Source organism: Streptomyces sp. NPDC026417, from assembly GCF_055567695.1.
The window spans coordinates 1-57,671 of sequence record NZ_JBVHPY010000018.1 but is presented as its reverse complement, the minus strand read 5'-3'; the positions used below and the strand labels follow the sequence as shown (position 1 = coordinate 57,671).

General features: G+C 73.1%; 47 protein-coding genes (1 of these 47 running past the window's edge). 35 read left to right on the top strand and 12 right to left on the bottom strand.

Annotated features, from left to right (window positions below):
• The 6 genes from ACZ4NT_RS26315 to ACZ4NT_RS26290 form a co-directional block, all read left to right on the top strand.
• Positions 1–202, top strand: the 3' portion of a protein-coding gene (locus ACZ4NT_RS26315) for a holo-ACP synthase (protein ID WP_121405520.1). It extends 170 nt beyond the left edge of the window; only the last 202 of its 372 coding nucleotides appear in the window; its start codon lies off the left edge, out of view; its stop codon occupies positions 200–202.
• Between the two features lie 164 nt (positions 203–366).
• Positions 367–1,797 carry an NAD(P)H-hydrate dehydratase gene (locus tag ACZ4NT_RS26310; RefSeq protein ID WP_121405521.1) on the top strand — a complete coding sequence of 477 codons (1,431 nt, stop codon included), beginning with the start codon at positions 367–369 and terminating at the stop codon, positions 1,795–1,797.
• A 639-nt stretch (positions 1,798–2,436) separates the two neighbouring features.
• Positions 2,437–3,588 carry an alanine racemase gene (gene alr, locus ACZ4NT_RS26305; protein ID WP_467727948.1) on the top strand — a complete coding sequence of 384 codons (1,152 nt, stop codon included), beginning with the start codon at positions 2,437–2,439 and terminating at the stop codon, positions 3,586–3,588.
• A 229-nt stretch (positions 3,589–3,817) separates the two neighbouring features.
• Positions 3,818–5,065, top strand: coding sequence for an alpha/beta fold hydrolase (locus ACZ4NT_RS26300; protein ID WP_467727947.1), 1,248 nt, complete (start codon positions 3,818–3,820; stop codon positions 5,063–5,065).
• Entirely contained in the window at positions 5,031–5,564 is a 534-nt protein-coding gene (gene tsaE / locus ACZ4NT_RS26295) for a tRNA (adenosine(37)-N6)-threonylcarbamoyltransferase complex ATPase subunit type 1 TsaE (RefSeq protein ID WP_121405523.1), read from the top strand. The genes ACZ4NT_RS26300 and tsaE overlap by 35 nt, the downstream gene beginning before the upstream one ends.
• 157 nt (positions 5,565–5,721) lie before the next feature.
• A complete protein-coding gene (locus tag ACZ4NT_RS26290) occupies positions 5,722–5,889 on the top strand; it encodes a hypothetical protein (RefSeq protein WP_183116979.1) in 168 nt (55 codons plus the stop codon).
• An 81-nt stretch (positions 5,890–5,970) separates the two neighbouring features.
• Here ACZ4NT_RS26290 and ACZ4NT_RS26285 read toward each other — a convergent pair whose 3' ends face one another.
• The gene (locus tag ACZ4NT_RS26285; protein WP_121405524.1) at positions 5,971–6,525 is read right to left on the bottom strand and encodes a hypothetical protein; all 555 of its coding nucleotides are present in this window, start codon (positions 6,523–6,525) and stop codon (positions 5,971–5,973) included.
• Between the two features lie 122 nt (positions 6,526–6,647).
• Here ACZ4NT_RS26285 and tsaB point away from each other — a divergent pair, with 122 nt between their 5' ends.
• The 8 genes from tsaB (at position 6,648) to ACZ4NT_RS26245 (ending at position 13,445) form a co-directional block, all read left to right on the top strand.
• The gene (gene tsaB / locus ACZ4NT_RS26280) at positions 6,648–7,301 is read left to right on the top strand and encodes a tRNA (adenosine(37)-N6)-threonylcarbamoyltransferase complex dimerization subunit type 1 TsaB (protein ID WP_121405525.1); all 654 of its coding nucleotides are present in this window, start codon (positions 6,648–6,650) and stop codon (positions 7,299–7,301) included.
• Positions 7,302–7,318: 17 nt separating this feature from the next.
• Positions 7,319–7,825, top strand: coding sequence for a ribosomal protein S18-alanine N-acetyltransferase (gene rimI, locus ACZ4NT_RS26275; RefSeq protein ID WP_121406385.1), 507 nt, complete (start codon positions 7,319–7,321; stop codon positions 7,823–7,825).
• Positions 7,818–8,930: a tRNA (adenosine(37)-N6)-threonylcarbamoyltransferase complex transferase subunit TsaD gene (gene tsaD / locus ACZ4NT_RS26270; protein WP_121405526.1), complete on the top strand. Its 1,113-nt coding sequence runs from the start codon at positions 7,818–7,820 to the stop codon at positions 8,928–8,930. Before rimI ends, tsaD begins: the two co-directional genes overlap by 8 nt.
• Entirely contained in the window at positions 8,927–9,190 is a 264-nt protein-coding gene (locus tag ACZ4NT_RS26265) for a hypothetical protein (protein ID WP_121405527.1), read from the top strand. The genes tsaD and ACZ4NT_RS26265 overlap by 4 nt, the downstream gene beginning before the upstream one ends.
• A gap of 114 nt (positions 9,191–9,304) precedes the next feature.
• Positions 9,305–10,348 (top strand): LacI family DNA-binding transcriptional regulator, encoded by a 1,044-nt coding sequence (locus ACZ4NT_RS26260; RefSeq protein ID WP_121405528.1) that lies wholly within the window; start codon positions 9,305–9,307, stop codon positions 10,346–10,348.
• Between the two features lie 138 nt (positions 10,349–10,486).
• Positions 10,487–11,560 (top strand): LCP family protein, encoded by a 1,074-nt coding sequence (locus tag ACZ4NT_RS26255; RefSeq protein WP_467727944.1) that lies wholly within the window; start codon positions 10,487–10,489, stop codon positions 11,558–11,560.
• A gap of 158 nt (positions 11,561–11,718) precedes the next feature.
• Complete coding sequence (locus tag ACZ4NT_RS26250) at positions 11,719–12,075, top strand: YciI family protein (RefSeq protein ID WP_121405530.1); 357 nt, start codon at positions 11,719–11,721, stop codon at positions 12,073–12,075.
• A 44-nt stretch (positions 12,076–12,119) separates the two neighbouring features.
• Complete coding sequence (locus tag ACZ4NT_RS26245; RefSeq protein WP_467727942.1) at positions 12,120–13,445, top strand: RNA polymerase sigma factor; 1,326 nt, start codon at positions 12,120–12,122, stop codon at positions 13,443–13,445.
• Between the two features lie 28 nt (positions 13,446–13,473).
• Here ACZ4NT_RS26245 and ACZ4NT_RS26240 read toward each other — a convergent pair whose 3' ends face one another.
• Positions 13,474–14,634 carry a class I SAM-dependent methyltransferase gene (locus tag ACZ4NT_RS26240; RefSeq protein ID WP_467728060.1) on the bottom strand — a complete coding sequence of 387 codons (1,161 nt, stop codon included), beginning with the start codon at positions 14,632–14,634 and terminating at the stop codon, positions 13,474–13,476.
• Between the two features lie 109 nt (positions 14,635–14,743).
• On the opposite strand from ACZ4NT_RS26240, the gene ACZ4NT_RS26235 reads away from it, so the two are divergent.
• From ACZ4NT_RS26235 to groL, 4 genes are all read left to right on the top strand, one after another.
• A complete protein-coding gene (locus ACZ4NT_RS26235; protein ID WP_121405533.1) occupies positions 14,744–15,715 on the top strand; it encodes a polysaccharide deacetylase family protein in 972 nt (323 codons plus the stop codon).
• A gap of 52 nt (positions 15,716–15,767) precedes the next feature.
• Positions 15,768–16,556: a polysaccharide deacetylase family protein gene (locus ACZ4NT_RS26230; protein WP_121405534.1), complete on the top strand. Its 789-nt coding sequence runs from the start codon at positions 15,768–15,770 to the stop codon at positions 16,554–16,556.
• 225 nt (positions 16,557–16,781) lie between these two features.
• Positions 16,782–17,090 (top strand): co-chaperone GroES, encoded by a 309-nt coding sequence (groES, locus tag ACZ4NT_RS26225; RefSeq protein ID WP_019066754.1) that lies wholly within the window; start codon positions 16,782–16,784, stop codon positions 17,088–17,090.
• A gap of 112 nt (positions 17,091–17,202) precedes the next feature.
• Entirely contained in the window at positions 17,203–18,831 is a 1,629-nt protein-coding gene (groL, locus tag ACZ4NT_RS26220) for a chaperonin GroEL (protein WP_121405535.1), read from the top strand.
• A gap of 134 nt (positions 18,832–18,965) precedes the next feature.
• On the opposite strand, the gene ACZ4NT_RS26215 is transcribed toward groL, so the two are convergent.
• The 3 genes from ACZ4NT_RS26215 to ACZ4NT_RS26205 all read right to left on the bottom strand — a co-directional run bounded on the left by ACZ4NT_RS26215 (position 18,966) and on the right by ACZ4NT_RS26205 (position 21,423).
• A complete protein-coding gene (locus ACZ4NT_RS26215) occupies positions 18,966–19,673 on the bottom strand; it encodes an ester cyclase (RefSeq protein ID WP_121405536.1) in 708 nt (235 codons plus the stop codon).
• Between the two features lie 95 nt (positions 19,674–19,768).
• Positions 19,769–20,542 (bottom strand): SDR family NAD(P)-dependent oxidoreductase, encoded by a 774-nt coding sequence (locus tag ACZ4NT_RS26210; protein ID WP_467727938.1) that lies wholly within the window; start codon positions 20,540–20,542, stop codon positions 19,769–19,771.
• 212 nt (positions 20,543–20,754) lie between these two features.
• On the bottom strand, positions 20,755–21,423 hold the full coding sequence (locus tag ACZ4NT_RS26205) for an MOSC domain-containing protein (protein WP_121405538.1): 669 nt from the start codon (positions 21,421–21,423) through the stop codon (positions 20,755–20,757).
• A gap of 81 nt (positions 21,424–21,504) precedes the next feature.
• Between ACZ4NT_RS26205 and ACZ4NT_RS26200 the strand changes: the two genes are divergently transcribed.
• Positions 21,505–22,401 carry a LysR family transcriptional regulator gene (locus ACZ4NT_RS26200; protein WP_121405539.1) on the top strand — a complete coding sequence of 299 codons (897 nt, stop codon included), beginning with the start codon at positions 21,505–21,507 and terminating at the stop codon, positions 22,399–22,401.
• Between the two features lie 66 nt (positions 22,402–22,467).
• Here the strand turns inward: ACZ4NT_RS26200 and ACZ4NT_RS26195 are convergent, their stop codons facing one another.
• A complete protein-coding gene (locus tag ACZ4NT_RS26195; RefSeq protein WP_121405540.1) occupies positions 22,468–22,800 on the bottom strand; it encodes a WhiB family transcriptional regulator in 333 nt (110 codons plus the stop codon).
• A 389-nt stretch (positions 22,801–23,189) separates the two neighbouring features.
• Between ACZ4NT_RS26195 and ACZ4NT_RS26190 the strand changes: the two genes are divergently transcribed.
• The 4 genes from ACZ4NT_RS26190 (at position 23,190) to ACZ4NT_RS26175 (ending at position 27,763) form a co-directional block, all read left to right on the top strand.
• Complete coding sequence (locus ACZ4NT_RS26190; protein WP_003948568.1) at positions 23,190–23,801, top strand: response regulator transcription factor; 612 nt, start codon at positions 23,190–23,192, stop codon at positions 23,799–23,801.
• A gap of 280 nt (positions 23,802–24,081) precedes the next feature.
• Positions 24,082–24,657, top strand: coding sequence for a sigma-70 family RNA polymerase sigma factor (locus ACZ4NT_RS26185; protein ID WP_121405541.1), 576 nt, complete (start codon positions 24,082–24,084; stop codon positions 24,655–24,657).
• A gap of 350 nt (positions 24,658–25,007) precedes the next feature.
• Complete coding sequence (gene guaB / locus ACZ4NT_RS26180; protein WP_121405542.1) at positions 25,008–26,513, top strand: IMP dehydrogenase; 1,506 nt, start codon at positions 25,008–25,010, stop codon at positions 26,511–26,513.
• Positions 26,514–26,638: 125 nt separating this feature from the next.
• Positions 26,639–27,763, top strand: coding sequence for a GuaB3 family IMP dehydrogenase-related protein (locus ACZ4NT_RS26175; protein WP_121405543.1), 1,125 nt, complete (start codon positions 26,639–26,641; stop codon positions 27,761–27,763).
• A 62-nt stretch (positions 27,764–27,825) separates the two neighbouring features.
• Here the strand turns inward: ACZ4NT_RS26175 and ACZ4NT_RS26170 are convergent, their stop codons facing one another.
• Both ACZ4NT_RS26170 and ACZ4NT_RS26165 read right to left on the bottom strand, forming a co-directional pair.
• The gene (locus ACZ4NT_RS26170) at positions 27,826–28,395 is read right to left on the bottom strand and encodes a hypothetical protein (RefSeq protein WP_467727933.1); all 570 of its coding nucleotides are present in this window, start codon (positions 28,393–28,395) and stop codon (positions 27,826–27,828) included.
• Positions 28,396–28,517: 122 nt separating this feature from the next.
• Positions 28,518–29,726: a nucleotide sugar dehydrogenase gene (locus ACZ4NT_RS26165; RefSeq protein WP_121405545.1), complete on the bottom strand. Its 1,209-nt coding sequence runs from the start codon at positions 29,724–29,726 to the stop codon at positions 28,518–28,520.
• A gap of 272 nt (positions 29,727–29,998) precedes the next feature.
• On the opposite strand from ACZ4NT_RS26165, the gene ACZ4NT_RS26160 reads away from it, so the two are divergent.
• Positions 29,999–31,705, top strand: coding sequence for a glycerol-3-phosphate dehydrogenase/oxidase (locus ACZ4NT_RS26160; protein ID WP_121405546.1), 1,707 nt, complete (start codon positions 29,999–30,001; stop codon positions 31,703–31,705).
• 323 nt (positions 31,706–32,028) lie between these two features.
• On the opposite strand, the gene ACZ4NT_RS26155 is transcribed toward ACZ4NT_RS26160, so the two are convergent.
• A complete protein-coding gene (locus tag ACZ4NT_RS26155; protein WP_467727930.1) occupies positions 32,029–33,270 on the bottom strand; it encodes a serine hydrolase domain-containing protein in 1,242 nt (413 codons plus the stop codon).
• Positions 33,271–33,495: 225 nt separating this feature from the next.
• Between ACZ4NT_RS26155 and ACZ4NT_RS26150 the strand changes: the two genes are divergently transcribed.
• The 7 genes from ACZ4NT_RS26150 (at position 33,496) to ACZ4NT_RS26120 (ending at position 48,742) form a co-directional block, all read left to right on the top strand.
• A complete protein-coding gene (locus tag ACZ4NT_RS26150) occupies positions 33,496–35,664 on the top strand; it encodes a serine/threonine-protein kinase (RefSeq protein ID WP_467727928.1) in 2,169 nt (722 codons plus the stop codon).
• Between the two features lie 200 nt (positions 35,665–35,864).
• A complete protein-coding gene (locus ACZ4NT_RS26145; RefSeq protein WP_467727926.1) occupies positions 35,865–39,281 on the top strand; it encodes a protein kinase in 3,417 nt (1,138 codons plus the stop codon).
• Positions 39,282–39,598: 317 nt separating this feature from the next.
• Positions 39,599–41,413, top strand: coding sequence for a serine/threonine-protein kinase (locus tag ACZ4NT_RS26140; RefSeq protein ID WP_467728059.1), 1,815 nt, complete (start codon positions 39,599–39,601; stop codon positions 41,411–41,413).
• 120 nt (positions 41,414–41,533) lie between these two features.
• Positions 41,534–43,201: a serine/threonine-protein kinase gene (locus ACZ4NT_RS26135; RefSeq protein WP_467727924.1), complete on the top strand. Its 1,668-nt coding sequence runs from the start codon at positions 41,534–41,536 to the stop codon at positions 43,199–43,201.
• A 110-nt stretch (positions 43,202–43,311) separates the two neighbouring features.
• Positions 43,312–45,000 carry a serine/threonine-protein kinase gene (locus ACZ4NT_RS26130; protein WP_121405551.1) on the top strand — a complete coding sequence of 563 codons (1,689 nt, stop codon included), beginning with the start codon at positions 43,312–43,314 and terminating at the stop codon, positions 44,998–45,000.
• A 175-nt stretch (positions 45,001–45,175) separates the two neighbouring features.
• Positions 45,176–46,837, top strand: a complete 1,662-nt coding sequence (locus tag ACZ4NT_RS26125) for a succinic semialdehyde dehydrogenase (protein ID WP_121405552.1) — start codon at positions 45,176–45,178, stop codon at positions 46,835–46,837.
• A 30-nt stretch (positions 46,838–46,867) separates the two neighbouring features.
• Complete coding sequence (locus tag ACZ4NT_RS26120) at positions 46,868–48,742, top strand: GMC family oxidoreductase N-terminal domain-containing protein (protein ID WP_467727921.1); 1,875 nt, start codon at positions 46,868–46,870, stop codon at positions 48,740–48,742.
• A gap of 102 nt (positions 48,743–48,844) precedes the next feature.
• Here ACZ4NT_RS26120 and ACZ4NT_RS26115 read toward each other — a convergent pair whose 3' ends face one another.
• Positions 48,845–49,831 carry an LAETG motif-containing sortase-dependent surface protein gene (locus ACZ4NT_RS26115; RefSeq protein WP_467727919.1) on the bottom strand — a complete coding sequence of 329 codons (987 nt, stop codon included), beginning with the start codon at positions 49,829–49,831 and terminating at the stop codon, positions 48,845–48,847.
• A 301-nt stretch (positions 49,832–50,132) separates the two neighbouring features.
• Here ACZ4NT_RS26115 and ACZ4NT_RS26110 point away from each other — a divergent pair, with 301 nt between their 5' ends.
• Entirely contained in the window at positions 50,133–50,885 is a 753-nt protein-coding gene (locus ACZ4NT_RS26110; RefSeq protein WP_467727917.1) for a hypothetical protein, read from the top strand.
• Positions 50,886–51,502: 617 nt separating this feature from the next.
• On the opposite strand, the gene ACZ4NT_RS26105 is transcribed toward ACZ4NT_RS26110, so the two are convergent.
• A complete protein-coding gene (locus tag ACZ4NT_RS26105; protein ID WP_121405557.1) occupies positions 51,503–51,787 on the bottom strand; it encodes a chorismate mutase in 285 nt (94 codons plus the stop codon).
• Positions 51,788–52,201: 414 nt separating this feature from the next.
• Between ACZ4NT_RS26105 and guaA the strand changes: the two genes are divergently transcribed.
• Positions 52,202–53,788, top strand: a complete 1,587-nt coding sequence (gene guaA / locus ACZ4NT_RS26100; RefSeq protein WP_121405558.1) for a glutamine-hydrolyzing GMP synthase — start codon at positions 52,202–52,204, stop codon at positions 53,786–53,788.
• Positions 53,789–53,889: 101 nt separating this feature from the next.
• Here guaA and ACZ4NT_RS26095 read toward each other — a convergent pair whose 3' ends face one another.
• Positions 53,890–54,378: a pyridoxamine 5'-phosphate oxidase family protein gene (locus tag ACZ4NT_RS26095; RefSeq protein ID WP_121405559.1), complete on the bottom strand. Its 489-nt coding sequence runs from the start codon at positions 54,376–54,378 to the stop codon at positions 53,890–53,892.
• Between the two features lie 185 nt (positions 54,379–54,563).
• On the opposite strand from ACZ4NT_RS26095, the gene ACZ4NT_RS26090 reads away from it, so the two are divergent.
• Positions 54,564–55,358 (top strand): class II aldolase/adducin family protein, encoded by a 795-nt coding sequence (locus tag ACZ4NT_RS26090; RefSeq protein ID WP_121405560.1) that lies wholly within the window; start codon positions 54,564–54,566, stop codon positions 55,356–55,358.
• Positions 55,359–56,201: 843 nt separating this feature from the next.
• Complete coding sequence (locus ACZ4NT_RS26085; protein ID WP_467727914.1) at positions 56,202–57,302, top strand: hypothetical protein; 1,101 nt, start codon at positions 56,202–56,204, stop codon at positions 57,300–57,302.
• Positions 57,303–57,671 lie beyond the last annotated feature (369 nt).

Below are 57,671 nucleotides of genomic sequence, written 5' to 3'. Positions count from 1 at the left end.
GGCGCTCGCCAAGGCGCTGGGCGCCCCGGCGGGCCTGCACTGGACGGACGCCGAGGTCTACGTCGAGGACAGCGGCCGGCCGCGGCTGCGGGTCACGGGCACGGTGGCGGCCCGGGCGGCCGAGCTGGGGGTCAGTTCCTGGCACGTCTCGCTGAGCCATGACGCGGGGGTCGCGTCGGCGGTGGTGGTGGCGGAGGGGTAGCCGGCAGGGGCCGGAGGCTTCGCGGAACAGCCCCCGCCGGGTCCCCGCGGGCCCGGTCGTTGTGGGCCGCGCGCCGCGCGCGGCGGGTCGTCGCGGCCGGGCCGGGTGGGGTGTCCCCCCTGGGGGCGGGGGCGGCTCCGGCGGCGGTACGGGACACTCGACGTATGCGTACTGCACACAGCGTGGAGACCGTGAGGACTGCTGAGCGGGAGCTGATGGCGCGGCTCCCGGAAGGGGCGTTGATGCAGCGCGCGGCGGCCGGACTCGCCGCCGCCTGCGCCGAGTTGCTGGGACGGGTGTACGGCAGCCGGGTCGTGCTGCTGGTCGGGAGCGGGGACAACGGAGGCGACGCCCTCTACGCCGGGGCACGGCTGGCGCGGCGCGGAGCCGGCGTCACCGCCGTGCTCACGGCACCCGGACGCACGCACGCCCAAGGCCTGGCGGCGCTGCGGCGCGCGGGCGGCACCACGGTGGTCGCCGACGCCGCCGAACCGCTGATCCGGCGGGCCGACCTCGTGATCGACGGCATCGTCGGGATCGGCGGCAAGGGCGGCCTGCGGGGTGACGCCGTCACGCTGGCCGAGCACGCCGGCCGGTCCCGCGCGGCCGTCGTCGCCGTGGACCTGCCGAGCGGGGTCGAGGCCGACACCGGCGAGGTGTCCGGGACGGCCGTGCGCGCCGATCTCACGGTGACCTTCGGGACCCACAAGCCCTGCCTGCTGGTCGATCCGGCGCGTGAGTACGCCGGCTCCGTGCGCCTCGTCGACATCGGCCTCGACCTGCCGGTCGAGCCCGAGCTGGAGGCGCTGCAACACGCCGACGTGGCGGCCCTGCTGCCGCGGCCCGGGGCGGAGAGCGACAAGTACCGGCGCGGTGTCGTCGGCATCGCCGCCGGGTCGGCCCGCTATCCGGGCGCGGCCGTGCTCGCCGTCTCCGGCGCGCTGCGGGGCGGCGCGGGAGCGGTGCGGTACGTCGGGGCGGCCGGGGACGCGGTGATCGCCCGGTTCCCCGAGACGCTCGTGTCCGACCAGGGGCCCCGGCACGCCGGGCGGGTCCAGGCGTGGGTCGTGGGGCCCGGTGCCGGGGACGACGCGTCCGCCGTGGCCGAGGTGCTCGGGGCGGACGTGCCCGTGCTCGTGGACGCCGACGGGCTGCGGCTCGCCGACCGCGATGCCGTACGCAGCCGTACGGCGCCCACGTTGCTGACCCCGCACGCCGGGGAGGCCGCGGCGCTCCTCGGGGTCGCACGGGAGGAGGTCGAGCGGGCCCGGTTGACCTCGGTGCGGGAACTCGCCGGGCTCTACGGGGCGACCGTGCTGCTGAAGGGGTCGACGACGCTGGTCGCCGATGCCGGTGGCGGGGCGGTGCGGGTGAACCCGACGGGGACGTCGTGGCTGGCGACCGCCGGGAGCGGGGACGTGTTGTCCGGGCTGGCCGGGTCGTTGCTCGCGGCGGGGTTGTCGGCGCTCGATGCGGGGAGTGTCGCCGCGTATCTGCACGGGCTTGCGGGGAGGTTCGCGTCCCGGGGGGCGCCGGCGGGGGCGCACGATGTCGCCGGGGCGATTCCGGCGGCCTGGCGGGATGCCCAGGGGTGAGCCGTCCCCCGGGGCCCCGGACCCCCGTCGCGCTGACGCGCTCGTCCTCAAGCGCCGGACGGGCTGATATCGGCCCCGTCGGCCTGGGCTGTGCCCGGTGCCTCGTTCCCGTGTCGGGCTGAGAGCGGCATCCGCTGCCTGTGCCGTGCCCGGGGTCGGGCTCCCGTGGCGGGCTGATATCGCGCCCTTGCCCGTGCCGTGGCGTCCCTGGGTCTGGGCCCCGTCGCGCTGACGCGCTCGTCCTCAAGCGCCGGACGGGCTGATATCGGCCCCGTCTGCCTGTGCTGTGCCCGGCGCCTCGTTCCCGTGTCGGGCTGACAGCGGCATCCGCTGCCTGTGCCGTGCCCGGGGTCGGGCTCCCGTGCCAGGCTGGAATCGGCATCCGCTGCCTGTGCCGTGGCCGGGGTCGGGCTCCCGTGGCGGGCTGGAATCGGCATCCGCTGCCTGCGCCGTGCTCGGGGTCGGACCCCCCGTACCGGGCTGATATCGGCCCCGTCTGCCTGTGCCGTGCCCGGGCCGGGCCGCCGTGCCGGGCTGGAATCGGCATCCTCTGCCCGTGCCGTGCCCGGGGGCGGACCCCCGTACCGCGTCGGACGGGCTGGGAGAGGTGGTGGCTCGTTCTGAGACACTGAGGGCGCCATGACTGAGACAGCACACCTGCGCGCCCGCGCCGAGATCGATCTGGCCGCACTGCGGGCCAACGTGCGGACCCTGCGCGCCCATGCGCCCGGCGCGGCCCTGATGGCCGTGGTGAAGTCGGACGCGTACGGCCACGGGGCGGTGCCGTGTGCCCGCGCCGCCGTGGCGGCGGGGGCCACCTGGCTGGGTACGGCCACACCCGAGGAGGCTCTCGCGCTGCGTGCGGCGGGACTCGGCGGGCGCATCATGTGCTGGCTGTGGACACCCGGCGGCCCGTGGCGGCAGGCCGTCGAGGCCGGCCTGGACGTCTCGGTGAGCGGGATGTGGGCACTGCGGGAGGCCGTCGGGGCGGCCCGGGACGCGGGGACCACCGCGCGGGTGCAGCTGAAGGCCGACACGGGCCTCGGGCGCAACGGCTGCCAGCCCGCCGACTGGCCGGAGCTGGTGGCGGAGGCGCTGCTGGCCGAGCGGGAGGGGCTCGTCCGGGTCACCGGGCTCTGGTCCCACTTCGCCTGCGCCGACGAGCCGGGCCACCCCTCGATCGGCGCCCAGCTCGACCGGTTCGGCGAGATGGTGGCGTACGCGGAGGAGCAGGGCGCCCGCCCGGAGGTCCGGCACATCGCCAACTCGCCCGCCACGCTGACGCTGCCCGAGAGCCACTTCGACCTCGTACGCACCGGGATCGCGCTCTACGGCGTCTCGCCGAGCCCGGAGATCGGCACCTCCGCCGACTTCGGGCTGCGTCCGGTGATGACGCTGAGCGCGTCCCTGGCGCTGGTGAAGCACGTACCGGGCGGTCACGGGGTCAGTTACGGGCACCACTACGTCACCCCGGGCGAGACGACCCTCGGTCTCGTGCCCGTGGGCTACGCGGACGGCGTCCCGCGGCACGCCTCCGGCACCGGCCCCGTGCTGATCGGCGGCAAATGGCGGACGGTCGCCGGCCGGGTCGCGATGGACCAGTTCGTCGTCGACCTCGGCGGGGACGAGCCGTCGGCCGGTGACGAGGCGGTGTTGTTCGGCCCCGGTGACCGCGGTGAGCCGACCGCCGAGGACTGGGCGCAGGCGGCCGGCACGATCGCGTACGAGATCGTCACGCGGATCGGAACCCGCGTGCCGCGCGTCTACGTCGATGAAGAACAGGGCGCCTGACGCGGGACGCGTCGCGGCGCCGGGGAAGAGAACGTGCGGTACGGGCAAATGAACAAGGTGAAGAAGCAACAGCGCGGGTAACCGGCATACGGTGACCTGCACAGGACAACAGGACATGGCCCGCCCGACGGCCCCGCCCCGGGTACCGTCGCCGACGCCAGCAGCCACCCACCCGGCCCGGGACCCGGTCCGGGACGACAGCCGGCATCCCGGCGAAGAGGAGCGGTACGTGAGCGAGACCAGTGCGGAGGCCGTCACGGAAGCCGCCGTGGCGGCCGCCGCCTCCGCCGCCGGTACCGCCGGGAACTGGCGCCGGGCCGGTTTCGCCGGCGCCGCGATAGGCGTGGTCGCCGCGGGTGCCGCCGCCGGAGTCGCGATCGAGCGGCTGACGGTCGGCCGCGGCATGCGCCGGAAGGCCAGGCTCGCGCTCGACTCGACCGGCCCCTACGGCTCGCTGCGCGGCACCCCCGGCAAGGCGTACGCGGACGACGGCACCGAGCTGTACTACGAGGTGGACGAGGTCGAGACGGACGCCGCGCTCAGCCCGCGCCGGCGCCGGCTGTTCGGCCGCAAGGCCCCCGCCCCCGTCACCGTCGTCTTCAGCCACGGCTACTGCCTCAACCAGGACTCCTGGCATTTCCAGCGGGCCGCGCTGCGCGGTGTGGTGCGCACGGTGCACTGGGACCAGCGCAGCCACGGGCGGTCCGGACGGGGTGTGGCGCAGGTCGGCGGCGAGGCGCCGGTCACCATCGACCAGCTCGGCCACGACCTGAAGGCCGTCATCGACGCGGCCGCGCCGGAGGGCCCGATCGTGCTGGTCGGCCACTCCATGGGCGGCATGACCGTCATGGCCCTGGCCGACCGGTACCCGGAACTGATCCGCGACCGGGTCGTCGCCGTCGCCCTCGTCGGTACGTCGTCGGGGCGGCTCGGCGAGGTCAACTTCGGACTGCCGGTCGCGGGCGTCAACGCCGTGCGGCGGGTCCTGCCCGGTGTGCTGAAGGCACTGGGGCAGCGGGCGGAGCTGGTGGAGAAGGGGCGGCGGGCCACGGCCGACCTGTTCGCGGGCGTCATCAAGCGGTACTCGTTCGCCTCGCGGGAGGTCGACCCGGCGGTCGAGCGGTTCGCCGAGCGGATGATCGAGGGCACCCCCATCGACGTGGTCGCCGAGTTCTACCCGGCGTTCACCGAGCACGACAAGACCGAGGCCCTCGCGCTCTTCGCGGGGCTGCCCGTGCTCGTCCTGGCCGGGGTCGGGGACCTGGTGACGCCGAGTGAGCACAGCGAGGCCATCGCGGACCTGCTGCCGGACGCCGAACTGGTGCTCGTGCCGGACGCCGGGCACCTGGTGATGCTGGAGCACCCGGAGGTCGTCATAGACCGCCTCGCGGACCTCCTCATGCGCGCGGGAGCCGTGCCCGCAGGGGCTACCGTGGGTGGCTATGGAAGCACCAGCAGCACCGCACGACCCGGCTGAGCCCGCCGCGGGGGGCGTCAGCGTCCGGATCACCGTCACCTCCCCCGAACAGATGCAGGACCTGGGCCGCCGACTGGCCAAGGTCCTGCGTGCCGGGGACCTCGTCATGCTGAACGGGGAGCTCGGCGCGGGCAAGACCACGCTGACCCGCGGACTCGGCGAGGGTCTCGGCGTCCGGGGCGCGGTCACCTCGCCGACCTTCGTCATCGCCCGTGTCCACCCCTCCCTGGGACAGGGCCCGCCGCTGGTGCACGTGGACGCGTACCGGCTCGGCGGCGGCCTGGACGAGATGGAGGACCTCGATCTCGACGTCTCGCTGTCCGACTCGCTGATCGTCGTGGAGTGGGGCGAGGGCAAGGTCGAGGAGCTGACCGACGACCGTCTGCACGTCGTGATCCACCGCGCGGTGGGCGACACCACGGACGAGGTGCGGCACGTGACGCTGACCGGGCTCGGCGCGCGCTGGGCGAGCGTCGATCTGAGCGTGCTCACGGCGTGACGGGGCGGCGCGGCGTTCTCGGGCAGGGAAACCGCGCACGTTCCGACAAGACGTCGGCAACAGGTTGCGTATCGCGTCCCGGCCGTGGTCACATGGACATCAGCTCGTAGTTAGGTGTACCTAACCACGCTTGCCCCCGCGGCCCCAGGAGGCGTCCATGCCGACTTCAGAACGAGACGAGGCGCAGCCGCGCGTGGTGGCCGCCGTGTCCATGCGGGACCTGCTGGCCGCGGGCGCCGCCGCCGACGCGGTCTCCACCCCGCCCCGCGCGCCCGCGCCGCAGCGCACCGAACCGGCGGACGCAAGGCGCCGGGAAGCGGCCTGAGCCTTCGGTACACCGGGATCGGCGGACGCATGGCGCCGGGACGCGGGCGGCCTGAGCCACCGGTCGGCCGCCGGACCGCGGTTACTTGATGACGACGACCTTCTGGCCGATGGTCGCGAACGCCCACATCGCGTCGCCGTCCTCACGGGACTCGCGGATGCCGCCCGTCTTGGCGGTCGACTCCGGCCGGGCGGTGGAACCGCTGACCGCGGCGCTGAACCCGATCGCCACACCCTCGTTGGAGGCGAAGCGGACGACGTGCTCGATCGGCGTGCCGTCGGAGCCCGTCACGGCGTTCGCCCGGGACGTGACCGTGTACGTGGCGGGGACCGGGTCGACGGTGCTGGGGGTGACCTTGAAGGTGCGCCGGACCTTGTCGCCCGCGCCGACCAGCCAGACGCGGTCGTCGTCGATCGAGTAGACGACCCGCTCGCCGGTGCCGGACCCGGCCGGCAGCGCCGCCGGGTTCTTCTTGTCCCTGGGCGCCTTCGACGTGGTGGCCGCGGGCGACTTGGCCGCGTGCGGCTTCCCCAGCGTCTCCGGCACGTTGGCCGACGCCTGGTAGGCGAGGAATCCGACTGCGGCGACGGCCGCCACGGTGAGCCCGGCCACGATTCCCGAGCTGCTCCTAGCCACCTTGTGTGCCCACCTCTCGTACCACGTACCTGCCCTGTACGTCCTTTGTGGTGACGGTAGCAGCCGGGGCGCGGCAGACCGGGGCGGCCGTGCCCCGGCCCCGGGCGCCGTAGGCTGTTTGCGTGCTCTTGCTCGCTCTGGATACCGCCACCCCCGCCGTCACCGTCGCCCTGCACGACGGCACGTCCGTCGTCGCCTCGTCGAGCCAGGTGGACGCACGGCGGCACGGGGAACTGCTGCTGCCCGCCGTCGACCGGATCCTCGCCGAGGCGGGTACGGGGCTCGACTCCGTCACCGGCGTCGTCGTCGGCGTCGGCCCGGGGCCCTACACGGGGCTGCGGGTGGGCCTGACGACCGCCGACACCTTCGGACTCGCGCTCGGCGTCCCCGTGCACGGCCTGTGCACCCTCGACGGGCTCGCGTACGCCTCCGGCCTCGACGAGCCCTTCGTCGTGGCCACGGACGCGCGCCGCAAAGAGGTCTACTGGGCGCGCTACGACGATGCCCGTACCCGCGTGACCGAACCCGCCGTCGACCGGCCCGCCGAGATCGCGGAGACGGTGGCGGGGCTGCCCGCCGTCGGCGCCGGCGCGCTGCTCTACCCCGACACCTTCCCGGTGGCCCGCGAGCCCGAGCACGTCTCGGCGGCGGCGCTGGCCGCGCTGGCCGCGGAGAGGCTCGCCGCGGGAGAGGAACTGCCCGTGCCCCGGCCGCTGTACCTGCGCCGGCCGGACGCCCAGGTGCCGAAGAACTACAAGGTGGTCACCCCGAGGTGACCGCGGAACTGCGCGAGATGCGCTGGTGGGACATCGATCCCGTACTGGAGCTGGAGAAGGACCTCTTCCCCGAGGACGCGTGGTCGCGGGGGATGTTCTGGTCCGAGCTGGCCCACGCCCGCGGCCCCGAGGCCACCCGGCGCTACGTCGTCGCGGTCGAGGGGGAGCGGCTGGTCGGCTACGCGGGACTGGCCGCCGCCGGCGACCTGGGCGACGTGCAGACCATCGCCGTCGCCCGGGACCAGTGGAGCACCGGCCTCGGCGCACGGCTGCTGACCGACCTGCTGCGGGCCGCGACCGCCTTCGAGTGCGCCGAGGTGATGCTCGAGTGCCGGGTCGACAACGTCCGGGCGCAGAAGCTCTACGAGCGCTTCGGCTTCGAGGCGATCGGGTTCCGGCGCGGCTACTACCAGCCGGGGAACGTCGACGCCCTGGTGATGCGGCTGAACATGGCGTCCGACGGCGGCCCGGCCGCGGACCCGACCCCCGTCCAAGGAACACAAGGAACCGAGATCAATGGCTGACTCGCGCGACGAACCCCTCGTCCTCGGCATCGAGACCTCCTGCGACGAGACCGGCGTCGGCATCGTCCGCGGCACCACCCTGCTCGCCGACGCCATCGCCTCCAGCGTCGACGAACACGCCCGCTTCGGCGGGGTGGTGCCGGAGGTCGCCTCCCGCGCCCACCTGGAAGCCATGGTGCCGACCATCCGGCGGGCGCTGAAGGATGCGGGCGTGACGGCGAAGGACCTCGACGGGATCGCCGTGACCGCGGGGCCCGGCCTCGCCGGTGCGCTGCTCGTCGGGGTCTCGGCGGCGAAGGCGTTCGCGTACGCGCTGGGCAAGCCGCTGTACGGCGTCAACCACCTGGCGTCCCACATCTGCGTGGACCAGCTGGAGCACGGCGCGCTGCCCGAGCCGACGATGGCGCTGCTGGTCTCCGGCGGCCACTCCTCGCTGCTGCTGTCCACGGACATCACCTCCGACGTGCGGCCGATGGGCGCGACGATCGACGACGCGGCGGGCGAGGCCTTCGACAAGATCGCGCGGGTGCTGAACCTGGGCTTCCCGGGCGGCCCGGTCATCGACCGGTACGCCAAGGAGGGCGACCCGGGGGCGATCGCGTTCCCGCGCGGTCTCACCGGCCCGCGCGACCCGGCGTACGACTTCTCCTTCTCCGGCCTCAAGACGGCCGTGGCCCGCTGGATCGAGGCCAAGCGGGCGGCGGGGGAGGAGGTGCCGGTGCGCGACGTGGCCGCGTCCTTCCAGGAGGCGGTGGTGGACGTGCTCACGCGCAAGGCGGTACGCGCCTGCAAGGACGAGGGTGTCGACCATCTGATGATCGGCGGCGGGGTGGCCGCCAACTCGCGGCTGCGGGTGCTGGCGCAGGAGCGCTGCGAGGCCGCCGGGATCCGGCTGCGGGTGCCGCGCCCCAAGCTGTGCACGGACAACGGCGCGATGGTGGCCGCGCTGGGCGCGGAGATGGTCGCCCGCAACCGGGCGGCCTCCGACTGGGACCTGTCGGCGGACTCCTCGCTGCCGGTGACCGACCCGCACGTGCCGGGCCGCTCCCACGCGCACGACCACGACCACATGCACGAGACCGGTAAGGACAACCTGTACTCGTGACCGTGGCGCTGATGTGGGAGGCCCGCGCCGTCGCCGGGCGCGGGGACGACCTGCTCGCCTGGGTGCGGGCGCAGGAGCCGGCGGACCCTCCGCTGCGGCAGGAGGTCCTGCGGGCACCGCAGGACCGGGTGCTGGTGATCACGTGGTGGGACGCGGCGTACGATGCCGAGCTTCCCGAACTCCCCGAACCGGACGCGGAGTTGGTGGCGCGACCCGTGCACCGGTGGCGGTTCGAGTCGGTCTCCGGGGAGCCTCGGTAGCAGCCTCCCGTGACCGAGTCCGTCGAATGTTTCGGAGAGGCGGCCGAATGTTACGGGAACGTGAGGTCGTGAAGGGGCTCCGCCGACGGGTGGCCCGGGGATACGATCGCGGCCATGAAGCCCGCGAAGAGCCCTGAAGCGCAGACCGCGACGCTCGCCGAGATCGCCCGCGAGGCCGGTGTGTCGGCTCCGACTGTTTCGAAGGTGCTCAACGGCCGGGCCGACGTCGCCCCGGCGACCCGGACCCGCGTCGAGGAACTCCTGCGCGCCTACGGCTACCGGCGCCGCCGGGCGGAGGCGGGCCGCTCGCCCCTGATCGACCTGGTCTTCCACGAGCTGGAGAGTGCCTGGGCCATGGAGGTCATCCGGGGCGTCGAGAACGTCGCGCGGGACGCGGGCCTCAGCGTGGTCCTCTCGGAGAGCGCGGGCCGGCTGACTCCCGGCCGCACCTGGGCCGACCAGGTGGCCGCCCGTCGGCCGCACGGCGTGATCCTGGTCCTGTCCGGCCTCGACGAGTCCCAGCGGGCGCTGCTGACGAGCCGCTCCATCCCGTTCGTGGTGATGGACCCGGCGGGCGACCCGGGTGCCGACGTGCCGTCCATCGGCGCCACCAACTGGCAGGGCGGGCTGGCGGCCACCCGCCATCTCGTCGAGCTCGGGCACACGCGGATCGGCGCGATCAGCGGGCCCTCGCGGATGATGTGCAGCCGGGCGAGGGTCGACGGCTACCGCGCCGCGCTGGAGACGGCGGGGCTGCCCGTCGACCCGGCGCTGATCCGGGCCGGGGACTTCCACCACGAGACCGGGTACCGGGCCGGGCTCGAACTGCTGCGTTCGCCGGACCGCCCGACGGCCGTCTTCGCGGGCAACGACCTCCAGGCCCTCGGCCTGTACGAGGCGGCCCGCGAGCTGGGACTGCGGGTCCCGGAGGATCTGAGCGTCGTCGGCTTCGACGACCTGCCGGTGGCGCGCTGGGTCGGTCCGCCGCTGACCACGGTGCGCCAGCCGCTGATGGAGATGGCGGAGGCGGCGGCGAAGCTGGTGCTGGAGCTGGGCCGGGAGGAGGAGTCGTCGGCGGCGACGCGGGTGGAGCTGGCCACGAGCCTGGTGGTGCGCAGCAGCACGGGAGCACCGCCGAGCGGCGGCGGGGACCGCTGATTCGGCCTGCCCCGGCCTGAGCCGGGTCTGCCGAAGGCGTGGGCCGGGCCTGAGCCGGGCCTGAGGAGTCTGAGAATTTCCGAAGGAAAGCCGTGATGGGGTTCCTGCTCGTAATAATTCGGACTTACGTTCCTCCGCGTGACGGGAGAAGACGGGTCCGGGAAGGACCGGGCGGGGGCCGCGAGACACACCGGGCGCGGCCGGGTTCTGCTCAAGGCCGGCGGTTTCGCGCTCGCGGGTGTTGTGGTGCTCTCCGCCGCCGGGGCGGGCTGGGCCTACCGGCATCTGAACCGGAACATCGAGAGCGTCGACATCGACAGCGCGCTCGGTGACGACCGCCCGGCCAAGGCGGGGCCCACCCCCTCGGGGGCGGCGTCCTCGTCGCCCTCGGCGACCCCGCCGCCGAGCGGATCGCTGAACATCCTGGTGCTCGGCTCCGACTCGCGCAGCGGCAGCAGGAACGCCGCGCTCGGCGGCGGTGACAGCGGCGGGGCGCGCTCCGACACGGCCATGATCGTGCACCTCGACGAGGGCCGGACCCAGGCGACGGTGGTGAGCATCCCGCGCGACACCCTGGTGACGCGGCCCCCGTGCCCGCGGGAGTCGGGCGGCTCGACGCCGGCTGCGTACGGTGCGATGTTCAACAGCGCGTACGCGGTGGGCGGCCCCGTCTGCGCGGTGAAGACCGCGGAGTCCCTGACGGACGTGCGCATGGACCACTACGTCGAGATCGACTTCTCGGGCTTCGCCGACCTGGTGGACGCGCTCGGCGGCGTCACCGTCACGACCGACGAGGACATCGACGACGACCTGAGCCGGCTGCATCTGGCCGCCGGGACCCACCACCTGGACGGCACGCGGGCGCTGGCGCTGGCCCGCACCCGCCACGGCATGGGCGACGGCAGCGACCTCGGCCGCATAGGCCTCCAGCAGACGCTGGTGAGGGCGCTCCTGGCGCAGGTCGCCTCGACCGACCTGCTCACCGACCCGGCCCGGCTCTACGAGGCCGCGGACGCCGTGACCGGAAGCCTGACCACGGACACCGGGCTCGACTCGCTCGGCGAGCTGACCGAGCTCGGGCGGAGCCTGGCCGGTCTGTCGTCCGACGCGGTCCGGACGGTGACGATGCCCGTGCTGCCGGCGCCGTCGGACCCCAACCGGGTGGTGGCCGACGAGCCGGAGGCGACCGAGCTGTGGGCCTCGCTGAAGTGACCCGCCGCGGGCCCGGGGACCGCGCCGGAAAAAAATCCCGGAGGTTTCCGGAGCGCGTGTCGATTCCGGCGCCGGCCGTTCGACGCCATGGTGAGAGCGGGGAGAGACCCCGCCCCGGACGGCCTGCCGCGGCCGGCCGCCGCACCGAAGGAGCCACCATGCCCCGCTACCTGACGATGGTCCGCATCGACGAGAACAACGCCCCCGCCGAGGGCCCGAGCGCCGAGCTGATGCAGCGGATGGGCGAGCTGATCGAGGAGATGACCAAGGCCGGGGTCCTGCTGGACACGGCCGGGCTCACCCCGACCGCGCAGGGCACCCGCGTCCGCTGGGAGAACGGGCAGATCTCCGTCACGGACGGCCCGTTCACCGAGACCAAGGAGGTCGTCGGCGGTTACGCGCTGATCCAGGCCAAGGACAAGGCCGAGGCGATCGAGTGGACCAAGCGCTTCCTGAAGATCCACGAGGAGCACTGGACGGTCACCTCCGAGGTGCGGGAGATCGCGGAGGGCTGAGCCGACGGCCGGACCGCTGCGGGGCGGATGTGTCAAGGTGGGCTGTGACCGAGCAGCCCACCGCCACACCGTCCGCCCCCGCGGCAGCCGGTGCCGCCGAGCCGCCGCCCGTCGCGGGCGCCGCCGAGGCCGCCGTCGAGGCGGTCGAGACGATCTTCCGGATGGAGTCCGCCCGCATCATCGCCGCGGTCGCCCGGATCGTGCGGGACCTCGGGATCGCCGAGGAGCTCGCGCAGGACGCCCTGGTCGCAGCCCTGGAGCAGTGGCCCCGCGACGGCGTCCCGGACAACCCGGGTGCCTGGCTCACGACCACGGCCCGGCACCGCGCCATCGACCTCGTACGCCGCCGGGAGCGCTACGCGCGCAAGCTGGCGGAGGTCGGGCGGGACCTGGAGACCGCCCCGCACCACCTCGACGCACCCGCCGACCCCGACGACATCGACGACGACCTGCTCCGGCTCGTCTTCACCGCCTGCCACCCGGTCCTGTCCGCGGAGGCCCGCATCGCGCTCACGCTCCGGCTGGTCGGCGGCCTGACCACCCCCGAGATCGCCCGCGCCTTCCTCGTCCCCGAGGCGACCGTCGCCCAGCGCATCGTGCGCGCCAAACGGACCCTGGCCGCGAAGAACGTGGCCTTCGAGGTGCCCGCCGGTCCGGAGCGCGAGGCCCGGCTCGGCTCGGTCCTCGAAGTCATCTACCTGATCTTCAACGAGGGATACGCCGCCACGGCGGGCGACGACTGGCTGCGCCCCGCCCTGTGCGAGGACGCCCTGCGTCTGGCCCGCGTCCTGGCCGGGCTGATGCCCAAGGAGCCCGAAGTGCACGCGCTGGCCGCGCTGCTGGAGCTGCAGGAGTCCAGGTCGGCCGCCCGCACCGGCCCCTCCGGCGAACCGGTGCTGCTCCGGGACCAGAACCGCCGCCGCTGGAACCGGATGCTCGTCCGGCGCGGATTCGCCGCCCTCGCCCGCGCCGACGCCGTCTCCTCCGGCGGACCCGGGCCGTACGCCCTCCAGGCCGCCATCGCCGCCTGCCACGCCCAGGCGTACGCGTACGAGGACACGGACTGGGGGCGGATCGCGGCCCTGTACGGCCTCCTGGCCGTCCGGTCCCCGTCCCCCGTGGTGGAGTTGAACCGCGCGGTGGCCGTCTCCATGGCCGACGGACCCGCGCCCGCCCTCGCCCTGGTGGACGCCCTCGCCGCCGAACCGGCCCTGCGCGACTACCACTTGCTGCCCAGTGTCCGCGGGGACCTGCTCGCCCGGCTCGGCCGTGCCGCGGAGGCCCGCGCGGAGTTCGAGCGGGCCGCGTCCCTGGCCCGCAACGAACGCGAACGCGCACTGCTCCTGGCCCGCGCCGCGGAGTGCGGCTGACGCCCCGGCCCGTGCGGCCGGTCCGGGTCTACGCCGGACGCCCGACCAGCATCGTCGGCGCGCCGGCGACCCGGGTGAGGAACACCGTCGCCGCGTTCCGTCCCTGGGGCTTCACCTTCCGGCGCAGCTCCTCCGGCTCGACGGCCGAGCCGCGCTTCTTGACGGTGAGGATGCCGACCTCCCGCTCCCGCAGCAGCGCCTTCAGCTTCTTGACGTTGAACGGCAACCGGTCGGTGATCTCGTAGGCGGTGGCGTACGGGGTCGGCCGCAGGTCGTCGGAGGTGATGTACGCGATCGTCTCGTCGAGCAGGCCGCCGTCGAGTTCCTCGGCCACCTCCGCCACGAGATGGGCGCGGATGGCGGCGCCGTCGGGCTCGTACAGATAGCGGCCGAGCGGACGCGCCGGCGGATCGGGCAGCCCCCGGCCCCGCAGCTCGCGCGGGCCCGGCAGCAGGGTGGCCCGCACCAGCCCCGGCTCCGTGCCGAACCACAGCACGGCCTCCTTGACGTCCCCGCCGTCGGAGATCCACTCCGCCTCGGCCTCCGCCGGGATCGCCTCGTGCGGGACGCCGGGCGCGATCTTCAGCGCGGCCCGCGGTGCCTTCAGGGCCGTCGCCGTCGCCCAGGAGAGCGGCGGCGAGTACGCCTCGGGGTCGAAGATCCGGCCACGGCCCCCGCGCCGGGCGGGGTCCACGAAGACGGCGTCGTACCCGTCGGTGGCCACCTCGGTGACGTCGGCCTCGCGCACCTCGATCAGCTCCGCCAGGCCCAGCGCCTCGGCGTTCGCGCGGGCCGCCGCCGCCGTCAGCGGGTCCCGGTCGACCGCCAGCACCCGGATCCCGGCGCGGGCCAGCGCGATCGCGTCGCCGCCGATCCCGCAGCACAGATCGGCCACCGAGCGCACCCCCAGCGCGCGGAACCGCTCCGCGCGGTACGCCGCGACGCTCGTCCGGGTGGACTGCTCCACCCCGTTGGGCGTGAAGAACATCCGCTGCGCGTCCGCCGCGCCGAACTTCGCCGCCGCCCGTTGCCGCAGCCGCGCCTGGGCCAGCGCCGCCGTGACCAGGGGCGCCGGGTGCGTGCGGCGCAGCCGGGTCGCGACGGCCAGCTCCTGGGCCGGGTCGGTGTCCCGCACCTCGTCGAGGAGGGCGCGGCCCTCGGGCGTGCGGAGGGAGGCGAGGGAGGCCAGCGGGTCCAGATCGGTCACCGGCCCATTGTGGGCCAGTCGGTGGACGGCGTGCGTCCGGCGGCGGTGTCGGCCCGGCCCGGGGGGTGCCGGCCTGCGAGGATCCGGCAGCATGCGACCAGTACGACAAAATGACGGAAAGCGCTCGAAGCGGACGCTGTTTTGTGGTGCGGTGCCCCGCGGGACGGCGCCCGGGAGAGCGGCGCTGCGCGGGGTCCGGGGCGGCCTCGTCGCGCTCGCCGCCGCCGCACTCGCCGCGGGCTGCGCGGACACCGGCTCCGGGGTGCGGCCGGCCCTCGGGCAGCAGCCGCTGAACGCGCCGCCCGCCCGGGCGCTGGACGCGTACGCCTCCAAGCTGCGCGCCGCGCACGCCGCGCGGGCCGCCGCGGCCAGGCGGTGGGGCCTGGCCGAGACCCCGCTGACCGCGCCGCCGGCCCCGGCGAGAAAACCGGTGATCAGGACCCGCAAGGGCTTCGAGGTCGACGGCCAGGACGGACTGCCGCCGGTCTTCACGACCGTCCCCACCAAGGACAAGGTCGTCTTCCTCACCATCGACGACGGCGCCGAGAAGGACCCGGCGTTCCTGCGGATGATGAGCGACCTGAAGATCCCGTACACCGCCTTCCTCAGCCACTATCTGGCGAAGGAGGACTACGGCTACTTCCGGAGGATGCAGGCCGCGGGCGTCGGCGTGCACAACCACACGCTCCACCACCGCTATCTGCCGAACCTCTCGTACGCGCAGCAGAAGCGGGAGATCTGCGGCATGCAGGACGAGATGAGGAAGCAGTTCGGCCAGCGCCCGACGCTCTTCAGGCCGCCCTACGGCAACTACAACGAGGACACCCTGCGGGCCGCCGCGTCCTGCGGCATCAAGGCCGCCCCGCTGTGGAACGAGGAGGTCTTCGCCGACCACTGGGACTACCGCGAGTGGGACCGGTCGCTGCACCGCGGCGACATCGTGCTCACGCACTTCCGGGGCCGCGAGGACTGGAAGGGCACCATGACCGACATGGTCCGCCGCTTCCTCGGAAAGGTCACGCGCGAGGGATACGCCGTGGCCCGGCTGGAGGACTACCTGTGAGGGGTGCGAACCGGGCAGCCGTGCGCGGGCCCCTGCGACCGGAGCGCCGCCGGTGACCGGGCGCGTACGCACCCTGCTCGCGGGGCTGTTCGCCGCCGCGCTGCTCGCCGGGACCACCGGCTGCGCCCAGTCCGTCGACCCCATCGAGCGGCTGGGCAAGAAGGCGGCTCAGCGGGTGCGCCCGCACGGGCAGCCGGGCCCGCCCGCGGAGGCGTACCGCCGCTGGGGACTGGCCGCGCCGCTCGCCCCCGCCCCCGGGCCCCCCGGCCGGCGGCTCCCCGCGCGCGCCGCCCGCCCGGGTCCGCCCCCGGTCCTCGACCGCGTCGCCACCCGCGACCGGGTGGTCTTCCTGACCTACGACGACAGCGCCGAACGGGACCCGCGGTTCGCCGACCTGGTCCGGGAACTGCGGCTGCCGGTCAGCATGTTCCTCACCGACCACGTCGTCGGGCCGGGGTACGGGGACTTCGCGCGGCTCCGGGCGGTCGGTGTGAGCGTGCAGAACCACACGCTCGACCACGCCTCCCTGCGCGGGCTGCCGTACGCCGGCCAGCGCGCCGAGATCTGCGGCCAGCGCGACAAGCTCCGCGAACGCTTCGGCGTCCGGCCCCGGCTGCTGCGCCCGCCGTACGGCACCTACGACGCCACCACGCTGCGCGCCGCCGCGGACTGCGGGGTCTCCGCCCTCGTCCTGGGCCGGGAGCCCGGCCCGGGCCCCCTGCGTCCCGGAGACATCCTGACCGGCACCGACGGGCCCGATCTCACCGCGGCGACCACGCGGCTGCTGCGGCGCATCCAGGCCGAGGGGCTCACCCCGGCCCGCCTGGAGGACTACCTGTAGGGGAGCCCGGGGTGCCCGCGGGGGCCGGCGATTCCGCGGCGCGCCCGTCCTCTATTGGCACTCCGCTTGACCGAGTGCTAATCGCGGTCATAGTCTCTGGTCTGGCACTCCCCCCTGGAGAGTGCCAATAGCGACGGGCAGGTCCGGCACCCGCGACGACGGATCCACCTGGTCGCCACCTCAGACAGTTAACCCCGTGAGATCTCCGAAGGGGGAGGTCGGATCGTGACGACCACCAGCTCCAAGGTTGCCATCAAGCCGCTCGAGGACCGCATTGTGGTCCAGCCGCTCGACGCCGAGCAGACCACCGCCTCTGGCCTGGTCATCCCGGACACCGCCAAGGAGAAGCCCCAGGAGGGCGTCGTCCTGGCCGTGGGCCCGGGTCGCTTCGAGAACGGCGAGCGCCTGCCGCTCGACGTGAAGACCGGCGACATCGTGCTGTACAGCAAGTACGGCGGCACCGAGGTGAAGTACAGCGGCGAGGAGTACCTCGTCCTCTCGGCTCGCGACGTGCTCGCGATCATCGAGAAGTAGTTCATCCCGGTTTTGCAGTGAGCTGCGCCCCTGGCCCCCGCGACCTTAATAAGCCGGGCGCTGGGGGCGCCGTTCGTTTCTCCCAAGTTTTCCGAGAGGGCTGAATCGCTCCATGGCGAAGATCCTGAAGTTCGACGAGGACGCCCGTCGCGCCCTTGAGCGCGGCGTCAACAAGCTTGCCGACACGGTGAAGGTGACGATCGGCCCCAAGGGCCGCAACGTCGTCATCGACAAGAAGTTCGGCGCCCCCACCATCACCAACGACGGCGTGACCATCGCCCGTGAGGTCGAGGTCGAGGACCCGTACGAGAACCTCGGTGCCCAGCTGGTGAAGGAGGTGGCGACCAAGACCAACGACATCGCGGGTGACGGTACGACCACCGCCACCGTGCTGGCCCAGGCGCTGGTGCGCGAGGGCCTGAAGAACGTCGCCGCCGGCGCGTCCCCCGCCCTGCTCAAGAAGGGCATCGACGCCGCCGTCAAGGCCGTGTCCGAGGAGCTCCTCGCGACCGCCCGCCCGATCGACGAGAAGTCCGACATCGCGGCCGTCGCCGGTCTGTCCGCCCAGGACAGCCAGGTCGGCGAGCTCATCGCCGAGGCGATGGACAAGGTCGGCAAGGACGGTGTCATCACCGTCGAGGAGTCCAACACCTTCGGTCTGGAGCTGGACTTCACCGAGGGCATGGCCTTCGACAAGGGCTACCTGTCGCCGTACTTCGTGACGGACCAGGAGCGCATGGAGGCCGTCCTCGAGGACCCCTACATCCTCATCCACCAGGGCAAGATCTCCTCGATCCAGGACCTGCTGCCGCTGCTGGAGAAGGTCATCCAGACCAACTCCTCCAAGCCGCTGCTGATCATCGCCGAGGACGTCGAGGGCGAGGCCCTGTCGACCCTGGTCGTGAACAAGATCCGCGGCACGTTCAACGCCGTCGCGGTCAAGGCCCCCGGCTTCGGCGACCGCCGCAAGGCGATGCTCGGCGACATGGCCACCCTCACCGGTGCCACCGTCATCGCCGAGGAGGTCGGCCTCAAGCTCGACCAGGTCGGCCTGGACGTGCTGGGCACCGCCCGCCGCGTGACGGTCACCAAGGACGACACGACGATCGTCGACGGTGGCGGCAACTCCGAGGACGTCGTCGGCCGCGTCAACCAGATCAAGGCCGAGATCGAGGCCACGGACTCCGACTGGGACCGCGAGAAGCTCCAGGAGCGCCTTGCGAAGCTGGCCGGCGGCGTGTGCGTGATCAAGGTCGGCGCCGCCACCGAGGTGGAGCTGAAGGAGAAGAAGCACCGTCTGGAGGACGCCATCTCCGCGACCCGCGCCGCGGTCGAGGAGGGCATCGTCTCCGGTGGTGGCTCCGCGCTCGTCCACGCCGTGAAGGTCCTGGAGGGCAACCTCGGCAAGACCGGCGACGAGGCCACGGGTGTCGCGGTCGTCCGCCGCGCCGCCGTCGAGCCGCTGCGCTGGATCGCCGAGAACGCCGGCCTGGAGGGTTACGTCATCACCTCCAAGGTCGCCGAGCTCGACAAGGGCCAGGGCTTCAACGCCGCGACCGGCGAGTACGGCGACCTGGTCAAGGCCGGTGTCATCGACCCGGTCAAGGTCACCCGCTCCGCCCTGGAGAACGCCGCGTCCATCGCCTCCCTGCTCCTCACGACCGAGACCCTGGTCGTCGAGAAGCCGGCCGAGGACGAGGCCGAGGCGGGTCACGGCCACGGCCACGGCCACTCCCACTGAGGTCGGCAGCACCTGACGCGGGCCGTCTCCCCCTCGGGGGAGGCGGCCCGCGCCTCGACGAAGCCTCCCTCGCCCCGTCCGGGGCGAGGGAGGCTTCGTCCGTTCCGGCCGGTCCCCGAAGACTGCTCCGGGGATCAGTTCTCCAACGCGTCGAGGGCGCCGAGCTGGGTCATGAGTCCCAGCCGGTCGTACTGCCACCAGCCCTCGGCGATCTTGCCGTCCTCCTGGCAGCGGAAGACGGTCGTCCCGGTCATCGACATCTGCCTGCCGGTGGCCGGGATCCCCATGAAGTCGCCCGTGTGCGTGCCGTTCCACGTCCACCGCGTGCAGACACGGTCGCCCTCGGTGATCTGGTCGTCGATCGTGAACGCGAAGTCGAACCCCCCGCGCCACATCCTGATGTCCCGCCGCATCCCGTCGAGCCCGAGGGTGTCCTGCGGGTTGCCGGGGTCGTGGTCGTGGTAGTGCTCCGCGACCAGGTCGTTCAGCGGCGACAACTCGCCCTCGGCGGCCACCGTCTCGAAGAACCTGCGGATGTTCGCCGCGTGGAGCTGGTCCTCCCGGACCACGTCCAGATCGGTGAACGTCGGCGTCCCCTCGCAGAGCGCCACCATCTCGGCGAAGATCGCGTCGGTCTCCGGCAGCTTCGAGTTCCGCATCGCCTCCTCGTACGAGGGGAACTCCACGATCTCCACGTAGTGGTCCCCGTCGGACCGGTCCTTGCCGAGGACGTTGTGCGTCGCGGTCCGTCTGCCCCGGGTCTTCTCCACCCACGAGTCCATCAGCCGGTTCATCTCGTCGAACCGGCTGGTCCTGCAGTCGATGAGCTGTACGAATGTCATGGCGCCGCCTCCGGCCCCCTGGGTCCGGTGTACCTCTTCATCGTCCCACCGGAGGGACGGCACCACCCACTCCTGCCGCGGCCCGCCCGACGCCCCTACTGGGGACCGTACTTGCGCCCGGTCCGGGACGTGACGCCGCCCAGCAGCGCCCGCGGCGTCACCTTCACCACGCCCATCAGCGCCTTGTAACGCGGATCCGGGATCGACAGCGTCTTTCCCCGCGCCAGGTCCGCCAGCGCCGACGCGACCAGCTTGTCCGCGTCCAGCCACATCCACTTCGGGATGTTGTCCGTACCCATCCCGGCCCGCTCGTGGAACTCGGTGCGCACGAAGCCGGGGCACAGGGCCATCAGCCGTACGCCGCTGCCGGCCAGGTCCTTCGCCGCGCCCTGCGTGAACTGCACGACCCACGCCTTGGAGGCCCCGTAGGTGCCGCGCGGCACGAAGGCGGCGACCGAGGCGACGTTGACGACACCGCCCCGGCCCCGCTCCCGCATGGCCTCGGCCGCCGCCGAGGTGAGCCGCAGCACCGCCTCGCAGTGCACCTTGAGCATCTTCAGCTCGTCCGCCATCGAGACGTCGAGGTAGCGGCCCCTGTTGCCGAAGCCGGCGTTGTTGACCAGCAGGTCCACCGGGTTCCTGCGGTCGGACAGGCGCGCGGCCACCGCCTCGATGCCGTCGTCCGAGGCCAGGTCCGCCGTCAGCACCTCCGCCTCGATGCCGTGCCGGTCGTGCAGCTCGGTCGCCTGCTCGCGCAGCCGCTTGGTGTCACGCGCCACCAGGACGAGGTTGTGGCCGTCGGCGGCCAGCCGCCGCGCGAAGGCGGCGCCGATGCCCGCGGTCGATCCCGTAATCAAAGCCGTTGTCATGGGCCAAGGTTAGTGACCGGGCCCCGGACGCCCCCGCCCCCACCGCCGGGTGGCGCAGCCCCGCCCGGGGGTGTCGTTCGGATCCCCTCGGGTCCGCGACGCCTGGCACGGCACCTCGCCGCGTTGCCGCATCACCCGCGTACACCCGGTACGCGGGTCATGCTCCGCACCAGGCGCCGCGGCCCGGTCCGAGGGGATCCGAACGGCCTCCACTAGCCGCCGTATTTGTCCACGTACACGCGTGCCGCGTCCCGCACCTCCGGATGCAGCGCGTCCCCCGCGGCGAGCAGCCGCGGCAACAGGGTCCGTTCGGTGGTGGCGGCCCGGAACTGCAGGGCCACGGTCACGTCGTGGTCCGGGCGGTGCAGGATCCGGATCGGGTCGCCCGCGCTGATCCCGCCCGGCCGGATCACCCGCAGGTACGCGCCCGGCGCGCCGCGCCGGGTGAACCGCTTCACCCAGCCCTTCTCGCCGAGATGGCCCTGGAAGGTGCGGCAGGGGATGCGCCCGCTGGTGACCTCCAGGACGAGCTCCGGCCCCACGGCCCACCGTTCGCCTATGCGGGCGCCGGACACGTCGAGTCCCGAGGTGGTCAGGTTCTCGCCGAACGCGCCGTTGGCCAGCGGGCGGCCGAGCTCCCGCTCCCACTCGTCCAGGTCCTCGCGCGCGAACGCGTACACCGCCTGGTCGTCCCCGCCGTGATGGCGCTTCTCGCAGACGGCGTCGCCGGCGAGCCCGCCCCCGCCGACTCCCTTGGGCCCCGGGGCGGCGACGTGGACGGGCCCGTCCACCGGCCGCTTGTCGATGCCGGTCAGGCCCTCCGGCTGGTCCGTGTAGGCGACCGCCTGCGCGCGGCCGATGTTCAGCGACAGAAGCTTCATGACGCGCACGGTAGGCGACGAGGAGGCAAAGCGTCGACGCAGTATTCCTCCGCGCATCCAAGATTCGCTTATGCTCGAAGGGTGATCGAGGCCCGTCATCTCCGTGTCCTGCGCGCCGTCGCCACCACCGGCTCGTTCTCGGCGGCGGGGCGCGAGCTGGGCTGCACCCAGCCCGCCGTGAGCCAGCAGATGAAGGCCCTGGAGTCCTCGGTCGGTACGCCGCTGCTGATCCGCACCGGCCGCGAGATGCGCCTGACCCAGGCCGGCGAGGCCCTGGTGCGCCACGCGACGGGCATCCTCGCGGGGCTGACGGCGGCCGAGGAGGAGGTCGCGGCCATCGCCGGGCTGCGCGCGGGCCGCGTCCGGCTCGTCTCCTTTCCCAGCGGCAGCTCCACCCTGGTGCCCACGGCGCTCGCCGCACTGCGCGCCGACCATCCCGGCACCCGAGTCTCCCTGGAGGAGGCCGAACCCCCGCGCTCGGTGGAGATGCTGCGCGAGGGCGACTGCGACATCGCGCTCGCCTTCCGCTACGAGGGGGCGGCGGGCGCCGAGGAGTGGCACGACCTGGTGGTGCGGCCGCTGCTGGTGGACCGGCTGGTCGGGCTCGTTCCCGAAGGGCACCGACTGGGGACGGCGGAGTCGGTCGCCATAGCTGAACTCGCCGGGGAGCCGTGGATCGCGGGCTGCCCGCGCTGCCGGGGCCAGCTGGTCGAGGTCTGCGAGGGTGCCGGCTTCGTGCCCCGTATCGACTTCGCCACCGACGACTACCCGGCGGTGGTCGGCCTCGTCGGTGCGGGACTCGGCGTCGCGGTCCTTCCCGAACTGGCCGTGGAGTCCGTGCGCCCCAAGGGAGTGCGCACGGTCGCGGTGGAACCTCCGGTGCGGCGGGAGATCGTCGCACTCACGCTGCCGGACCTCGCCCAGGTGCCCGCGGTGGCGGCGACCCTCGACCGGCTGGCCCGGGCCGCGGCCCGCTGACGCAGGCGGCAGCGCACCAAAAGCAGGGGCACGCCCGCGCGTGCCCGTCTTTGGAGAAACGTTCCTTCAGTTGTGCGGCCGATCCTCGGGGCCCCCGCTGCTGGCCGCCGACACCAGCCGGTTGCGCGCCCGTCCCATCAGCTCTTCACGCTCGTCCTCGGTCAGCCCGCCCCACACGCCGTACGGCTCGCGCACCGCCAGGGCGTGAGCCGCGCACTGGGCGCGTACGGGGCATCTCATGCAGACCTCTTTGGCCGAGTTCTCACGAGCGCTCCGTGCCGCACCGCGCTCGCCCTCCGGGTGGAAGAAGAGCGAGCTGTCGACCCCGCGGCAGGCCGCGAGGAGCTGCCAGTCCCAGAGGTCCGCGTTCGGACCGGGAAGGCGGGAGAAATCTGCCATTGCGTGTCCCCTTGTTGCCGTTCTGGGCTGCTCTGTGCCCACCGACCGTACATCTACGATCTAAGGAGATGAAAATATGACTCATTGCGAATCTAGCCATAGACACCAGCAAAAGGGAAGAAAACCGGCTAAATGGGGCATGGGTTGTGATGAAAGGTTGAGGGTCCGTTGCGCATGTCTGCACCGTGTCCGCCCCCTCACGTAGAGTGCCGAAGATGGCGGACGGCCCCGTAACTCTTTCGAGTGACCATCGTTGATAGTGCGAGGCGGTTGAAGGAACAAGCGCTCGGGCAGACGGCAGTATCCGTCCGCGAGTGTCGACCGCACAGGTGACGATTCGTACCAGCCTGGAGGCTCAAGGTGACGCGCATCAGCTGCGGAGGGCGGCCATGACATCCGTCCTCGTCTGCGACGACTCCCCGCTTGCCCGAGAAGCGCTCCGCCGCGCGGTTGCCACCGTGCCCGGCGTCGAGCGTGTGACCACGGCGGCCAACGGCGAGGAAGTGCTCCGCCGCTGGGGTGCCGACCGCTCGGACCTGATTCTGATGGACGTACGCATGCCCGGTCTGGGCGGCGTCGAGACGGTCCGGCGGCTGCTCTCCGCCGACCCGGGTGCCCGCATCATCATGCTCACCGTCGCCGAGGACCTGGACGGTGTGGCGCTCGCCGTCGCCGCCGGTGCCCGCGGCTATCTGCACAAGGACGCCTCGCGCGCCGAACTGCGGGCCACGGTGACGCAGGCACTCGCCGACCCGACCTGGCGGCTCGCCCCGCGCAGACTGCGGTCGGCCGAGATGGGCGCCGCGCCGACACTCACGGCGCGTGAGATCCAGGTCCTGGAGGGCATGAGCCACGGCCGCTCCAACGCGGAGATCGGACGCGAGCTGTTCCTCTCCGAGGACACCGTCAAGACGCACGCCCGGCGGCTCTTCAAGAAGCTCGGTGCCTCGGACCGCGCGCACGCCGTGGCGCTCGGCTTCCGGTGGGGTCTGGTCCGCTAGGTGAACCGCTGCGGGACGGCGATCCCCACCCGCCGTACGGCGCCTCCCGCCCGCCGCCCGGCGGGCGGGGCCGGGGCGCCGCACACCCTCCTTCCGATGCCCGATCCCCGTTTCCCGGCGGATGCCGCATCCTTGAGGTGTGGAGTTCCTCGGGGACGATTCGGTCGAGCGGAAGGGGAGGGCGCAGGAGATGAGTTCCGGCGCACCTGCTCATAACGCTTCGGTGCACAACTATGGACGCGGTGCCACGGATCGGACGACGCCGAGGCACCATGGACCGATGCGCGATGACGAGACGACGGGGATCGGTGCGCTCGTCCATCGCGCGGTCGACGGCGACGAGCAGGCGACACACGACCTGCTCGCTCACGTACACCCTCTCGCGCTGCGCTACTGCCGCACCCGTCTCTCCCGGCTGCCGGGCGACGCGCGGCACTTCGTGGAGGACCTGGCGCAAGAGGTCTGCGTAGCGGTGCTGCTGGCGCTGCCGCGCTACAAGGACACCGGTCGCCCGTTCGAAGCCTTCGTCTTCGCCATCGCCGCGCACAAGGTCGCCGACCTCCAGCGCGCCGCGATGCGGCACCCCGGCTCGACGGCCGTGCCCTCGGACGAGATGCCCGAGCGCCCGGACGACTCGCTCGGTCCCGAGGAGCGCGCCCTGCTCAGCAGCGATGCCGAGTGGGCCAAGAAGCTCTTGGCCAACCTCCCCGAGAACCAGCGGGAACTGCTCCTGCTGAGGATCGCGGTGGGGCTCACGGCCGAGGAGACGGGGCAGATGTTGGGAATGTCACCCGGCGCGGTCCGCGTGGCCCAGCACCGTGCGCTGAGCCGCCTGAGGGCGCTGGCGGAGCAGTAGCGGGCGGCGGCGGTCCGCCGTCCTCGGCGGCCCTCGCCCCCGGCGTCCCGTACGGCTCCGGTCCGCGGGCGGCGGGTGTCGCGGTGACGGCCGGAGCCGCCGGAGTCACGCGCCCTGCGGGGGTGTTCCGCGCCGCCGGGCCGGCGGCCACCGCGGCGGCGGTGCCGGACGGGCCCGCCCGGGAGCGGTCCTCCGCGGCTCATCACCGGGGGGTCCCGCTTGAACGGCGCCGACCCCCGGCTCGTATGAATCTACGAAGCCGACGGGTGCCCGGAACCGTGGAATGAGAGAGCCATGCTTCCCGTTAGCATGGACATCCGCACCGATCAAGGCCATTTGGGGAAGGTGTCATGACTGCCAACGTCGACGGAGTGCCCGCCAAATTTGCGACGCTCGGGCTCACCTACGACGACGTGCTGCTGCTGCCGGGCGCATCCGAGGTGCTCCCCAACGCGGTCGACACCTCGTCCCGCATCTCCCGCAACGTACGCGTGAACATCCCGCTGCTGTCGGCGGCCATGGACAAGGTGACCGAGTCCCGCATGGCGATCGCCATGGCGCGTCAGGGCGGCGTCGGTGTGCTGCACCGGAACCTGTCCATCGAGGACCAGGTCAACCAGGTCGACCTCGTGAAGCGCTCCGAGTCCGGCATGGTCACCGACCCGATCACCGTGCACCCGGACGCCACGCTCGCCGAGGCCGACGCGCTGTGCGCCAAGTTCCGCATCAGCGGTGTCCCCGTCACCGACGGGACCGGCAAGCTGCTCGGCATCGTCACCAACCGCGACATGGCCTTCGAGAGCGACCGCTCCCGCCAGGTCCGCGAGGTCATGACCCCCATGCCGCTGGTCACCGGCAAGGTCGGCATCTCGGGCAACGACGCCATGGAGCTGCTGCGCCGCCACAAGATCGAGAAGCTCCCGCTGGTCGACGACGCGGGCCTCCTCAAGGGCCTCATCACGGTCAAGGACTTCGTGAAGGCCGAGAAGTACCCGAACGCCGCGAAGGACGCCGAGGGCCGCCTCCTCGTCGGCGCGGCGGTCGGTGCCAGCCCCGAGGCGCTGGAGCGGGCCCAGGCGCTCGCCGAGGCCGGCGTGGACTTCCTGATCGTCGACACCTCGCACGGACACAACAGCAACGCCCTCAACTGGATGGCGAAGATCAAGTCGAGCGTCGGCGTCGACGTGATCGGCGGCAACGTCGCCACCCGGGACGGCGCCCAGGCGCTGATCGACGCCGGTGTGGACGGCGTCAAGGTGGGCGTGGGCCCCGGCTCGATCTGTACCACCCGCGTGGTCGCCGGCATCGGCGTCCCGCAGGTCACCGCCATCTACGAGGCGGCCCTCGCGGCGCGCGCCGCGGGCGTCCCGGTGATCGGCGACGGCGGTCTGCAGTACTCCGGCGACATCGGCAAGGCGCTCGCCGCCGGTGCCGACACGGTGATGCTGGGCAGCCTGCTCGCCGGCTGCGAGGAGTCGCCCGGCGAGCTGCAGTTCATCAACGGCAAGCAGTTCAAGTCGTACCGCGGCATGGGTTCCCTCGGCGCGATGCAGTCCCGCGGCCAGGGCCGGTCCTACTCCAAGGACCGCTACTTCCAGGCCGAGGTGGCGTCCGACGACAAGCTGGTGCCCGAGGGCATCGAGGGCCAGGTGCCCTACCGGGGCCCGCTGGCCAACGTGCTGCACCAGCTCGTCGGCGGCCTGCGCCAGACCATGGGCTACGTGGGCGCCGCCTCCATCGACGAGATGGAGTCCAAGGGCCGCTTCGTGCGCATCACGTCCGCGGGCCTCAAGGAGAGCCACCCGCACGACATCCAGATGACGGTCGAGGCGCCGAACTACAGCCGCGGCGTGTAGTCGGCCACCGGCTTCACCCGGCGTGAAGCATGTTCAAGGGCGGTTCCGGAGCCTCCGGGACCGCCCTCGCCGTTGGCGTCGGGGATACTGGAAGGCGCTGAACCGCAGAGGGAAAGGCCACACACGTGACTGAGATCGAGATCGGGCGCGGCAAGCGCGGCCGCCGGGCGTACGCCTTCGACGACATCGCCGTCGTCCCGAGCCGCCGAACCCGGGACCCGAAGGAGGTCTCGATCGCCTGGCAGATCGACGCCTACCGCTTCGAGCTGCCCTTCCTGGCCGCCCCCATGGACTCGGTCGTCTCCCCGGCCACCGCGATCCGCATCGGTGAGCTGGGCGGCCTGGGCGTGCTCAACCTCGAGGGCCTGTGGACGCGGTACGAGGACCCGCAGCCGCTGCTCGACGAGATCGCCGAGCTGGACTCGGAGACCGCGACCCGCCGCCTGCAGGAGATCTACGCGGCTCCCATCAGGGAGGAGCTGATCGGGCAGCGCATCAAGGAGGTGCGCGACTCGGGCGTGGTCACCGCGGCGGCGCTGTCCCCGCAGCGCACCGCGCAGTTCTCCAAGGCCGTCGTGGACGCGGGCGTCGACATCTTCGTCATCCGCGGTACGACGGTGTCGGCCGAGCACGTCTCCGGTGCCGCCGAGCCGCTGAACCTGAAGCAGTTCATCTACGAGCTGGACGTCCCGGTGATCGTCGGCGGCTGCGCCACGTACACCGCCGCCCTGCACCTGATGCGCACGGGCGCGGCCGGTGTGCTGGTCGGCTTCGGCGGCGGCGCCGCGCACACCACCCGCAACGTCCTGGGCATCCAGGTCCCGATGGCGACCGCGGTGGCGGACGTCGCCGCGGCCCGCCGGGACTACATGGACGAGTCCGGCGGCCGGTACGTGCACGTCATCGCCGACGGCGGTGTCGGCTGGTCCGGCGACCTGCCCAAGGCCATCGCCTGCGGTGCCGACTCCGTGATGATGGGCTCCCCGCTGGCCCGTGCCACGGACGCGCCCGGCCGGGGCCACCACTGGGGCATGGAGGCGGTGAACGAGGAGCTGCCGCGCGGCAAGAAGGTCGACCTCGGCACCGTCGGCACGATCGAGGAGATCCTCACCGGTCCCTCGCACATCCCGGACGGCTCCATGAACATCTTCGGTGCCCTCCGCCGCGCCATGGCCACCACCGGCTACAGCGAGCTCAAGGAGTTCCAGCGCGTCGAGGTCACGGTGGCGGACGCGCAGCACAAGCGCTAGGCCGTACGACGTGTCGGGCCCGGTCGCCGTGCGGTGACCGGGCCCCTTCGTGTGCGGGGGGCCTACTGGTGGCCGGCCCTCCTGGCGCTGGAGAACGCCACGTAGGCGGCGATCGCGAAGAAGACGAAGGTCAGCGGGTCGGCGTCGGTCTTCCACGCCTCCTGGACCAGGCCGAGGTTGTCGAAGAAGACCTCGCTGAAGCCGACGCCGAACTCCTTGGCGATGAGCATGGCCTCGCCGATCAGCTGGCCGAAGTAGACCGAGGCCGCGGACAGCACGACGCTGACGACCGGCAGGACCGGGTTGCGCCCGCCCACCCGGCCCGCCGCGAGGCCGATCACGAAGCCGACGCCCACGGCGGCCCAGCCGATCTCGTGCTTCGTGAGGCCGATGACCACGCCGTAGACGCCCGCGGCGACCAGGGCGGCACCGACGGCGGCCGCGAGGCCGAGGCCGAGGTGGGCGCGGGCCGGCGCGGTGGGGGCGACCGGCGCCATCGGGAAGGCCGGCGCGCCCTGCTGCTGCGGAAAGTCCGGCGCGGGCGGGGTGCCCTGCGCGGCGGGCCCGTTCGCGTACGGGTTCCCGGACGGCTCGGAAGGCGGCACGGGCGGCGGCGTGGACGACTGACTCATGTGGATCCCCCCAGGGACAGCAGCGCACGACGGGTGCGCCGGGAACGCGAGCGCACGCATGTGCGAGAGCTGCCGCACATTAGCAGGACGCGCTGACGTCCCGCCCAGGGGTTTCGGGGAGGTCAGAGCCGGTGCGCGGCACCGGTCGGGGTGGCTCCCCGGGTGTCCAGGAGGAGCTGCGCCTTCACGGACAGGCCCTGGAGGTCGTACGTGCGGTGCTGCTGGAGCAGGATCGTCAGATCGGCGTCGGCCGCGGCCTCGTAGAGGGAGTCGGCCCGGGGGATGGGGCGGTCCAGGACGCTCCACGCGGGGATGAGCGGGTCGTGGTAGCTGACGGACGCGCCGAGTTCCATCAGGCGCAGGGCGATCTCGTGGGCGGGGGAGCCCTGCTGGTCGGCGAGGTCCTGCTTGTAGGTGATGCCGAGCAGCAGCACGCGGGCGCCGCGGGCGGATTTCCCGTGCTCGTTGAGGAGGGTCGCGGCGCGCTGGATGACGTACTGCGGCATGTGGTCGTTGACCTGCCGGGCCAGTTCGACCATGCGCAGGGTGCGGCCGGAGCGGCCGGTGAGGTCCTGGGCGACGGCGTGGCCCCCGACACCGGGGCCCGGCCGGAAGGCCTGGAAGCCGAACGGCTTGGTCTCGGCGCACCGGATGACGTCCCACAGGTCGACGCCCAGATCGTGGCAGAGCACGGCCATCTCGTTGACCAGGGCGATGTTGACGTGCCGGAAATTGGTCTCCAGCAGCTGCACCGTCTCGGCCTCGCGGGGGCCGCGGGCCCGGACGACCTTGTCGGTGAGCCGTCCGTAGAAGGCGGCGGCCGACTCGGTGCAGGCGGGTGTGAGGCCGCCGATGACCTTCGGTGTGTTGGACGGGTTGAAGTCGCGGTTGCCGGGGTCGACCCGGCTGGGCGAGTACGCCAGGTGGAAGTCGCGTCCCGCGCGCAGCCCGGAGCCCTCCTCCAGCAGGGGGCGCAGGAAGTCCTCCGTGGTCCCGGGGTGGACGGGGGACTCCAGGATCACCGTGGTGTGCGGGCGCATCCGGGCGGCCAGGGTGCGGGCGGCGGCGGCCACCTGGCCCAGATCGGGCCCTCCGTCCGCGCCCCGCGGGGTGGGTGCGCAGATGACCGCCGTACGCACCCGGCCGAGCTCGGCCGGGTTGGTGGTCGGCCGGAAGCCCCCCGAGTGCATCCGGCGCAGCTCGGCCGCGGTGAGGGAGCCGCCCTCGGGGCCGGTCTTGTAGCCGAGCGTGGGGATGCCGGCCGCGACGGCGGCCTGGGCCAGGGGCAGGCCGAGATGACCGAGTCCGATGACGGCGAGATCTGCGGGCATGGCGTGGGCCGTCCTTCCCAGTAGCCGTAGTGGGACAGGTGCGCAAGCCCGGTGGACAGAACGGGCGAGCGCAATGTCAGACTAGGAGTAAATATGACCGATTTGCGGGATTACTTGGCTGTGTTTCCTTGAGAGCCCCCGATTGATGTCCACAGGTCGAGCCGCGGACAGTGGCCGATGGTGGGCAACGCGGTGAGAATTTGGGCATGGGGGATGAGAGCCGGGCTTCGCCGGACGGGTGCGGCCAGCGCAACGGATAGCGGGAGGCAGCGGTGAGGACAGCGACACTGGGGCCGGCGGAGCGAGCCGAGTCACTTGCGGGAATGGCCGAGCGTGAGCTGGACGTCCTGGTGGTGGGCGCGGGCGTGGTCGGTGCGGGCACCGCGCTGGACGCCGTGACGCGCGGCCTGTCGACCGGGCTGGTGGAGGCGCGCGACTGGGCGTCCGGCACGTCCAGCAGGTCCAGCAAGCTGATCCACGGCGGCCTGCGCTATCTGGAGATGCTCGACTTCGCGCTGGTGCGCGAGGCCCTCAAGGAGCGCGGACTGCTCCTGGAGCGGCTCGCGCCGCACCTCGTGAAGCCCGTGCCGTTCCTCTACCCGCTGCAGCACAAGGGCTGGGAGCGGCTGTACGCGGGCTCGGGCGTCGCCCTCTACGACGCCATGTCCATGGCTCGCGGACACGGCCGCGGTCTCCCCGGTCACCGCCATCTGACGCGCCGCCACGCGCTGCGTGTCGCACCCGCCCTGAAGAAGGACGCGCTGGTCGGCGCGCTGCAGTACTACGACGCGCAGATGGACGACGCGCGTTACGTGGCCACGCTGGTGCGCACGGCCGTCGCCTACGGGGCGAAGGCCGCCAACCGGGCGCGGGTCACGGGCTTCCTGCGCGAGGGCGAGCGCGTCGTCGGCGCCCGCGTGCTCGACGTCGAGAGCGGCGGGGAGTACGAGATCCACGCCAAGCAGGTGGTGAACGCGACAGGCGTGTGGACCGACGACACCCAGGCGTTGGTGGGGGAGCGCGGCCAGTTCCACGTACGGGCGTCCAAGGGCATCCATCTGGTCGTACCGAAGGACCGCATCAATTCGACGACCGGTCTGATCCTGCGGACCGAGAAGTCGGTCCTGTTCGTCATCCCGTGGGGGCGGCACTGGATCGTCGGGACCACCGACACCGACTGGGACCTCGACAAGGCGCACCCGGCGGCCTCCAGCGCCGACATCGACTACGTGCTGGAGCACGTGAACTCGGTGCTCGCGGTGCCCCTGACGCGTGACGACGTCGAGGGCGTCTACGCCGGACTGCGACCGCTGCTCGCCGGCGAGTCGGACGCCACCAGCAAGCTCTCCCGCGAACACACCGTGGCCCACCCGGTGCCGGGACTGGTCGTCGTGGCGGGCGGCAAGTACACGACGTACCGCGTGATGGCCAAGGACGCCGTGGACGAGGCGGTGCACGGCCTGGACCAGCGGGTCGCCGACTGCGTCACCGAGGACATCCCGCTGATCGGCGCGGAGGGCTACCGGGCCAGGTGGAACGCACGCGCGCGCATCGCCGCCGAGACCGGCATCCACGTCGTGCGCGTGGAGCACCTGCTGAACCGGTACGGCTCGCTCGCCGACGAGCTGCTCGACCTCATCGCCGCCGACTCCTCCCTCGGCGCGCCGCTGCAGGGCGCCGACGACTATCTGCGCGCCGAGATCGTCTACGCCGCCTCGCACGAGGGGGCCCGCCACCTGGACGACGTCCTCACCCGGCGGACCCGCATCTCCATCGAGACCTTCGACCGGGGTACGCGCTGCGCCCGCGAGGCCGCGGAGCTGATGGCGCCGGTCCTCGGCTGGGACAAGGACCAGATCGAGCGCGAGGTCGAGCACTACGAGAAGCGGGTCGAGGCGGAGCGCGAGTCGCAGCGCCAGCCCGACGACCTGACGGCGGACGCGGCACGGCTGGGAGCGCCGGAGATCGTGGTGCGCTAGCGGGTGCCCGAGCGGGCCGGTCCGGACCCGGACCGGCCCGCTTCGTATGTCTCGGGCGGGGAGGCAGGCGCGCGGGCTGGGGCGTGGTGAGGGAGGGGCCGGGCGGGCGCCCTGCGGCGGGGCCTGGGATGCGGTCGGGCGGGGCCGGGCCGGTCGGGGCGGGGCGGGGCGGGCCAGTGGGTCCGGGCGGGGGCGGTCGAGGTTCGCACCGGCCAGTGGTTCCCGGGCGAGGCCGATTGGGCCGGTCGGGGCCGGTTGGGCTGGTCGGGATGTCACTCGAACGGGTGTCGTGGGCTGGGATCTCTGCTCGAAGGCCAGGCGTTCTACGGGGTGCGGGCGCAGAACTCGGCGGCGAGCAGGGCCGGTTCGAGGTCGGGGTCCGCCATCCCGTCCGTGTTCACCCGGAAGGTGAGGACGCGACGGCCGTCGACGGTGGCTGCGGTGCGCACGTAGCTGCCGGATATGCGCCCGTTGTGGCCCCACACCGTGGTGCCGCACGGCAATGTCACCGGATACAGGCCCATGCCGTACTCGCCCTGTGCTGTCCGGGTGTCGAGCATCTGCCGCAGCCGGTCCGGCGGGAGCAGCTCGCCGCCCAGCAGCGCCGCGTAGAAGCGGTCCAGGTCGTCGAGCGTGCTGACGAGCTCGCCCGACGCCCCGGCCACGCGCGGATCCAGGTCGGTGACGTCGGAGCCGTCGGCGGCGTAGGCGCGGCCGTGCGGTGAGGGCAGTGAGACGCGGGCTCCCGGGAGGGAGGTGCCCGTCAGGTGAAGGGGGGTGATGATGCGCCGCCGGACCTCGGTGGCGTACGAGTGACCGGTGACCTGCCGGACGACCAGGCCGAGCAGGACGTAATTGGTGTTCGAGTAGGCGAAGCGGCCGCGGTCGGCCGGGGGGTGGGTGAGGGCCGTGCGCAGTGCCTGAAGCGGGGTGACGGGGACGGTCCCCCTGGTCTCCGCCGTGAAGTCGTACAGGCCGCTGGTGTGGGTGAGCAGGGCGCGCAGGGTCAGCGCGCGGCCGTCGTTGCCCGCTCCGTGCACCAGACCGGGCAGGTGCTCGTCCACGGAGTCCGACAGGGACAGCCGGTGCTCGTCGGCGAGTTGCAGTACGACGGTCGCGAGGAACGTCTTGGTGATGCTGCCGGCACGGAAGTGGTCCTCGCGACGGATGGCACCGCCGGTGGCGGAACCGGCGGACCGCCCGGACGCCGTCGGCGCCCCGGAGCCGGAGCCGGGTGTGGGCGCGGCGGTGGTTGCGGACGCGGTGTCAGAAGTGGGCAGCAGGGCCGATTCGGACGCGGTGTCAGAGGTGGCCTCGGTGTTCCCGGCCGGGGCGGAGACCGGCGCCGACGGGGGCGGCGGTCCGGGTGTGGCCGGTGTGCCGGAAGGGGTGGCGTCCGGGGCGGCTTCGGCGTGGGCGTAACGGGTACCCGTTTCCTCGCGGGCCAGGAGAGCCGCGGCCGGGGCCTTTCCCCGGGAGACGAGCAGGGTCAGGGCGGAGTCCGCGGCGACGCTCGCGTCGGCGGGGGAGCCGGCCGGCATGAGGCCGAACAGAACGGCGGTCACCGGAATGGTCACGAGTGTCCGGCGTGTCCGGGGCAGCGGCATCGCGATCCTCCCTTGTCGGGGGCCCATCATGCGGGACGAACGGAGCCGCGTGGCAGGCGGTCCCCGGGGTCGGTCGCACCGGCACCCGGTGCCGCCCCGCTCCCAGAGGCACCCTGGGCGTCGGGTGGTCCATGCGTGAGGGACAATGAAGGCTCTGTCAGGGCGGGTTGCATGAGGGGACGCATGTCGGAGGCGGAGCGGGCGGGAGCATCCCGTCAGGACAAGAGCGGACGTCTCCTCGCCGGGCGGTACCGGCTGGGAGACGTACTCGGCCGCGGCGGCATGGGCACGGTGTGGCGCGCCAAGGACGAAACCCTGGGCCGCACGGTGGCCGTCAAGGAGCTGCGGTTCCCGTCGAGCATCGACGAGGACGAGAAGCGGCGGCTGATCACGCGGACGCTGCGCGAGGCCAAGGCGATCGCCCGGATCAGGAACAACGGCGCGGTGACCGTCTTCGACGTGGTCGACGAGGACGACCGGCCCTGGATCGTGATGGAGCTCGTCGAGGGCAAGTCCCTCGCCGAGGTCATCCGCGAGGACGGGCTGCTCACGCCGAGGCGGGCCGCCGAGGTGGGCCTCGCGATCCTCGACGTGCTGCGCGCGGCGCACCGCGAGGGCATCCTGCACCGGGACGTGAAGCCGTCCAACGTGCTGATCTCCGAGGACGGCCGGGTCGTCCTGACCGACTTCGGCATCGCGCAGGTGGAGGGCGACCCGTCCATCACCTCGACCGGCATGCTCGTCGGCGCGCCCTCGTACATCTCGCCGGAGCGGGCGCGCGGGCACAAGCCCGGGCCGGCCGCCGACCTCTGGTCGCTCGGTGGGCTGTTGTACGCGTCGGTGGAGGGTGTGCCGCCGTACGACAAGGGTTCCGCGATCGCGACGCTCACCGCGGTGATGACGGAACCGGTGGAGCAGCCGAAGCACGCGGGCCCGCTGGAGAAGGTGATCTACGGGCTGCTGGCCAAGGATCCCGAGCAGCGGCTCGACGACGCGGGCGCGCGGGCGATGCTCACCGAGGTGCTCCGCAAGCCCCAGGCCGCGGAAGCCGCGCCCGAGCCGGCGGACGCGACGAAGGTCGTGGCGCTGCCGCCGGTCCCGGACGAGGACTCCGGCCGGCGAGGCTCCGGTGGCAGGCGTGGCGAGGACGCGGCCGAGCGGCTGCGCGGCGCCCTGCGTTCCGTGCGGAAGGCCGCCACGGCGGCGGGCGCGGCGACGGCCGCGGCCACCGCCCGGACCAAGTCCGGTTCCCCGGGCACCTCCGGTGCCACCGCGGCTCCCGGGACCGAGGGGTCCGCGGGGGACGGCGCCGCGGCGTCCGCCGGTGCGGGCTCCACCGGCTCCGGCGCCGCCGGTTCCGCTCCGGGCGCCTCGTCCGGACCGGGTGCGGCGGGTTCCGGAGCCGAACGGGCCGTCGGCGCCGGTGCCGCTTCCGGTGCGGGGCGGAGCACGACCGCCGCGACCGCCTCGGTCGGCGTGTCCGACGACCGGTCCGGGACGCGGGACGGCGCGACCGCGAGCACGGACAAGGGGGCCTCGGGCTGGCCCGAGGTGCCCCCGGCGCCGCCGCGGCCCGCCCCCAAGGCGTCGCTCACCGACGTGGTGCCCCGGCGGACGCTGGTGATCACGGCCGTCGTCGTGGCCCTCGCCATCCTCGGCACCGTGCTGGCCCTGACCCTCGGGGGCGGCGACGGCAGCCCCGAGGACAGCGGGAACGGCGACACCAAGTCCGCGTCCGGCGGCGCGAACGCGGGCAGCGGCGACAAGGAGAAGGGCTCCGGGACCGGCGCGGACGGCGACGAGAAGTCCCCTTCGCCCTCCGGCTCGCAGGGCTCGGGTTCGGACAGCGGTTCCGGCAGCTCGCCGAGCGCGAGCGCGTCGGGCGAGACGGGCGACGACGACACGAAGTCGGACGACGACACCGCCGTACAGACGTACAAGGGCAGTCAGGGCTTCTCCATCGGGCTGCCGAAGGGGTGGAAGTACCAGTCCACCGGTGCGGCAGGCGCCCGCTTCAGCGGTCCCGACGGACAGAAGCTCCTGGTCGGCTGGACGTCCACGCCCAAGGACGACCCGGTCGCGGACTGGAAGAACCAGGAGCGGTACATGACGCGCCCGCAGTACAAGCGGATCCGCATAGAGAAGGTGGACTACCGCGGCTGGAACACGGCCGACTGGGAGTTCACCTATGTGGAGGGCGGCACGAAGTACCGGTCGATAGACCGCGGGTTCGTCGTCAACTCGCATCAGGGGTACGGGCTCATGTACACGGCGAAGGACGCCGAGTGGGACGGCGCCCTGCGCAAGAGCACCTGGCGGACGCTGACGAAGACGTTCAAGCCGAAGTCGTGACGCGGCGGCGGCGCGGGTGGACAGTCCGGAGCCGATTGTTCACCCGGCCGCGCGCCGGGACGACTTCGCGGGCCTGAGATCTCGCATCAACTCGGTGCGGGTTGCCTCCGGCACGTATCGTGAGTGGTTGCGGACCGTACGGAATCACAACGGAGCGCAACCCGAACGGAATTGACCACCGGGCGGCCGGGGGAGGCGTCGTGGACGACTACGCGGGACGGGTACTCGCCGACCGCTACCGCCTGCCCCTGCCGCCGTCCGACGAGTACGAACTCGCCGAGACCCGCGCCTTCGACACCTACAGCGGCCAGGAAGTCCTGGTCAGGCAGGTGCCGTTGCCCGAGGTCGTCGAGGCGGAGGTCCTCGACGCGGACGGGCTGCCGGAAGGGTTCGTGGCCCGGGACGGCGCGGGCGCCCAGGGTGCGCGGGGCCGGAGCGGTGCGGGCGCGCGGACGACGCGGCGCCCCGCGGAGCCGGCCGTGCGGCGGGCCATCGAGGCCGCCCAGGCCGCGGCCCGGATACCCGACCACCCCCGGCTCGACCAAGTCTTCGACGTGTTCGCCGAGGGTGGTTCGCTCTGGGTCGTCAGCGAGTTGGTGGCCGCCCGGCCGCTGTCGGCGCTGCTCGCCGAGAAGCCGCTGACGCCGTACCGGGCGGCGGAGGTCGCCTCGGACGTCCTCATGGCCCTGCGGGTGCTGCACGCGCACGGCTGGGTGCACCGGAACGTCACCGCACGCACGGTGCTCGTCTGCGACGACGGCCGCGTGATGCTCAGCGGTCTCGCGGTCGGCGCCGCCGAGGAGGCGCTGTGCGGGTACGACCCGCTGCCCCCCGGGGACGGGGAGCCGGCCGGAGGAGCCGTCGGGCCGGGCGGCGCCCGTGGCGGTCCGATGGCCGGAGGAGTGACGGGCCACTCCCTCGGCGCGGGCGCCGGCCTGGTCTCGGACCCCTCCCTCGGTGCGGGCGCCGGTCTGGTCGCGGGGCACTCCCTCGGTGCGGGCGCCGGAGTCGGCGGACCGCTCAGCCGGGATCCCGAGGCGGCTCGCCGGGCGGCCATCGAGGCGCGCGAGAAGGGCATGGAGGCGCGGGCGGCCGGGCAGGAGGCGCGGGCCGCGGGCCGCGCCCCCGCCGCGGGCGGGCCGCGCGGCGGTGTCCCGGCCCTCGGCGGCCGGACGGCGGAGGGGGACGACGCCCGGGCGGCACGTGCCGGGGCGATCGCCGCGTACCGGGCGGGTGCGCGGGCCGCGGCCCGCGTCCAGGACGAGGAGCGCGACAGCCGGACGGCGCTGCCCGGCCCCCGGTCCGCGCCGGGTCCCGGCACGGCTCCGGGCGCCGCGACCGACCGCGGTGACGCGCCCCGGCAGGGCGACCGGTACCCGGACGCCACGCGGGCCCCCGGGTACGGCAGCGGACCCCAGGGCCCGTCCGGTCCCGGTCCCGGGTACGGCACCGAGTCCCGTGGTGTGCCCGGTCACGGAGCGTGGGCCGGGCAGGGTTCCGGTCGTGCTTCGCAGGCCGGGCAGGGGCCCGGGTACGGCACCGAGTCCCGTGGTGTGCCCGGTTACGGTCCCGAGGGCGGCCAGGGGCCCGAGTACGGCACCGAGGCGGGTCGGGCTTCCGGCTACGCGGGTGGCGGCCGCCAGGACCCCGGTCACCGGGGAGGTCCGGGCCAGGCCTACGGCTACGGCTCCGAGCCCCGTCAGCCGTCCGGCCACGGCGAGGACGCCGCCCGGTCGTCCGGCTACGGCGGTGACGCCGACCCCGGTTACGGCGTGAGCCCCGGTCAGGCTCCCCGTCGCGGCGGTGACGCAGGTCAGGCGCCCGGTTACGGCGGTGACCCCGATCGGGGCACCGGTTACCGCGGTGACCCCGCCCGGCCTTCCGGCCACGGTGCCGAGCCGGGACGGGCGTACGGCCGGGGTGAGGAAGCCCCGGCGCCGGGCCGAGGCGTGGAGCGGGCCCCCGCTTCCCCGCCCCCCGGGCAGATAGCCGACCCCTACGGAGTCGGACGGGGCAACCCGTGGCACGGTGCCGTTCCGCGGAACGGGGCCGCCGGACAGAGCCGTACCGCCCTCCCCGGAGGGAGCGGGGAGCAGCCGCACGCGGCGTTCCCGGGCACCGGCCCCGGCACGGGACCCGGCGGTGCGCCGGAGCTCGGACCGGTGCAGGAGTCCGTCCACCGACTCGGTGCCGGCGCGGCGACCCCCGCTCCGGCCACCGGACTGCCCCCGCACCACGCCCGTCACCAGGCGGCGCAGCCGCACGCAGCGCAGCCCTCGGGGCCGGGCTCTTCCCAGGACGCGACCCGCTGGGACCAGCTGGTCGCCGCCGCCCCCCGCCGCGGCCCCGCCACCGCGCTCGCCGCCGAGCGGGCCCGCCAGGCGCGGATGGCCGTGGTCGGACCGGTGACCGAACGCTGGGCGCCGGAGCAGGCCGGGCCCGTGCACGAGAACTGGCAGCTCGCCGCGCCGATCGGCCCGGCCACCGATCTGTGGGCGCTCGGCGCGCTGCTCTTCCGCGCCGTGCAGGGCCACGCACCCTACCCGGAGGAGAACACGGCCGAACTGGTCCAGCTGGTCTGCGCGGAGCCGCCGGCGTTCGCCGAGGAGTGCGGGCCGCTGCGCCCGGTCGTGGAGTCGCTGCTGCGTCAGGACCCGACCGAGCGGCTCGACTTCGAGGAGCTGCGCGGCTGGCTGCGCTCCCTGGTCCGTTCGGCGCCGGAACCCGAGGCGGGCGCGCACGTCATCGCCGCTCCGCCCGTCGACCCGCGACGGCTGCCGATCGTACGGCGCCGGGGTGAGCTCGTGCGCCGACGTCGCGCCGGGCTGCCCGCGACCAGCCCGCACGCCCGCCACAAGCGCGCCAGGCAGGAGCGGACGGCCCAGCCCCGGTCATTGGGCCGGAACCTGGTCCTGCTGGTGCTCCTCATGCTGGCCGCGGCGGTCGTGTACGCCCTGTACTTCATGCCGAAGGCGGACACCGCCGGGCGCACGGACGGCGAGCGGACCGGTGCCGCCGAGGACGCCGGGCCCACGCCGGGCGGCGGGAGCGACGGCAAGGCGAGCAGCGAACCACGTCCCGACCAGACCTCGCCCGGCAGCGGCAAGAGCCCCTCCAAGTCCCCCGGTTCGTCGCAGGACCAGACGTCCTCCGACCCGGATGTGGCCCAGGGCTTCACCGTGCGCAAGGACGCCGAGGGGTTCCGGATCGCCGTGGCCCGAGGATGGGACCGGTCCGCCAAGAACGGGCGGGGTCAAGTCGTCTACGCGCACGGGGACTTCCAGCTCATCGTCGTGCCCGGGCGGGACGGCACGGACGCCTACGGCAGCGATCCCATGGCGTATCAGCGGGAGAAGGAGCGCGAGCTGCAGCCGTTCCGCGACTCGACCTGGGCCACGTCCAGCGGGATGCGGACGATCGAGGTGGGCGGCCGGGCCATGGCCGAGGGGCAGTTCACGTGGACCGACGGCGAGGGCCGCGAGCTGTACGTGCGCAATCTGGCGATGGTGGTCGGCGGCAAGTACCACGTGGTGCAGGTGCGCGGCCCGGAAGCCGAACGCGACGAGGTGACCCGGCTGTACGAGCAGGCGTCGTCGACGTACCAGGTCACCGGCTGAGAGGGCCGCGCCCTCCGGCTCGCGGACACCGGCATGCCACCAACCACCCACCGGCGGCCACCGACCACCGGCACCCGTCCCGTCCGGGCGTCCGAGTCCCGGCGGACGCCTGAGCGAGTGGCCGCCCCGGTTGCCCGTCCGGCCCGTACGGTGCCGACGGGCTTTCCGTGATGTGCAGTTGGTCCCGTGGTTGCACCGTGTGCACGGAAGCGAGAACCGTCACAGTGCGGTCCCGGTACGACCGCGCCGGTTCCCCGGGAGGCGGCGGGGTCCCTAGTGTGACCCTGTCAAGACCATTGCGGGGAAACGTGAATCAGATGCAGGGCCTGCTCCTCGCGGGCCGCTACCGCCTCGTCGAATCCATCGGCAGCGGCGGCATGGGCCGTGTGTGGCGTGCGCACGACGAGGTGCTGCACCGCGCCGTCGCGGTCAAGGAGTTGACGGCCGCCCTCTACGTCACGGAGAGCGACCGTGCGGTGCTGCTCGCCCGGACCCATGCCGAGGCGCGGGCCGCCGCCCGGATCAACCACTCGGCCGTCGTCACGGTGCACGACGTCCTCGAGCACGACAACCGGCCGTGGATCGTGATGGAGCTCGTCGAGGGCAACTCCCTGGCCGACGAGGTCAAGGAGCAGGGCCGCGTCGAGCCCGCGGAGGCCGCCCGCATCGGCCTGTGGGTGCTCCGCGGGCTGCGGGCCGCCCACACCGCCGGGGTGCTGCACCGCGACGTGAAGCCGGGCAACGTCCTGCTCGCCGCCGACGGGCGGGTGCTGCTCACGGACTTCGGCATCGCCCAGGTCGAGGGCGACACCACCATCACGCGCACCGGCGAGATCGTCGGGTCCGTGGATTACCTGGCCCCCGAGCGGGTGCGCGGGCACGACCCCGGGCCCTCCTCCGACCTGTGGGCCCTCGGGGCCACGCTGTACACGGCGGTGGAGGGCAAGTCGCCGTTCCGGCGCACCTCCCCGCTCACCACGATGCAGGCCGTCGTCGACGAGGAGCCCCCCGCGCCGCGCGGCGCGGGGGCGCTGGGGCCGGTGATCCAGGCGCTGCTGCACAAGGATCCGGCCGCGCGGCCCGGGTCGGAGGCGGCTGAGCAGATGCTCGCCGAGGCCGCGGAGGGCCGCCGGCCGCGTGCGGCCCAGGCTCATGTGCCGACGCAGCACGTGGAGACGGGCCGCATGGCCACGGGCCGGAACGCGCCCGGACGGCACGAGGGTTCGGGCGCGGTCGGGGGCCACGCGTACGGGGCGAACGGCAACGGCCATGGCATGACGGCACATGGCTCCTCGGCACATGGAGTGACCGCGCATGGGGCGGCGGCACAGGAAGCCACGGGGCAGGGGCGGGCCGGATACGGGTCCCAGACCCATGTGCCCGGCGCCCATGGCGCGACGAGCCATGACGCCACCACCCATGTGCCGGGCCATCAGGGACCTGGGGCGCCCGGCGCCACCCTGCACGGGCCGCCCTCCCCGTACCCGGGGGCCGACGGGCACCAGCGGGCCACCCGGAAACGCAGGCCGGCCCGCACGCTCGTCGTCGTGGCCCTCCTGGCCGCGCTCGTCGGGGGCGGGGGCGCCCTGGCGCTGCACTACGCCGACGGCACGGGCGGCCAGGGCAATGGCAGTTCCGCCGACTCCGGAGGGACGGGGCAGCAGAAGAACGGCGCGGTGCCCGACGACTGGGAGCGCACCTACGACGTCGAAGGCTTCAGCCTCGCTCTGCCCAAGGGCTGGAAGCGCCAGGTCAACGGCAACCAGATCGACTACACGCCCGACGGCGGCCGGCACTTCGTGCGCATCGCCGTCGACGAGTCGCCGGACTTCGACACGCCCTACGCGCACCAACTGGACCTGGAGCAGCAGGTGAAGAAGCTGCAGGACTACCGACGCGTGAGTCTGCAGACCAACACCTACCGCGACTGCCACGGCGCCCTGTGGGACTTCACGTGGACGGCGCTCGGCAAGGACACGTCGTTCCCCGGCCCGCGCCGGGCCATCGAGCAGACGTATCTCGACCGGGACGGCGTCGAGTACACGATCTACCTGTCGTCGCCCGCGGCGGACTGGGACACCGCGCGGGAGCAGTTCGACGCGATACTGCGGGGCTGGCGGCCGAACGGCTAGGCACCGGGTCCCGCTCCGGACGGCTTCCGCCACAGGTTCCGAGGCCGGCCCGCGTCGCAAGTCGGCCACCTCGTACCGCCTCCCCGGAGGGCGGCCGTCCGGTGCGGCATGATGGGGCGCATGGGGACCGAGGGGGACAACGCCCGCGTCATCGCGGGCCGTTACCGGCTGGAGGCCAGAATCGGCCGGGGTGGGATGGGCGTCGTCTGGCGCGCCACCGACCAGGTGCTCGGCCGGCAGGTCGCGGTCAAGGAGCTGTGCCTGGACGACTCGCTCTCCGCCGACGAGGCGAGGACGCAGCGCGAGCGCTCCCTGCGCGAGGCCCGCGCCGTCGCCCAGCTCAGGCACCCGCACATCATCGTCGTGCACGACGTGGTCGAGGACGACGAACGGCCTTACATCGTCATGGAGTTGATCGTCGGGGGTTCGCTCGCCGACCGGATCTCCCGGTCCGGACCCGTCGACGCGGCAGAGGCCGCCCGGATCGGCATCGACCTCCTCGGCGCGCTGCGGCGGGCGCACGACGCGGGCGTCCTGCACCGGGACCTCAAGCCGGCCAACGTCCTGATGGAGGCCGGCACCGACCGAGTCGTCCTCACCGACTTCGGGATCGCCCGGGTGGCGGGCGCGACGACGCTCACCGAGAACGGGGCGTTCGTCGGCTCGCCCGAGTACACCGCGCCCGAGCGGATGTCCGGGGCGAGGACGGGACCCGAGTCCGACCTGTGGTCGCTCGGCGCGCTGCTGTGCACCGCCCTCAGCGGTGCGTCGCCCTTCCGCCGGGACTCGTTGGGCGGCATCCTGCACGCCGTCGTCGTCGACGAGGTGCGTCCGCCCGCCCAGGCCGAGCCGCTGCTCCCCGTCGTACGGGGACTGCTGGAGCGCGATCCCGACCGGCGGCTCGACGCGGTGCAGGCGGAGGCGATGCTGCGGGCGTTCCGGGAGACGGGACGTACGCCGCGGGTGGCGCCCGGGTACACGCCGACCGTGCGGGACGTGCCGCGGGGCGGCCGGGCCCCGTCGCTGTTCTCGCACGCCGCCGCGCCGGGCCCTTCCGGGCCGTCCGGCTCCTCGGACACCGCTGCCGGGACCTCGTCGAGGCACTCCGGGCGGAGCGTGCTGGTCGCCGCCGCGCTGGTCGCCGCGATGGCCGGCGCCGGGCTGTCCGCGGCGGCGCTGCTGATGCGCGGGGGCGGCGACGGCGACGGCGTCCCCACACGTTCGGCGCCGCACGGCCCGGCCCGTACGGCGCGGAGCAGTCCCGCGCCGACGACCTCCGGTCCGGCGGCCCCGGCGCCCACGGTGACGGTGACGCGCTCGCGGGCTGCGTCGCCCGCCTCGCGCAAGGTGCCCGCGGGGTACCGCCTCGCCCGGGACCCCGGGGGGTTCGCGCTCGCGGTGCCGGAGGGCTTCACGCGCGAGCCGCAGGGGGAGCGGGTCTTCTACCTGTCGCCCGGCGGTGCCTTCCGGCTCGGAATCAAGATCGCCGACACCGGGTCCGGCGGGCCCGTCGGCGTGATGCGCCGGGCGGCGGCCAAGGGGCCGTCCACGAACCCCGGTTACCGCGACGGCCGGGTCACCGCGACCACCCGCGGCACGGCACCGGCCGCGCTGTGGGAGTTCACCTGGGACGGCTTCTCCACGGCGGAGGGCGCGCGGCACACGTACGACCTGTGCTGGGAGCAGGACGGGCGGATGTACGACGTGTGGGTGTCGGCACCGGTCGGCCGGGTCGCCGAGGCCAAGGAGTACTTCGATGTCGCCGTGGACTCCTTCGCGGCGTCATGAGCACTCCTACCACCGCAAAGGGGAGATATGGGATGGGGCGCGTCACGGGTCTGTGACCGCAGGGCGGCCGGGGTGGCTCCCGCGGCTCCGGCCGCGATATGCATGGGTTCATGAGCAGCAACGGGGGAGTCCCGCACGGGTCCGACGAGCCAACCAGTTTCGGGCTGCAACCGCCGCGGCCGGCCGTGCCCGGTCAGCAGGCACCCGCCCCCGGTCAGCAGTCCGCGGTGCCCTACCCGGGCAATCCGTACGCGGCGCCGACGCAGATGGTCCCGCAGCCGCAGCCGCAGCCGCAGCCGCAGCCCGCCGCGCCGGAGCCGGGCACGGGCCGGCTGATCGCGGGCCGCTACCGGCTCCTGTCGAAGCTCGGGCACGGCGGCATGGGCACGGTGTGGCGCGCCAAGGACGAGACGGTGGATCGCGAGGTCGCCGTCAAGGAGCCCCGCGTACCGGACCACCTTTCCGAGCGTGAACGCGCCAACGCCTTCGAGCGGATGCGCCGGGAGGCGCGGGCCGCGGCCCGGCTCGACCACCCGGCGGTCGTGAACGTCCACGACGTGGCCGTGGTCGACGGGCAGCCGTGGATCGTGATGGAGCTGGTGCAGGGCCGTTCCCTCGGCGCCGCGCTCCAGGAGGGCACTCTCGGAGTCCGCGAGGCGGCCACGGTCGGCCTGGAAGTCCTCGGCGCCCTGGAGGCCGCGCACGCCGCGGGCATCCTGCACCGCGACGTCAAGCCCGACAACGTCCTGCTCGGCCGCCACGACCGCGTCGTCCTCACCGATTTCGGCATCGCCCAGATCGAGGGCGAGACGAACCTGACGGACACCGGCGGCTTCGTCGGCTCGCCCGAATACATCGCCCCGGAGCGGGTGCTGGGCCAGCGCCCCGGCCCGGCCTCCGACCTCTGGTCCCTGGGCGTCGTGCTGTACGCGGCGACGGAGGGCGTCTCCCCGTTCCGCCGCAGCAACACCCCCGCCACCCTGCAGTCCGTCCTCAACGCGACGCCCGCGCCGCCGTCCGCGTCGAAGGGGCCGCTCGCCGAGGTGATCAACGGGCTGCTGGACAAGGATCCGGCGCGGCGCCCCGGCGCGGCCCGGGTGCGCCGGCTCCTGGAGGAGGGCGCCAAGCCCCCGCAGGAGACGCAGATCGTGCAGATCTCCGTCCCGGGCGGCAGGGGCATCAGACTCGGCCGCAAGGCGTGGCTCGGTCTGGGCGCGGCTCTCGTCGCGGTGGCCCTGGCGGCGTATCTCGTGATCGCGGACCCGTTCGCGGGCCCGCTGCCGGACGGCTGGGCGAAGAAGCAGGAGGAGACGCTCGGTGCGACGCTGGCCGTGCCGTCGGGCTACCAGGTGGGCAGGCCGGACGACGACGACTCCGACCGCAATTGGGTCACGTACAGCGACTGGAGCGGCAGCGTCTGGATCGGCCTGAACGTGACGCGCAAGAGCGAGGACTCCAGCAACGCGATCAAGGATTCCGCGCGGGACCAGATGTGGGCCGACGACGCGGAGTTCAAGCAGAACGGCGAGTACAGCCTGGACATGCCCGCGGCTCCGAGGACAGACCCGAAGGAGACCACCCACCAGGGTGAGAAGTCCGCCGTGAACACGCTGACGTACAAGACCACCGACAGCGAGCACCCGCGTCCCCGCGAGCTGAAGATCTTCTACTACAAGTCGAAGAAGACCGGGAACATGTTCAAACTCACCGTCAGCTACCCGGGGGACGGCGATTTCACGAAGCGCGGCCGGGAGGTCGCGGAGACCGCCATCGCGAACCTGGACATCCACAAACTCTGACGGGCGCCCGTGGGTCCGCCGCGGCCGGCAGGAGTGACCAATCCGTGATCGCCGGACCCACAACGCCCTGATCAGCGCATTCGTTGCCAGCGATCACTGGCACTGTGTGTGTACTCGGTGAAACCCCGTTACCGACGGGTACCCAAAGTGTCCGGGCAGGCATACCCTGCGGCTCATGACGGACTCGCAGGCCCCGGAGAAGACCGGCACCGACGACACGGCCGGGACGGGCACCCCCGGCACCGGTGCCCTCGGCACCAATCCCCTCGCGCCCGCCCCGCAGGGCGCCCGCACCGCGGCGGACGTGGTCACGCCCGAGCTGGTCGCCCAGCTCACCAAGGGCGTCGTCGGCTCCGGCCGGACCGCCAACCACACCCCGCTCACCGGCGCGAAGCTGGCGGATCTGCCCGAGTCCACGCCCGACGACGTACGCACGGCCTTCGAGCGGGCCCGCGCCGCGCAGCCCGTCTGGGCCGCGATCCCGGTCCGCGAGCGAGCCGCCGTACTGCTGCGGTTCCACGACCTGGTGCTCGCCCGGCAGGCCGAGGTCCTCGACCTGATCCAGTTGGAGACCGGCAAGGCGCGGCTGCACGCCCACGAGGAGGTGCAGGCCGTCGCCGTCTCCGCCCGGCACTACGGCCGCAAGGCCCCCTCGTACCTGAGGCCGAGGCGGCACGCCGGCGCCGTCCCGACGCTCACCAAGGTCACCGAACTTCGGCACCCCCGCGGTGTCGTCGGTCAGATAGCGCCCTGGAACTACCCCCTGGAGCTGTCCGTCGGTGACGCGCTCCCCGCCTTCGTCGCGGGCAACGCCGTCGTGATGAAGCCCGACACGGAGACCTGTCTGACGGCGCTGTGGGCGCGCGACCTGCTCATCGAGGCCGGACTGCCCGCCGAGGTGTTCCAGGTGGTGATCGGCGACGGACCGGTCGTCGGTCCCGAGGTCGTGCGGTACGCCGACTACGTCTCCTTCACCGGCTCGACGCGCACCGGCCGCGAGGTCGCGCAGAGCGCCGCCGCCCGCCTGGTCGGCGTCTCCCTCGAACTCGGCGGCAAGAACGCCATGCTGGTGCTGGAGGACGCCGACGTCGACAAGGCCGCCGCGGGCGCCGTCCGCGCCTGCTTCTCCTCCGCCGGCCAGCTCTGCATCTCCATCGAGCGGCTGTACGTCCACGAATCCGTTGCGGACGCCTTCCTGGAGCGGTTCGCCGCCCGGACCAGGGCGATGCGCCTCGGCACGTCCCTCGCGTACGGCGCCGACATGGGTTCGCTCGTCGGCGAGCGGCAGCTGGAGACCGTCACCCGGCACGTGGAGGAGGCCGTCGCCAAGGGCGCCAGGCTGGTGGCCGGCGGTGTCGCCCGTCCCGACATCGGCCCCTACTTCTTCGAGCCGACCATCCTCGACGGCGTCGAGGCGCCCATGGCGGTCTGCACCGAGGAGACCTTCGGCCCCGTCGTCTCCGTCTACCGCTTCGGCAGCGAGGACGAGGCGGTCGACCTCGCCAACGCCACGCCGTACGGCCTGAACGCCTCGGTCTGGACGAAGGACGGACGGCGCGGAAGGGCCGTCGCGGCCCGGCTGCGCAGCGGCACCGTCAACGTCAACGAGGGCTACGCGCCCGCTTACGGCAGTGTCCAGTCGCCGATGGGCGGCATGAAGGACTCCGGCCTCGGCCGCCGCCACGGCTCCGAGGGCATCCTCAAGTACACCGAGGCGCAGACCGTCGCCCACCAGCGGCTGCTGCCGATGGCGCCGTCGCTGGGCATGGACGACGAGAAGTACGCCGCGTTCATGAGCCGCAGCCTGAGGGCCATGAAGGCCTTGCGCCTTCGCTAGACCGCACCCGCTTCTCAACGAGGAGAGCACGTGTCACAGGAGAACTCCGTCCGGAAGCAGGATGCGGACGCCCCCGAGGCCGCCCCGGAGGACACCGCCGAGACCCTCGCGGACGCCCGCGAGGAGAGCCCCGACGAGGCGTACGACTACGACGTCCTCGTCGTCGGCTCCGGCTTCGGCGGGTCCGTCACCGCCCTGCGCCTGACCGAGAAGGGGTACCGGGTCGGCGTGCTGGAGGCGGGCCGCAGGTTCACCCGCGACTCGCTGCCCAAGAACTCCTGGGACGTCAAGAACTACCTGTGGGCGCCGAAGCTCGGCATGTACGGCATCCAGCGCATCCATCTGCTGGGCAACGTCATGGTGCTGGCGGGCGCGGGTGTCGGCGGCGGCTCCCTCAACTACGCCAACACCCTCTACGTGCCGCCGAAGCCCTTCTTCGAGGACCCGCAGTGGAAGGACATCACGGACTGGGAGGAGGAGCTGAAGCCGTACTACGACCAGGCCCGGCGCATGCTCGGCGTGCGGCTCAACCCGACGATGACGCCCTCCGACGTCCACCTCAAGGCCGCCGCCGAACGGATGGGCGTGGGCGACACCTTCCACATGGCCCCGGTCGGCGTCTTCTTCGGGGACGGCGAGGACGCCGACGGCCGCGCGAAGGCGCAGCCGGGCGAGCAGGTGGCCGACCCCTACTTCGGCGGTGCGGGACCGGACCGCAAGGCGTGCCTGGAGTGCGGCGAGTGCATGACGGGCTGCCGCCACGGCGCGAAGAACACCCTCAACGAGAACTACCTCCACCTCGCCGAGAAGGCGGGCGCCGTCGTCCACCCCATGACGACCGTCGTGTCGGTCACCGACGACTCACGGGGCGGATACGCGGTGCGGACCCTGCCCACCGACGACCGCCGCAAGGGCGAGGGCCGTACGTTCACGGCGCGCCGCGTCGTCGTCGCGGCCGGGACCTACGGCACGCAGACGCTGCTTCACCGGATGAAGGCGGGCGGTCAACTGCCGTACCTGTCCGACCGGCTGGGCGAGCTGACCCGCACCAACTCCGAGGCGCTGGTGGGCGCGCAGACGGACAACCGTCGCTACCGCAGGGCGCACAGCGCGCCGAGGGCGGACTTCACGCGCGGAGTCGCGATCACGTCGTCGATCCACCCGGACGAGAACACCCACATCGAACCGGTCCGCTACGGCCGTGGTTCGAACGCGATGGGCGGCCTGTCCATCCTCCAGGTGCCGTACGCGGAGGGCTCCTCCCGCGCGCTGGGCTGGCTGGTCAACGCGGCCAAGCACCCGGTGCAGATGCTGCGTTCGCTCTCCAACCGCCGCTGGTCCGAGCGCACCATCATCGGGCTGGTGATGCAGTCCCTGGACAACTCGCTCACCACCTATCTGAAGCCCACGGGCGCAGGCAAGGGGCTGTTGACGGCGCGTCAGGGACATGGCGCGCCCAACCCGAAGCAGATCAGGGCGGCTTCGGAGGCGGCCACCGCGATCGCCGCGGAGATCAACGGCTTCGCCGGCAGCAACGTCGGTGAGCTGATGGGGACGCCGCTCACGGCGCACTTCCTGGGCGGCTGCCCGATCGGCGACTCCCGCGAGACCGGCGTCATCGACCCGTACCACCGGCTGTACGGCCACCCCGGCATCTCCGTCGTCGACGGCGCCGCCGTCTCCGCGAACCTCGGCGTCAACCCGTCCCTGACCATCACCGCGCAGGCCGAGCGCGCGATGTCGTACTGGCCGAACAAGGGGGAGGCCGACCCGCGTCCGGCGCAGGGGGCGGCGTACGAGCGGCTCAAGCCGGTCGAGCCGCTGTCGCCCGCCGTCCCCGCGGAGGCGTTCGGCGCCCTGAAGCTGCCGTTCCTCGGGATGCCGGCGGTCCCGCCCAAGGCCTGACCGCCGCCGCCCGTTCGTCCCCGCACATGAAGAAGGACCTGAGCCCCCCTCCGAGCCCAGGTCCTTCTTCAGTGGTGAGGCGTGAGCCTCGGGTGGTTCGTCCTACGCGGCGGAGTCACCGGACTTGCGACGACGCACCACGAACACCGCACCCGCACCGGCGACGACGGCGGCACCGCCGACGAGGCCGATCGTGGGCAGCGCGGAGCTGGAGCCGGTCTCGGCGAGGTTGCCGGTCGGCAGCTCGGAGACGTCGCCCTGCGGCTTCTTGACCGGGTCCTTGTCGTCCTCGTCGCCCGGCTCGGCCTCGCCCGGCTCCGGGTTCGGGGAACCGGCCTTGAGGACCACGAAGTCGTACTGGGCCCAGCCCTCGGCGACGCAGTCCTGACCGTCGACGTTGTCGAGGTAGGCACCGGAGCCGAAGGAGTAGGCGTCGCCCGCGGGAGCGTTCTTGTCGATGCTGACGCGCAGGTCGACCGACTCGGTCTGCTTGGCCTTCAGCTTCTCGACGTAGAAGAAGTAGTCACCGGCCCAGGAGTCGTCGCCGATGCGGGTCCACTTGCCGGACTCGGGGTTCTTGAACTCCAGGTCGACGTAGGGGCTCAGGTACTTCGACTCGTCGAGCTCGTAGTTCTCGATCTCGGCGTAGAAGGCGACACCCTCGATGTCGATCTTCGAGTCATTCGTGACCGTCAGCTTGAACCCGTGGTAGCCGCTGCCCGCGACGATCTTGCCCGGCAGGCCCTTGATGTCCGCGGACACCTTGGCGTCGCCGTACTCCTCGTCGACGTCCTCGCAGTAGGGGACCTCGGGGTCGGTCGGCTCGTCGCTCGGGTCCGCCGACGGCGTACCGGACGGAGTGGTGGAGGCCGACGGGGTCGCGGCAGGAGTGGTCGCGCCACTGGGCGTGGCGGCCGGCGTGCTCGGCGGCGTGGCCTCGGGGGTGCTCGCGGCCGGAGTCGACTCCGTCGCGGAGACGCTCGGCTCGGCCGGCGGCTCGTCCGCGAAGGCGGTCGGCGCCGACAGCAGTGCCAGCGGGGCTATTGCGGCCGTCGCGGCCGCGACGGCCATGGCACGGCGAAGCTTCATGAAGACCTCGGGAAGTCCGGCGCACCACGACGACGCAGCACGCGAAAGATTGGAGAGGCCTCCGCGGTGGGGCGCGGGTGTGGCCGTTGTTTCAGCAGGTGTGACCGGCACCGACCGGAAATGGTTGCACGCTCGCTCACAGAAACCTTATGTGGGCTGAGTCACACGGCGGTCGCGGTCTGCTACGGCGCCCCCCGCGGCACCCGCCCCGCCGTCTGTGCCATCGTGACGCGCCGGGCCCGTCGGGACCGACGCGGGTCATGCCCGCGGGAACACGAAGGTGGGGAACGTGGAGTCAAAGGTGTCGCGAGTCACGGCGGCGGTCGCGGTCGCGGCCGCGCTGGCCTGCACGGCGGCGTGCGGCGGAGGCGACGACAAGGGCGGGAAGCAGTCGGCGAGGAAGACCGCCTCCGCGGCGACCGCCCGCGCCTCCGAGGGGGCGAAGAACGCCGGCAGGCCCGAGAAGAGCGCGACCGCCGAGGCGCCCGCCCCGCTGACCGGGGCCCGGCTGGAGAAGGCGGCCCTCGCGGACGGCGAGGTCAAGGGGTACAAGGTCGAGAAGACGGACGCCGCGGACGTCTCGCTCGACTCCGTGCCGGCCACCCCGGACACCTGCCAGCCGGTCGCCGACATGTTCCTGTTCACCACCGACCCCGCCGCACAGGCCGGCGTCGGCCGCAGCTTCACCGCGAAGGACGACCTCGACGCGTCGGTCTCCTCCCTCGCCCTGCTCTCCTACCGGTCCGGCGAGGCCGACCGGGTGCTGGCGGGTCTGCGCTCGGCGGCGGACGAGTGCACCGAGTACAAGCACACCGGCTATCGGTACAGCGGCGTGAAGGCGCTGAAGGACCCCGGCCTCGGCGACGAATCCGTCGCGTACCGGCTCAAGGGCTCGATCGAGGGCGCGGACGTGCCGACGACCTTCACCGTCGTCCGGATCGGGACCGTCGTCGTGTCCTTCTCCTCGATGAACATGCTGGACCCCGAGAAGGTGAAGGTGCCGGCCGAGATCATCGAGAAGCAGCTCGCCAAGGTGGAGAAGGCCGTCGGCTGAGCGACGGACGAAGGGCCCCGCGGGACGGATCCGCGGGGCCCTCCTTCGTCAGCACCGACGTCAGGGCAGCGCCGGTGCCTGGGGAGCGGCGCCGGGGGGTTGCGCCGCTGGCTGTGACGACCACGGGGCACACCCCGGCGCACACGAGGTGCGCCGTGGTGTCGACCATGGACGGTCGGGTCGCACGCGCCGGGTGCCGGGGGACACGGACCGGGCCGGGCGAGCCGGGTGAGAAGAACGCCGTTGTCTGCTGTGGGACGTGGAGCCGATTCCGCATCGTGCTGGATGGTCCGCGGCCTCCGCCACCGCTTCGTCCACCCTGGAGATGTTTCCGCCGGTCGGCCCCGGGCGTCCCCGGAGCCGGCCGTTCTCTTGAGTGACCGGGCTGCTGTCCCCTGCCGTCCGGTCACAATCCTGGAGCGAGGTCCCACGACGCACGGCACGATCCGAACGTCTCATCGCCCCAGCGGAGCCACGCGTGGTTCTTTCGGGCCCGCCCCTGGCTGGCACGGACACCGGGACAACGAAGCCCGCGCCGCCCCGGTCACGCGCCGTACGGGTGAGAGGGCATACGAACGTAGGTGCACCGGACGCCCGTGGCAGCAGGCCCGACGGTCTCAGACCCGGCCCCGGCACAGCTCCAGCAGCGTCATCGCCAGGGAGGTGCCGGGCTTGCCCAGCGCGTCCCGGTAGTGGGCGAGGACCTCCATCTCGCGCGAGAGGTTCACCCGGCGTCCGCCCGAGGTGATCCGCGCCTCCTGGATCACCGCGGAGACGGCCATCCGTTCCTGGACGAGCCCGATGATCCGGTCGTCGAGGGCGTCGATGCGTTCACGGGCGCCGGTGATCACGTCGGCGGCCTCGTCGGTGCGGGCGCCGGTCCTGTCGAGTACGTCGGCCATGGTGGGGCTCCTTGTGCGGGAAGGGTGCCCCGGAGCGGCAGGACCCGGAAACGCCAGACGCCCCGGGCCTTGTCGGCCCGGGGCGCCTGGGAAGTCGCTTGTCAGTTGCTCAAGCAGCACGACCATGGCAGCCGGTGGGCCGGTTGCCATAGGTAAAGACGAACGTCTGGTGCGAGAGCATGCAAGCAGTATGCACGCCGTGACCCCGCGGTCCAACCCCGGCCTCCGGCGCGGGGCGGGGCCGGCCCGTCCGGTGTCGGGTGCGGGCGCGTCGGTGCGAGGCGGGGGTGCGAGGGCGGGCGCTTCGGCGCGAGGCGGGGGGTCCGGAGGCGGGCGCCCGGGGACGGGAGGGGATCTCCGCGGGCCCCGTTAGAATCGGAGGTACAGACCCTGCAGCCCGCCGGAAGGCAAACCGTGCCATCAGCACCCTCCGCTGCCGCCACCCCCGACACCGTCCTGGTCGTCGACTTCGGCGCGCAGTACGCCCAGCTCATCGCCCGCCGCGTCCGCGAGGCCCGGGTCTACAGCGAGATCGTGCCGAGCACCATGCCGGTCGAGGAGATCCTCGCCAAGAACCCGGCGGCGATCATCCTCTCCGGCGGCCCCTCGTCGGTGTACGCGGAGGGCGCACCCCGCCTCGACCGCGCGATCTTCGAGGCCGGAGTCCCCGTCTTCGGCATGTGCTACGGCTTCCAGCTGATGGCGACGACCCTCGGCGGCACGGTCGACAACACCGGCGCCCGCGAGTACGGCCGCACGCCGCTGCACGTCTCGAAGTCCGGCTCCACCCTCTTCGAGGGCACCCCGGACGAGCAGTCCGTCTGGATGTCGCACGGCGACGCCTGCTCCGGCGCCCCCGAGGGCTTCACGGTCACGGCCTCCACGGACGTCGTCCCGGTCGCCGCCTTCGAGAACGACGAGAAGAAGCTGTACGGCGTCCAGTACCACCCCGAGGTCATGCACTCCACGCACGGCCAGCAGGTGCTGGAGCACTTCCTGTACCGCGGCGCCGGCCTCACCCCGTCCTGGACCACGGGCAACGTCATCGACGAGCAGGTCGCGCTCATCCGCGAGCAGGTCGGCACCAAGCGCGCCATCTGCGGTCTGTCCGGCGGCGTGGACTCCGCGGTCGCCGCGGCCCTCGTGCAGAAGGCCATCGGCTCCCAGCTCACCTGTGTGTACGTCGACCACGGTCTGATGCGCCAGGGCGAGACCGAGCAGGTCGAGAAGGACTTCGTCGCCGCGACCGGCGTCCAGCTGAAGGTCGTCGACGCGGAGGAGCGCTTCCTCACCGCACTCAAGGGCGTCTCGGACCCCGAGGAGAAGCGGAAGATCATCGGGCGCGAGTTCATCCGCGTCTTCGAGCAGGCCCAGGCGGAGATCGTCGCCGAGGCCGCCGAGGGCGAGGACGTCGCCTTCCTGGTGCAGGGCACGCTCTACCCGGACGTGGTCGAGTCCGGCGGCGGCACCGGCACCGCCAACATCAAGTCCCACCACAACGTGGGCGGCCTCCCCGAGGACCTGGAGTTCCAGCTCGTCGAGCCGCTGCGCAAGCTGTTCAAGGACGAGGTCCGGATGGTCGGCCAGGAGCTCGGCCTGCCCGACGAGATCGTCCAGCGCCAGCCCTTCCCGGGCCCCGGCCTCGGCATCCGCATCGTCGGCGAGGTCACCAAGGAGCGGCTCGACCTGCTCCGCGACGCCGACGCCATCGCCCGCGAGGAGCTCACGAAGGCCGGCCTCGACCGGGACATCTGGCAGTGCCCGGTGGTCCTCCTCGCGGACGTGCGCTCCGTCGGCGTCCAGGGCGACGGCCGGACCTACGGCCACCCGATCGTGCTGCGCCCCGTCTCCTCCGAGGACGCCATGACGGCGGACTGGTCGCGCCTGCCTTACGACGTCCTGGCGAAGATCTCGACCCGGATCACGAACGAGGTCGCCGACGTCAACCGCGTCGTCCTCGACGTGACCTCCAAGCCCCCGGGCACCATCGAGTGGGAGTAGTCCTCACGTCCCCCGCGGCGGCCGACGCGTGCGAGTGCGCCGGGCGGCGGGGGACCGGGTGAAGGGGCGCCGTCCGGACCGGGCGGCGCCCCTTCCCGTGCTCACGTGCGCTTGACGGTCCGCAGCGGCGCCCCCGGCTTCCAGATCTGCACCACCAGGTACTTCTCGTCCTCCACATACGTCCGCACCACCTCGGTCGGTTCCGTGCGGAAGAGGTGGAAGGCGGCCGGGTCCGGCGGGTTCACGGCGTCGGCGTACCGTCGCACGACGTCGGGATCGCGCACCTCGACGGCCCGCCCCGCGACACGCACGTCACCGCCGCCCAGATCCGTCCCCGGTCCGGGGTTCGCCTGGAGCGCGAAGCGGGGATCGCGGCGCAGGTCGAGCGCCTTGAGCGAGTCCGGCATCATGCCGAGCCACAGTTCGCCGTCGAGGAAGCGCACCTCGATCCCGGTGGTGCGGGGCGAACCGTCCCTGCGGAGGGTCGCCAGGACGTGGTGGGTGAAGGCTCCGAAGCGTTCCTCGGCCGTGCGGGCCAAGTCGGGTTCGGCTGCGGCGAAGGCCGCCCAGTTCGTCGTTGTACCGGTCATACGACGAGTCTCGCCCGGATACCGGACACCTTCTGTCGGGTATTCACGTGTCGTTGCGCGGGTACCCGACGGGCGTGATCGCGCGCGTAACGGTTGTGCACTCTCTTCACGGAACGGCCCTGTTCTCCTGCGCTGACCGCGGGTAACTTCCGCTCCGTAACGAACCCGCCAGTGCTGGAGGAGATATGCACGGGCCCAAGCCGCCCCTGCCCGTACCCACCGACCGGCTGCGGTTCGCCATGCCGCCGATGCACGAGTCGCTGGACGACGAGCGGCGCCACCGCAAGGAGCGCCTGGCGGGCGCGCTGCGGATCTTCGGGCGGTTCGGCTTCGAGGACGGGGTCTCCGGCCACATCACCGCGCGCGACCCGGAGTACAGCGACTGCTTCTGGGTCAACCCCTTCGGCATGCCGTTCAAGCACGTCACGGTGAGCGACCTGGTCCTCGCCAACCAGGACGGGCAGGTGATCGAGGGCCGCTACCACGTGAACCAGGCGGCGTTCACCGTGCACGCCCAGGTGCACGCCGCCCGCCCGGACGTGGTCGCCGTCGCCCACTGCCACTCCGTGCACGGGCGCGCCCTGGCCGCCCTCGGCGACCTGCTCGACCCGATCACCCAGGAGTCCTGCGCCTTCTACGAGGACCACGCGCTGTACGACAGCTACACCGGCGTCGCCGTGGACGCCGAGGAGGGCCGCCGGATCGCCGCCGCGCTCGCCAGCCGCAAGGCCCTCGTCCTGCGCAACCACGGGCTGCTGACCGTCGGCGACTCGGTGGACGCCGCGGCCTGGTGGTTCCTGTCGATGGAGCGCTCGTGCCAGGTGCAGCTCACCGCGCGGGCGGCGGGGCGGCCGATCGTGATCGACCACCGGCAGGCGGTCGCCACCCGCGAACAGCTCGGCGGCGATCTGGTGGCCTGGATCAACTACCAGCCCCTGTGGCAGGACATCAGCCGCAGCGAGCCGGACCTGCTGAGTTAGAACCCGGGCGGTCGTTGCGGCGGGATGCGTGACGCGGGCCGTGCCGCCGTCGGACGCCGAGGTGCCCACGCGCCGGACGGCCCCGGCCGTACGGACGCGCTCGCAGCCGGGTCAACACGGGGTCCCGCGATTCACCTCCGCTGACCACACCCGGCGAACGCGGAACGTGTTCCGTACGGCACAATGCGCTGTCGTCGCGGGGCAGTTGTCACGCAGTTGTACTCCGGTCAGGCGTACGGGAGACCCGGCGACGCGGGAGCATGTGACGCGGGGTCCCCGGGATCCCGTGCGGCTCGCAGGAACCTGCGGGAACTCTTTGTGGTGCGGAAGGCGGCAGCGGGCGTGGCGGTGCAGGACGCGAGACACGGCGGGGAGCGCGGTGCGGGGCGTGAGGCCGGGTCCGGGGGCGGTGCGGGGTCCGGCGGTGGTGCGGGGTCCGGGGGCGGTCCAAGGTCCGGCGGTGGTGCGGGGTCCGGGGGCGGTCCAAGGTCCGGCGGTGGTGCGGGGTCCGGGGGCGGCCCAGGGTCCGGCGGTGGTGCGGGGTCCGGGGGCGGCCCAGGGTCCGGTGGTGGTGCCGGATACGGCGGTGGTGCCGGATACGGGCCCGGGTACTACCCGGGGGCCGGGTATGGAGCGGGGCCGGGGGCGGGGCGTGGTTCCGGGGCCGGTTCCGGGCGTGGGTCCGGGGCGGGTTCCGGGCGCGGGACGCACGAGGGTGGCTGCACGTGCGGGGACTGTCCGCACGGGGCGCGCGAGGGGCACCGGCGGGCGGTCGCCGAATTCCTCGCCAAACGCGACGAGTTCGCGTCCGGACAGGGGCTGCCCGCGGCGGTCGCCCACTCCGTGTCCGCCTCCCGGCAGTGGGTCTCGGACGAGCTGACCCAGTCCGCCGACCTCGTCGCCGAGCGCGGACGCGTCGAGGGCGAGGCCTGGCTGGGGCGGCTGTGGCGCCGGACCGCGTGCGCGGTGTGGGCCGTCGTGGCAGTGCTGCTTCTGGTGCAGGCGCTCACCGCGATCGGCGCGGGGTGGACGGCGGCACGGACCGCCGGGCTGGTCGCCGCGGTCGTCCTGGGCGGGCTGCTGACCGGGGCGGGATACCTCCACCGGGCGCGGGGTGGTGTCCTCGCCCCTGTCGTCGGCGAGGACAACCGGCTCTCCACCTCCCGTGCGGTGGCGGTGAGTTGGGTCGTCCTCGTGGTGTACGCCGTACTGGTCCTCGTGGGGCGGCTGGCCGTCGCCTCCGACCACGGGGAGCGCGACCGGCTCATCGCGGGGCTCGAACTCGCCCGGGGCGCCGGGGTCGTCACCGTCGTCGCCGTGGTGTGCGGGATCGCGGTGCTCGTGCGGCGGGTGGTGGGCCTGCGGGTGCTGGGGCAGCGTCTGCAGAAGGTGCCGGCCGATCGGCCTCGGGCCGCCGACCTGCTGACCGACGACTCCGGCCGCGGAAACTTCGCCGACATCCAGTACGTCGTCGTCGGGGCGGTGGCGCTGGTCTTCGCGGTGGTGCGGCTGGCCAGGCGGCCGGAGCAGTTGCCGGACCTGCCGTGGGGACTGGCGGTGCTGGTGCTGGTGTCCGCGGCGACCTATGTCGCCGGGAAGTACGCGGAGGGTGGGCGTCCGGTGATTCTGTCCGTCGTCCGTGCGCGGGAGGCGGGCGATCTGGACGCGCCGATCCGCACGGGGGACGACATCGAGATCCGCGGGGCCGGGTTCGTGCCGCCGGGGGCGCAGAGCGCGGACCGGCTGTCGCGGATGGTCGTCCGGATCGGTGCGGTGCATGTGCATGTGCCGTTGGTGCCGGTGCCCGGAGGTTTCAGCAATCCGACCGACTCGGTGCTGACGGTGCCGGTGCCGGTGGATGTGGAGCCGGGGCGGGTGGAGGTGCAGGTGGTCACCGCGGCGGGCGTGGAGACGAACCGATGCGCGATCGATGTGACGGACTGAGGTCGCCGGGGCGGTGGCGTCGGCGGCGTCGCCTGGGGGTGGTGGGTGGGTCGGGGCCGTGCCGGTACATCCCGTCGCCGGTTGACACCTCTGTCCGTCACCAGCGTTCCTCGGTGGGGTGTGATCCCGTCTCGACGGGCATCTGATGTACCGGCACGGCCCCTTGCGTCGGAGGGCGGCTGCGGGCTCGTAGGGATTGCGCTGCGGGTGGTGGGGGGCCCGCGCACTGGCGTCTGCGGGGGCGTACTCAAGTGCTGTCGGTGGGGTGGGGGGTCGGGGCCGTGCCGGTACATCCGCCCGTCGCTGGTCGGGCACCTCTGTCCGTCACCAGCGTTCCTCGGTGGGGTGTGGCCCCGTCTCGACGGGCAT

What these genes read in the sequence shown, in the direction of transcription:
- groL (WP_121405535.1), top strand. Translation starts at nt 17,203, where the DNA reads ATGGCGAAGATCCTGAAGTTCGACGAGGACGCCCGTCGCGCCCTTGAG.
- ACZ4NT_RS26215 (WP_121405536.1), bottom strand. Translation starts at nt 19,673, where the DNA reads ATGACATTCGTACAGCTCATCGACTGCAGGACCAGCCGGTTCGACGAG.
- ACZ4NT_RS26205 (WP_121405538.1), bottom strand. Translation starts at nt 21,423, where the DNA reads ATGAAGCTTCTGTCGCTGAACATCGGCCGCGCGCAGGCGGTCGCCTAC.
- tsaE (WP_121405523.1), top strand. Translation starts at nt 5,031, where the DNA reads ATGGAAGCACCAGCAGCACCGCACGACCCGGCTGAGCCCGCCGCGGGG.
- ACZ4NT_RS26140 (WP_467728059.1), top strand. Translation starts at nt 39,599, where the DNA reads ATGCAGGGCCTGCTCCTCGCGGGCCGCTACCGCCTCGTCGAATCCATC.
- ACZ4NT_RS26115 (WP_467727919.1), bottom strand. Translation starts at nt 49,831, where the DNA reads ATGAAGCTTCGCCGTGCCATGGCCGTCGCGGCCGCGACGGCCGCAATA.
- ACZ4NT_RS26130 (WP_121405551.1), top strand. Translation starts at nt 43,312, where the DNA reads ATGAGCAGCAACGGGGGAGTCCCGCACGGGTCCGACGAGCCAACCAGT.
- ACZ4NT_RS26235 (WP_121405533.1), top strand. Translation starts at nt 14,744, where the DNA reads ATGCGACCAGTACGACAAAATGACGGAAAGCGCTCGAAGCGGACGCTG.
- guaB (WP_121405542.1), top strand. Translation starts at nt 25,008, where the DNA reads ATGACTGCCAACGTCGACGGAGTGCCCGCCAAATTTGCGACGCTCGGG.
- alr (WP_467727948.1), top strand. Translation starts at nt 2,437, where the DNA reads ATGACTGAGACAGCACACCTGCGCGCCCGCGCCGAGATCGATCTGGCC.
- ACZ4NT_RS26165 (WP_121405545.1), bottom strand. Translation starts at nt 29,726, where the DNA reads ATGCCCGCAGATCTCGCCGTCATCGGACTCGGTCATCTCGGCCTGCCC.
- ACZ4NT_RS26290 (WP_183116979.1), top strand. Translation starts at nt 5,722, where the DNA reads ATGCCGACTTCAGAACGAGACGAGGCGCAGCCGCGCGTGGTGGCCGCC.
- ACZ4NT_RS26135 (WP_467727924.1), top strand. Translation starts at nt 41,534, where the DNA reads ATGGGGACCGAGGGGGACAACGCCCGCGTCATCGCGGGCCGTTACCGG.
- ACZ4NT_RS26095 (WP_121405559.1), bottom strand. Translation starts at nt 54,378, where the DNA reads ATGACCGGTACAACGACGAACTGGGCGGCCTTCGCCGCAGCCGAACCC.
- ACZ4NT_RS26250 (WP_121405530.1), top strand. Translation starts at nt 11,719, where the DNA reads ATGCCCCGCTACCTGACGATGGTCCGCATCGACGAGAACAACGCCCCC.
- rimI (WP_121406385.1), top strand. Translation starts at nt 7,319, where the DNA reads ATGCGCTGGTGGGACATCGATCCCGTACTGGAGCTGGAGAAGGACCTC.
- ACZ4NT_RS26210 (WP_467727938.1), bottom strand. Translation starts at nt 20,542, where the DNA reads ATGACAACGGCTTTGATTACGGGATCGACCGCGGGCATCGGCGCCGCC.
- ACZ4NT_RS26170 (WP_467727933.1), bottom strand. Translation starts at nt 28,395, where the DNA reads ATGAGTCAGTCGTCCACGCCGCCGCCCGTGCCGCCTTCCGAGCCGTCC.
- ACZ4NT_RS26125 (WP_121405552.1), top strand. Translation starts at nt 45,176, where the DNA reads ATGACGGACTCGCAGGCCCCGGAGAAGACCGGCACCGACGACACGGCC.
- ACZ4NT_RS26310 (WP_121405521.1), top strand. Translation starts at nt 367, where the DNA reads ATGCGTACTGCACACAGCGTGGAGACCGTGAGGACTGCTGAGCGGGAG.
- ACZ4NT_RS26190 (WP_003948568.1), top strand. Translation starts at nt 23,190, where the DNA reads ATGACATCCGTCCTCGTCTGCGACGACTCCCCGCTTGCCCGAGAAGCG.
- ACZ4NT_RS26195 (WP_121405540.1), bottom strand. Translation starts at nt 22,800, where the DNA reads ATGGCAGATTTCTCCCGCCTTCCCGGTCCGAACGCGGACCTCTGGGAC.
- ACZ4NT_RS26185 (WP_121405541.1), top strand. Translation starts at nt 24,082, where the DNA reads ATGCGCGATGACGAGACGACGGGGATCGGTGCGCTCGTCCATCGCGCG.
- ACZ4NT_RS26260 (WP_121405528.1), top strand. Translation starts at nt 9,305, where the DNA reads ATGAAGCCCGCGAAGAGCCCTGAAGCGCAGACCGCGACGCTCGCCGAG.
- tsaD (WP_121405526.1), top strand. Translation starts at nt 7,818, where the DNA reads ATGGCTGACTCGCGCGACGAACCCCTCGTCCTCGGCATCGAGACCTCC.
- ACZ4NT_RS26090 (WP_121405560.1), top strand. Translation starts at nt 54,564, where the DNA reads ATGCACGGGCCCAAGCCGCCCCTGCCCGTACCCACCGACCGGCTGCGG.
- ACZ4NT_RS26105 (WP_121405557.1), bottom strand. Translation starts at nt 51,787, where the DNA reads ATGGCCGACGTACTCGACAGGACCGGCGCCCGCACCGACGAGGCCGCC.
- ACZ4NT_RS26150 (WP_467727928.1), top strand. Translation starts at nt 33,496, where the DNA reads ATGTCGGAGGCGGAGCGGGCGGGAGCATCCCGTCAGGACAAGAGCGGA.